The organism is Priestia sp. 53B2 (genome assembly GCF_056099005.1).
Genome location: NZ_JBLZXA010000015.1, coordinates 57672 through 115342, shown reverse-complemented (window position 1 = coordinate 115342; position 57671 = coordinate 57672). Strand labels below are relative to the sequence as shown.

General features: G+C 38.1%; 54 protein-coding genes, 1 pseudogene and 2 riboswitches (2 of these 57 cut by a window edge). Of the genes and pseudogenes, 15 read left to right on the top strand and 40 right to left on the bottom strand.

Annotated elements, in window-relative coordinates:
- Window positions 1–1231: the 3' portion of a heavy metal translocating P-type ATPase gene (locus ACN6NE_RS12785; RefSeq protein ID WP_474325472.1), read on the top strand. It extends 689 nt beyond the left edge of the window; the window shows 1231 of its 1920 coding nt (coding positions 690–1920); its start codon lies beyond the left edge, outside the window; its stop codon occupies window positions 1229–1231.
- A gap of 229 nt (window positions 1232–1460) precedes the next feature.
- Here the strand turns inward: ACN6NE_RS12785 and ACN6NE_RS12780 are convergent, their stop codons facing one another.
- From ACN6NE_RS12780 to ACN6NE_RS12770, 3 genes are read right to left on the bottom strand one after another with little or no spacing between them, the layout of a single operon-like run.
- Window positions 1461–2300: a YihY/virulence factor BrkB family protein gene (locus ACN6NE_RS12780; RefSeq protein ID WP_013055130.1), complete on the bottom strand. Its 840-nt coding sequence runs from the start codon at window positions 2298–2300 to the stop codon at window positions 1461–1463.
- A 14-nt stretch (window positions 2301–2314) separates the two neighbouring features.
- Complete coding sequence (locus ACN6NE_RS12775) at window positions 2315–2653, bottom strand: YtxH domain-containing protein (protein ID WP_129705871.1); 339 nt, start codon at window positions 2651–2653, stop codon at window positions 2315–2317.
- A 39-nt stretch (window positions 2654–2692) separates the two neighbouring features.
- Window positions 2693–3166, bottom strand: coding sequence for a low molecular weight protein-tyrosine-phosphatase (locus ACN6NE_RS12770; RefSeq protein ID WP_013055128.1), 474 nt, complete (start codon window positions 3164–3166; stop codon window positions 2693–2695).
- Window positions 3167–3342: 176 nt separating this feature from the next.
- Here ACN6NE_RS12770 and ACN6NE_RS12765 point away from each other — a divergent pair, with 176 nt between their 5' ends.
- A complete protein-coding gene (locus tag ACN6NE_RS12765; RefSeq protein ID WP_013055127.1) occupies window positions 3343–3570 on the top strand; it encodes a DUF1128 domain-containing protein in 228 nt (75 codons plus the stop codon).
- A gap of 182 nt (window positions 3571–3752) precedes the next feature.
- Window positions 3753–3854: riboswitch (purine riboswitch) on the top strand.
- Between the two features lie 83 nt (window positions 3855–3937).
- Complete coding sequence (gene ade / locus ACN6NE_RS12760) at window positions 3938–5674, top strand: adenine deaminase (protein WP_474325469.1); 1737 nt, start codon at window positions 3938–3940, stop codon at window positions 5672–5674.
- Window positions 5675–5912: 238 nt separating this feature from the next.
- On the opposite strand, the gene ACN6NE_RS12755 is transcribed toward ade, so the two are convergent.
- The 4 genes from ACN6NE_RS12755 to hmpA all read right to left on the bottom strand — a co-directional run bounded on the left by ACN6NE_RS12755 (window position 5913) and on the right by hmpA (window position 10217).
- Complete coding sequence (locus tag ACN6NE_RS12755; RefSeq protein WP_474325467.1) at window positions 5913–6659, bottom strand: CAP domain-containing protein; 747 nt, start codon at window positions 6657–6659, stop codon at window positions 5913–5915.
- 358 nt (window positions 6660–7017) lie between these two features.
- Complete coding sequence (locus tag ACN6NE_RS12750) at window positions 7018–7530, bottom strand: type 1 glutamine amidotransferase domain-containing protein (protein WP_474325465.1); 513 nt, start codon at window positions 7528–7530, stop codon at window positions 7018–7020.
- A 143-nt stretch (window positions 7531–7673) separates the two neighbouring features.
- The gene (locus ACN6NE_RS12745) at window positions 7674–8963 is read right to left on the bottom strand and encodes a lysine N(6)-hydroxylase/L-ornithine N(5)-oxygenase family protein (protein WP_474325463.1); all 1290 of its coding nucleotides are present in this window, start codon (window positions 8961–8963) and stop codon (window positions 7674–7676) included.
- A gap of 72 nt (window positions 8964–9035) precedes the next feature.
- Window positions 9036–10217 carry an NO-inducible flavohemoprotein gene (hmpA, locus tag ACN6NE_RS12740; RefSeq protein ID WP_474325461.1) on the bottom strand — a complete coding sequence of 394 codons (1182 nt, stop codon included), beginning with the start codon at window positions 10215–10217 and terminating at the stop codon, window positions 9036–9038.
- 216 nt (window positions 10218–10433) lie between these two features.
- Between hmpA and ACN6NE_RS12735 the strand changes: the two genes are divergently transcribed.
- Together ACN6NE_RS12735 and ACN6NE_RS12730 are read left to right on the top strand one after the other, a co-directional pair.
- Window positions 10434–10883, top strand: a complete 450-nt coding sequence (locus ACN6NE_RS12735; protein WP_129705861.1) for an Rrf2 family transcriptional regulator — start codon at window positions 10434–10436, stop codon at window positions 10881–10883.
- A gap of 173 nt (window positions 10884–11056) precedes the next feature.
- Window positions 11057–11188 (top strand): YflJ family protein, encoded by a 132-nt coding sequence (locus ACN6NE_RS12730; protein ID WP_016762840.1) that lies wholly within the window; start codon window positions 11057–11059, stop codon window positions 11186–11188.
- A 48-nt stretch (window positions 11189–11236) separates the two neighbouring features.
- Here ACN6NE_RS12730 and ACN6NE_RS12725 read toward each other — a convergent pair whose 3' ends face one another.
- Both ACN6NE_RS12725 and ACN6NE_RS12720 read right to left on the bottom strand, forming a co-directional pair.
- Window positions 11237–12322: a nitric oxide synthase oxygenase gene (locus ACN6NE_RS12725; protein WP_474325459.1), complete on the bottom strand. Its 1086-nt coding sequence runs from the start codon at window positions 12320–12322 to the stop codon at window positions 11237–11239.
- Between the two features lie 99 nt (window positions 12323–12421).
- Complete coding sequence (locus ACN6NE_RS12720) at window positions 12422–13354, bottom strand: D-2-hydroxyacid dehydrogenase (protein ID WP_474325457.1); 933 nt, start codon at window positions 13352–13354, stop codon at window positions 12422–12424.
- 261 nt (window positions 13355–13615) lie between these two features.
- Here ACN6NE_RS12720 and ACN6NE_RS12715 point away from each other — a divergent pair, with 261 nt between their 5' ends.
- Complete coding sequence (locus ACN6NE_RS12715) at window positions 13616–15172, top strand: ABC-F family ATP-binding cassette domain-containing protein (RefSeq protein ID WP_474325455.1); 1557 nt, start codon at window positions 13616–13618, stop codon at window positions 15170–15172.
- A 195-nt stretch (window positions 15173–15367) separates the two neighbouring features.
- Here ACN6NE_RS12715 and ACN6NE_RS12710 read toward each other — a convergent pair whose 3' ends face one another.
- Together ACN6NE_RS12710 and ACN6NE_RS12705 are read right to left on the bottom strand one after the other, a co-directional pair.
- Window positions 15368–16264 carry an amidase gene (locus ACN6NE_RS12710; protein ID WP_474325453.1) on the bottom strand — a complete coding sequence of 299 codons (897 nt, stop codon included), beginning with the start codon at window positions 16262–16264 and terminating at the stop codon, window positions 15368–15370.
- 163 nt (window positions 16265–16427) lie between these two features.
- The gene (locus ACN6NE_RS12705) at window positions 16428–17765 is read right to left on the bottom strand and encodes an ATP-binding protein (protein WP_474325451.1); all 1338 of its coding nucleotides are present in this window, start codon (window positions 17763–17765) and stop codon (window positions 16428–16430) included.
- A 368-nt stretch (window positions 17766–18133) separates the two neighbouring features.
- Between ACN6NE_RS12705 and msrA the strand changes: the two genes are divergently transcribed.
- On the top strand, window positions 18134–18649 hold the full coding sequence (msrA, locus tag ACN6NE_RS12700) for a peptide-methionine (S)-S-oxide reductase MsrA (RefSeq protein ID WP_057245265.1): 516 nt from the start codon (window positions 18134–18136) through the stop codon (window positions 18647–18649).
- Between the two features lie 49 nt (window positions 18650–18698).
- Here the strand turns inward: msrA and ACN6NE_RS12695 are convergent, their stop codons facing one another.
- Together ACN6NE_RS12695 and ACN6NE_RS12690 are read right to left on the bottom strand one after the other, a co-directional pair.
- Complete coding sequence (locus ACN6NE_RS12695) at window positions 18699–20336, bottom strand: family 14 glycosylhydrolase (RefSeq protein ID WP_474325449.1); 1638 nt, start codon at window positions 20334–20336, stop codon at window positions 18699–18701.
- A gap of 104 nt (window positions 20337–20440) precedes the next feature.
- Window positions 20441–21595: an endonuclease gene (locus ACN6NE_RS12690; RefSeq protein ID WP_474325447.1), complete on the bottom strand. Its 1155-nt coding sequence runs from the start codon at window positions 21593–21595 to the stop codon at window positions 20441–20443.
- Between the two features lie 287 nt (window positions 21596–21882).
- Here ACN6NE_RS12690 and ACN6NE_RS12685 point away from each other — a divergent pair, with 287 nt between their 5' ends.
- Window positions 21883–22359 carry a hypothetical protein gene (locus ACN6NE_RS12685; protein ID WP_129705846.1) on the top strand — a complete coding sequence of 159 codons (477 nt, stop codon included), beginning with the start codon at window positions 21883–21885 and terminating at the stop codon, window positions 22357–22359.
- Between the two features lie 50 nt (window positions 22360–22409).
- Here ACN6NE_RS12685 and essA read toward each other — a convergent pair whose 3' ends face one another.
- From essA to ACN6NE_RS12620, 13 genes are all read right to left on the bottom strand, one after another.
- Window positions 22410–22907 (bottom strand): type VII secretion protein EssA, encoded by a 498-nt coding sequence (essA, locus tag ACN6NE_RS12680; protein ID WP_474325445.1) that lies wholly within the window; start codon window positions 22905–22907, stop codon window positions 22410–22412.
- Window positions 22885–26049 carry a type VII secretion protein EsaA gene (gene esaA / locus ACN6NE_RS12675; RefSeq protein WP_474325443.1) on the bottom strand — a complete coding sequence of 1055 codons (3165 nt, stop codon included), beginning with the start codon at window positions 26047–26049 and terminating at the stop codon, window positions 22885–22887. Before esaA ends, essA begins: the two co-directional genes overlap by 23 nt.
- Window positions 26046–30524 carry a type VII secretion protein EssC gene (essC, locus tag ACN6NE_RS12670; protein WP_129705842.1) on the bottom strand — a complete coding sequence of 1493 codons (4479 nt, stop codon included), beginning with the start codon at window positions 30522–30524 and terminating at the stop codon, window positions 26046–26048. Before essC ends, esaA begins: the two co-directional genes overlap by 4 nt.
- Window positions 30525–30536: 12 nt before the next feature.
- Complete coding sequence (gene essB / locus ACN6NE_RS12665; protein WP_474325441.1) at window positions 30537–31841, bottom strand: type VII secretion protein EssB; 1305 nt, start codon at window positions 31839–31841, stop codon at window positions 30537–30539.
- 14 nt (window positions 31842–31855) lie between these two features.
- Entirely contained in the window at window positions 31856–32095 is a 240-nt protein-coding gene (gene yukD / locus ACN6NE_RS12660; protein WP_013055106.1) for an ESX secretion system protein YukD, read from the bottom strand.
- Between the two features lie 93 nt (window positions 32096–32188).
- On the bottom strand, window positions 32189–32482 hold the full coding sequence (locus ACN6NE_RS12655; RefSeq protein WP_013055105.1) for a WXG100 family type VII secretion target: 294 nt from the start codon (window positions 32480–32482) through the stop codon (window positions 32189–32191).
- Between the two features lie 375 nt (window positions 32483–32857).
- On the bottom strand, window positions 32858–33250 hold the full coding sequence (locus ACN6NE_RS12650; RefSeq protein ID WP_013055104.1) for an SseB family protein: 393 nt from the start codon (window positions 33248–33250) through the stop codon (window positions 32858–32860).
- Between the two features lie 61 nt (window positions 33251–33311).
- Entirely contained in the window at window positions 33312–33911 is a 600-nt protein-coding gene (locus ACN6NE_RS12645; RefSeq protein ID WP_474325439.1) for a WXG100 family type VII secretion target, read from the bottom strand.
- A 109-nt stretch (window positions 33912–34020) separates the two neighbouring features.
- A complete protein-coding gene (locus ACN6NE_RS12640) occupies window positions 34021–34338 on the bottom strand; it encodes a hypothetical protein (protein ID WP_013055102.1) in 318 nt (105 codons plus the stop codon).
- Between the two features lie 252 nt (window positions 34339–34590).
- Window positions 34591–35796, bottom strand: coding sequence for a DEAD/DEAH box helicase (locus tag ACN6NE_RS12635; protein WP_057245273.1), 1206 nt, complete (start codon window positions 35794–35796; stop codon window positions 34591–34593).
- 364 nt (window positions 35797–36160) lie between these two features.
- Entirely contained in the window at window positions 36161–37468 is a 1308-nt protein-coding gene (locus ACN6NE_RS12630) for an ATP-binding protein (protein ID WP_240702579.1), read from the bottom strand.
- Between the two features lie 80 nt (window positions 37469–37548).
- On the bottom strand, window positions 37549–38301 hold the full coding sequence (locus tag ACN6NE_RS12625; RefSeq protein ID WP_116516602.1) for an STAS domain-containing protein: 753 nt from the start codon (window positions 38299–38301) through the stop codon (window positions 37549–37551).
- A complete protein-coding gene (locus ACN6NE_RS12620; RefSeq protein WP_129705836.1) occupies window positions 38288–38947 on the bottom strand; it encodes a cobalamin B12-binding domain-containing protein in 660 nt (219 codons plus the stop codon). Before ACN6NE_RS12620 ends, ACN6NE_RS12625 begins: the two co-directional genes overlap by 14 nt.
- Before the next feature lie 142 nt (window positions 38948–39089).
- On the opposite strand from ACN6NE_RS12620, the gene ACN6NE_RS12615 reads away from it, so the two are divergent.
- Entirely contained in the window at window positions 39090–39239 is a 150-nt protein-coding gene (locus ACN6NE_RS12615; protein ID WP_350494489.1) for a DUF952 domain-containing protein, read from the top strand.
- A gap of 241 nt (window positions 39240–39480) precedes the next feature.
- On the opposite strand, the pseudogene ACN6NE_RS12610 reads toward ACN6NE_RS12615, so the two are convergent.
- The 3 genes and pseudogenes from ACN6NE_RS12610 to corA form a co-directional block, all read right to left on the bottom strand.
- Window positions 39481–39813, bottom strand: a pseudogene (locus ACN6NE_RS12610) (response regulator); the annotation flags it as partial.
- Window positions 39806–41392: a DcuS/MalK family sensor histidine kinase gene (gene dcuS, locus ACN6NE_RS12605; RefSeq protein ID WP_129705928.1), complete on the bottom strand. Its 1587-nt coding sequence runs from the start codon at window positions 41390–41392 to the stop codon at window positions 39806–39808. The pseudogene ACN6NE_RS12610 and the gene dcuS, both read right to left, overlap by 8 nt.
- 154 nt (window positions 41393–41546) lie before the next feature.
- Entirely contained in the window at window positions 41547–42512 is a 966-nt protein-coding gene (corA, locus tag ACN6NE_RS12600) for a magnesium/cobalt transporter CorA (protein ID WP_013055095.1), read from the bottom strand.
- A 151-nt stretch (window positions 42513–42663) separates the two neighbouring features.
- Here corA and ACN6NE_RS12595 point away from each other — a divergent pair, with 151 nt between their 5' ends.
- The gene (locus tag ACN6NE_RS12595; RefSeq protein ID WP_474325436.1) at window positions 42664–43119 is read left to right on the top strand and encodes a ferritin-like domain-containing protein; all 456 of its coding nucleotides are present in this window, start codon (window positions 42664–42666) and stop codon (window positions 43117–43119) included.
- 54 nt (window positions 43120–43173) lie between these two features.
- Here the strand turns inward: ACN6NE_RS12595 and ACN6NE_RS12590 are convergent, their stop codons facing one another.
- Entirely contained in the window at window positions 43174–44340 is a 1167-nt protein-coding gene (locus ACN6NE_RS12590; protein WP_129705828.1) for a M20 family metallopeptidase, read from the bottom strand.
- 143 nt (window positions 44341–44483) lie between these two features.
- Here ACN6NE_RS12590 and ACN6NE_RS12585 point away from each other — a divergent pair, with 143 nt between their 5' ends.
- Window positions 44484–45539, top strand: coding sequence for an aromatic acid exporter family protein (locus tag ACN6NE_RS12585; protein WP_474325434.1), 1056 nt, complete (start codon window positions 44484–44486; stop codon window positions 45537–45539).
- 32 nt (window positions 45540–45571) lie between these two features.
- Here ACN6NE_RS12585 and ACN6NE_RS12580 read toward each other — a convergent pair whose 3' ends face one another.
- Window positions 45572–47026, bottom strand: coding sequence for an alanine/glycine:cation symporter family protein (locus tag ACN6NE_RS12580; protein WP_129705824.1), 1455 nt, complete (start codon window positions 47024–47026; stop codon window positions 45572–45574).
- 252 nt (window positions 47027–47278) lie between these two features.
- On the opposite strand from ACN6NE_RS12580, the gene ACN6NE_RS12575 reads away from it, so the two are divergent.
- Entirely contained in the window at window positions 47279–48031 is a 753-nt protein-coding gene (locus ACN6NE_RS12575; protein ID WP_474325432.1) for a lipase family protein, read from the top strand.
- Between the two features lie 25 nt (window positions 48032–48056).
- On the opposite strand, the gene ACN6NE_RS12570 is transcribed toward ACN6NE_RS12575, so the two are convergent.
- Window positions 48057–48545 (bottom strand): DinB family protein, encoded by a 489-nt coding sequence (locus tag ACN6NE_RS12570; RefSeq protein ID WP_129705820.1) that lies wholly within the window; start codon window positions 48543–48545, stop codon window positions 48057–48059.
- Between the two features lie 346 nt (window positions 48546–48891).
- Between ACN6NE_RS12570 and ACN6NE_RS12565 the strand changes: the two genes are divergently transcribed.
- On the top strand, window positions 48892–49047 hold the full coding sequence (locus tag ACN6NE_RS12565) for a hypothetical protein (RefSeq protein ID WP_014461889.1): 156 nt from the start codon (window positions 48892–48894) through the stop codon (window positions 49045–49047).
- Window positions 49048–49179: 132 nt separating this feature from the next.
- Here ACN6NE_RS12565 and ACN6NE_RS12560 read toward each other — a convergent pair whose 3' ends face one another.
- A complete protein-coding gene (locus ACN6NE_RS12560) occupies window positions 49180–49704 on the bottom strand; it encodes a type 1 glutamine amidotransferase domain-containing protein (protein ID WP_129705818.1) in 525 nt (174 codons plus the stop codon).
- A gap of 305 nt (window positions 49705–50009) precedes the next feature.
- On the opposite strand from ACN6NE_RS12560, the gene ACN6NE_RS12555 reads away from it, so the two are divergent.
- Window positions 50010–50432, top strand: coding sequence for a DoxX family protein (locus ACN6NE_RS12555; RefSeq protein ID WP_060746104.1), 423 nt, complete (start codon window positions 50010–50012; stop codon window positions 50430–50432).
- A gap of 69 nt (window positions 50433–50501) precedes the next feature.
- Here ACN6NE_RS12555 and ACN6NE_RS12550 read toward each other — a convergent pair whose 3' ends face one another.
- The 7 genes from ACN6NE_RS12550 to ACN6NE_RS12520 all read right to left on the bottom strand — a co-directional run bounded on the left by ACN6NE_RS12550 (window position 50502) and on the right by ACN6NE_RS12520 (window position 57294).
- Window positions 50502–51665, bottom strand: a complete 1164-nt coding sequence (locus ACN6NE_RS12550) for a M20 family metallopeptidase (protein WP_057240203.1) — start codon at window positions 51663–51665, stop codon at window positions 50502–50504.
- Between the two features lie 229 nt (window positions 51666–51894).
- Window positions 51895–52692 (bottom strand): HoxN/HupN/NixA family nickel/cobalt transporter, encoded by a 798-nt coding sequence (locus ACN6NE_RS12545; RefSeq protein WP_474325430.1) that lies wholly within the window; start codon window positions 52690–52692, stop codon window positions 51895–51897.
- A 133-nt stretch (window positions 52693–52825) separates the two neighbouring features.
- Window positions 52826–53008: riboswitch (cobalamin riboswitch) on the bottom strand.
- A gap of 105 nt (window positions 53009–53113) precedes the next feature.
- A complete protein-coding gene (locus ACN6NE_RS12540) occupies window positions 53114–53533 on the bottom strand; it encodes an organic hydroperoxide resistance protein (protein WP_013055083.1) in 420 nt (139 codons plus the stop codon).
- Between the two features lie 152 nt (window positions 53534–53685).
- Entirely contained in the window at window positions 53686–54279 is a 594-nt protein-coding gene (locus ACN6NE_RS12535) for an undecaprenyl-diphosphatase (protein ID WP_474325429.1), read from the bottom strand.
- Between the two features lie 146 nt (window positions 54280–54425).
- A complete protein-coding gene (locus tag ACN6NE_RS12530; RefSeq protein ID WP_474325427.1) occupies window positions 54426–55358 on the bottom strand; it encodes an ABC transporter ATP-binding protein in 933 nt (310 codons plus the stop codon).
- Between the two features lies 1 nt (window position 55359).
- On the bottom strand, window positions 55360–56043 hold the full coding sequence (locus tag ACN6NE_RS12525; RefSeq protein ID WP_129705810.1) for an ABC transporter permease: 684 nt from the start codon (window positions 56041–56043) through the stop codon (window positions 55360–55362).
- Between the two features lie 36 nt (window positions 56044–56079).
- Complete coding sequence (locus ACN6NE_RS12520; RefSeq protein ID WP_474325425.1) at window positions 56080–57294, bottom strand: DUF418 domain-containing protein; 1215 nt, start codon at window positions 57292–57294, stop codon at window positions 56080–56082.
- A gap of 170 nt (window positions 57295–57464) precedes the next feature.
- Here ACN6NE_RS12520 and ACN6NE_RS12515 point away from each other — a divergent pair, with 170 nt between their 5' ends.
- Window positions 57465–57671, top strand: the 5' end (the start) of a protein-coding gene (locus tag ACN6NE_RS12515) for a response regulator transcription factor (RefSeq protein WP_474325424.1). Its footprint extends 519 nt past the window's final position; 207 of the gene's 726 nt are visible here — the first part of the coding sequence; it begins with the start codon at window positions 57465–57467; its stop codon lies off the right edge, out of view.

Sequence of the window (57671 nt, the reverse complement as noted above, 5' to 3'; positions counted from 1 at the left end):
CATTCAACTTGTTCAAACGGCTCAAAGTGAAAAGTCGCCTTCTCAATTGTTTATTGAACGATTTGAAGGCACATACGTAAAAATTGTTCTATCGGTTGTGGCAATTATGCTATTTCTCCCACACTATGTGCTTGGATGGAGCTGGACCGAGACATTTTACCGTGCAATGATTCTCTTAGTTGTAGCGTCTCCTTGCGCTCTGGTTGCATCTATCACCCCTGCTTCGCTGTCTGCTATTTCAAACGGAGCAAAAAAAGGAATTTTGTTCAAAGGCGGCGTGCATTTGGAAAGGTTAAGCCATTTAAGCGCAATTGCTTTTGATAAAACAGGAACGTTAACAAAAGGAAAACCAGAAGTAACAAATGTCATTGTCCGTTCTGATATGAACGAACAGGAATTTCTTGTTAAAATCGCATCAATTGAACGTCAGTCCAATCATCCGCTTGCTCAATCCATTGTTGACTTTGTGAAAAATAAGCAGGAATTGACGCTCGTTCAGCCAGATTCGCTTGAAGACGTTCCCGGATATGGTGTCATTGGGTCTCTTCAAGGAGATACGTGGAAGATAGGAAAAGCAGATTTTGTAGGTAAAGAAGATGCAGCTGAATTTGAAAATGGGATTTCATCTACGCTTGCCAGTGAAGGAAAAACGATTGTGTACGCAAAAGACCAGCATGGTATTGTAGGATTGCTTGCGCTAAAAGACGTTGTACGAACAGAAGCTGTAGACGCTGTTAAATCTCTTAAAGAGCAGGGCATTCATACCGTCATGATTACAGGAGACAGCGAAAAAACAGCCGAAGCTATTTCAAAAGAATGTGCAGTCGATGAATACATTGCAGAATGTTTGCCTGAAGCGAAAGTAGATAAAATTAAAGCGTTAAAAGAAAAATTCCCTACCGTTTCAATGGTGGGAGATGGCATTAACGATGCACCTGCTCTTGCTACTGCTAACGTTGGAGTAGCCATGGGAGAAGGAACGGATGTGGCACTTGAAACAGCGGATATCGTTTTAATGAAAAATGATCTATCAAAAATTTCGGATGCAGTAGCTCTTTCCAGACGAATGAACTCAATTGTGAAGCAAAATGTTATTTTTTCTATTGCCGTCATCTTTTTATTAATTTGTTCGAATTTTTTCCAAGTGCTTGATATGCCATTTGGTGTTATAGGTCACGAAGGCAGCACCATTTTAGTTATCTTAAACGGCCTTCGCTTGCTAAAATCTTAATGCAAAAAAGCCTAACGTATTTGTTAGGCTTTTTATTATGGAAATCAATGCCTTAATGGTAACCGTTTTGTCCATTTTGGCTGTTGCTTGTTTTATGCTTTGGCTGGCTCTTTTTATTTTGCTTTGTATTGCTTCCGTCTTTTTTTGTATGCTTTGTCATGATGTAAAACCTCCCTTTCACTTTGTTAGTATGCTCATATCTTGCGAATGATTTCATCCCAATTTATGACTATGAAGATTTGACTCGACGGTCGTAGAAAATAGCGTTGATTTCTCCTCCAATAACGATAATCATCCCCGATAGGTAAAGCCAAATAAGCAGGATAATAATTCCGCCCAAGCTTCCATATGTAGCTGTATAGTTATTGAAATGATTTACGTAATACGCAAACAGCATCGATACCACTGTCCATCCCACCGTAGCAAAAGCCGCTCCTTTTACAACATTTCGAATCAGCAGCTTTTTATTAGGAGCAAAGTAATATAACCCCGTAAAAACAGTAAACAAAATGAGGCCGCTGATAATCCAGCGGGAAGCAGACCATAAAGCGAGAAAAGTTTCTGAAAACCCAAACGTAGACGATAAATAAAGGCCAATCATATGACCGAAAACAGGAAGTAAAAGCGCTACAATAATAACAAATATCATCGCAAAAGTAAGGAGAACTGCCATACCTCTCGCCACTAAAAAAGGCCGATTTTCTTGTACGTGATACGCTCGGTTAAATGCTCTTACGATCGCATTAATTCCATTTGAAGCAGACCACATCGTGGCAATGATACCAAAGGACAATAACTTTTCATTATGAGAACCAATGATATGGGAAACGTTGCTTTCAATCATGTGCAGCGTTTGCTGTGGCGCTACATTTTCAACCAAGTCAAGCAGGTCTGTTGATTCCAATGGCAAAAATCCAATCAGCGTAATTAAGAAAATTAAAAAAGGAAATAGCGAGAGCAGCAAATAATAAGCCAATTCAGCTGATAAACTGGGCAGTTCATCTCGATGAATGCGGCCCATCAGTTCTTTGCCAAACCTTACGATGTTATTCATGTACATTCCAGCCATATGTGCCTCCTTATTTATTTTTGTTCATCACCATACTTCTCCACAAATGCTTCTTTTGTATCGTTTACAATTTCCATCACCTGAGGCGTTGTTTCTTTTAACTTTTCTACTTTTCCTGCTACAAATGATACATCTTCAGAAACTTGCTCGATGGTCGTACGGATGGTTTCATATTTCTCTTTGACAGTATCCGTTACAAGTTCAGGGTGCTGAATAAGAGTTGTTGTTTTGTCTTTCAGTTTTTTACTTCCTTGAATGACGGAGCTTCTTGTTTCTTTATCAAATAAAGAAACAGCTCCTCCTATAATTGCTCCAATGATAATACCTTCTACTAGCTTATTTCGTTTACCCATTTGTCGTTTCTCCTCCGTTTTTTATTTTTTAAGTATCGCTTATTCCGAGAAATGCTTCTCTATAATTTCGTCTAAAAGAGCCTTGCATCCTTCTTGAACTAAGTCATATACTTCGTCAAAATTTCCCGTGAAATAAGGATCAGGCACATCTTCAATATGTAAATCGGGCACAAAATCCAAAAGCCTTGCAATATAACCTGTTTTAGTATGTCCAGCCATCCTTCTCAGGTTTCCTACATTTTCGACATCCATTCCAATAATATAATGGAATTTAGCTACATCCTCTTGAATCACTTGTCTTGCTGTTTGCCCTTTAAAATCAATGTTGTTTTTCGTTAAAATAGATTGCGTCCCTTCATGAGGAGGATTGCCTTTGTGCCAGCCTCCTGTGCCTGCAGAATCTACGTGAATTTGTCCTTCTAGCCCTTTTTTCTTCACCATATCTTTAAAGACCGCTTCTGCCATGGGTGAACGACAAATATTTCCTAAACAAACGAATAATACGTTAATCATAGTCTCGACTCCTTTCCCTTATTACAAACATTATATACAATCATTTTTAAACTAAAAAATAGTTTTCTTTTATTTATATCGTTTCCACTCTTCTATGGATAAGAACCTGACATAAAAGTGTTCACACGATAAAAACATGTTACAATAAAAAAAACGCAACTGGAAGGATGAACAAAGTGGATTTATCAGTAAAATCTCCAGAGAATATTAAACATATGGTCGATAGCATTAGTGAAAAACTGCGCATGCTAAATATCGGAGCAATTAAAGCTGAAGCTTTTGACGAAGAAATGTATGAAGACTTAAAGTACTTATACGATATGGTAATGAGAAAAGATTCTTTTAGCCCAAGTGAAATGCAAGCGATCGCGGAAGAATTAGGTACACTGCGTAAACAAGCTTAATGACAACTCCGTCAATGACTAATAGCCATTGACGGTTTTTTCTACATTTTTTTCTATACATGAATGCTGCACCTTTTAGCGAGCAAATAAGAGTTAAATCGTTTACATACATATAGATGAAATATTCCCAAAAATCTTTCTTTTTTATTAGGAATTGACGTTTTTATTATTTGTCTATAGAATGTATCGAAATACCTAAAGCTCGTATAGTCTTGGAAATAGGGTCCAAGAGTTTCTACCGAACTACCGTAAATAGTTGGACTACGAGGGTTGAACATCATTCATACTGTATTTTTATTCTTCTTTATGTTCTCCCTTACATAGTCCTTCATTGTTATTCAGTTATACAATGAGAGGAGTCACATTCATGTCAAATACAAAAACAATCTTAAAAAAACAGCTTGCTGTTGCCAATAAAAAAATACCTGCAGATCTTGTAGTGAAAAACGGGAAAATTATCGATGTCTTTACGCTTTCCATCATTGAAGCCGATATTGCGATTGCTGATGGAGTGATTGTTGGAATAGGTCAATATGATGGGAATAACGTCGTTGATGCAAAAGGAAAATACATTTCTCCTACGTTCATTGATGGACACGTTCACATTGAATCATCAATGGTTACACCTAAAGAGTTCTCAAAACTTCTTGTACCTAGAGGCGTCACAACTGTCATAACGGACCCTCATGAAATTGCGAATGTTTCAGGGAAATCCGGCATTGAGTTTATGCTTCAAAACTCGGATTCCATTCCTTTAGACGTATTTGTGAACTTACCTTCAAGCGTGCCAGCAACTCCTTTTGAAAGCTCTGGAGCCGTCTTAAAAGCAGCTGACTTAGCGCCATTTTTCTCTCACCCTCGCGTGCTTGGATTAGCAGAAGTGATGGATTTCCCTGCTGTGCGAGATGGAGATGACGATATGCTCGATAAATTACAAGCAGCTAACGATGCAAACGGTGTAATTGATGGGCACGGCTCAGGGCTAGATGCTACGGGCGTTAATATTTATCGTACCGCTGACATTTCAACAGATCATGAATGCGTAACAGCAGAAGAAGCAATTGAACGTATTCAGCGCGGGATGTATGTTCTGATCCGCCAAGGTTCTGTCGCTAAAGATTTGAAACAACTATTACCTGCTGTAAATGAACGCAACGCGCGCAGATTTTTATTCTGTACCGATGACAAACACCTAGATGATTTATTAACGGAAGGTTCTATTGATTACAATGTTCGTTTTGCTATTGAACTCGGGCTGGATCCGTTAATTGCGATTCAAATGGCTTCGTTAAATGCGGCTGAATGCTACGGGTTAAAAGATAGAGGTGCGGTTGCTCCTGGTTACAAAGCCGATTTTATTCTATTGGACGACTTAACCGATATATCTGCAGCACATGTCTATCAAAACGGAGAGCTTATTGCTGAAAATGGAGAGATGCTTTCTGTTCAAGAAGAACAAATTGATCTTCCAACAGAACTAATGAATTCTGTTCATTTGAAAGAGTTTTCCATTAAAAAACTTACGATACCACTTCAGCACAATCGCGCTAATATTATTGAAATTAATCCAAACAGCCTGATTACAAATCATATTGTAGAAGAAGTTCAAGTGAAGCAAAACGAATTTCAGTCTTCTGTAGAAAACGATCAGCTGAAAATGGCTGTTGTTGAGCGTCATCATCTAACAGGGAATATTGGTCTTGGGATTGTAAAAGGTTTTCAGTTAAAAGACGGAGCGATTGCTACTACGATTGCTCACGATTCACATAATATCGTAGCCGTAGGAACAAATGATGAAGATTTAGCAAAAGCAGTTGCGGCAATTGAAGAAATCGGCGGAGGTATTGTTATTGTAAAAGGCAATGAAGTGATTGGCTCCCTCCCTCTTTCTATTGGAGGATTAATGTCACCTCACCCTTACAATGAAGTAAACAGCTTACTTAAGCAGCTTCACGGGGCTCTTCATGAGCTTGATATTTCACAGAAATTCAACCCGCTGCTGACACTATCTTTCTTAAGCTTGCCTGTTATCCCATGTCTAAAATTAACCGACAAAGGATTATTTAACGTAAAAGAATTCAAGCATATCACCGTTCAAGCATAAAATAAAAAGGACTCTTTCGAGTCCTTTTTATTTATATCCTTTAGACGGCACAGTTCGAGTTTTACGATTTTTATAATGACGATATCCTTCTTTTAAAAGGATAGGAAAAACAGCGACTAGAATTTTTTTTAATATACGTCCCAATTTAAGGCACTCCTTTACGTGTTCTTACTTTACTATACCCAAATTGGACAGCTAAAAACGCAAAAAAGAGCAGGTATATCCTGCTCTTTTTGTATTACTTACCGATAAATTGTTGAGTCCAGTACGTAGTATCACCTTTTACGTATCCAACACCAATTTCAGTGAAATCAGGGTTTAGAATGTTTTTGCGGTGACCGTCACTATTCATCCAAGCATTCATTACATCTTCAGGAGATTGCTGACCTTTTGCAATGTTTTCACCTGCTGTTGTATATTCAATGCCGAATTGTTTCATCATATCAAATGGTGAACCATATGTTGGTGAATTGTGATCAAAGTACCCTTTGTCCATCATATCTTTTGATTTAGTGCGTGCAACGTCACTTAATTTTTTGTTAAGTGTTAGAGGTTTTAAACCTTGTTTTTCACGCTCTTGGTTCACTAAATCTACGACCTTTTGTTCGAATTGACTAGCATCTTTTGTTTGTTCTGCTTTATCAGTATTTTCTGATTGTTGAGCTTTTGTGTTTTGCTGTGTTTGCTCAGGAGCTTTTGCTTCTTCACTTTGTTCTGGTGCTTTTGCTTGTTCCTGTGGAGCTGCTTCAGCTTGATCTGGTGCTTGTGTTTCTTGTTGTGGAGCTGCTGCTTGAGCAGATTGTCCTTGAGCGTTAAATTTCTTTAATAGCTCATCTACATTTATATTTTGTGCTGCTTGAGCATCTTTAATGGTAATTTGTTTTGGAGTGTTGCAATCAGGAGCTGCTGCATTTGCTTGTCCTGCTGTTAGTAATCCTAATGATACGGCACCTGCGACAGTGGCAATACGAAACCTTTTCTTCATGTTTGAAATCCTCCTATGTGATAATAAAGTTTTTTGTAAAACCGCAACGCATCTAAGCTTGTAGCAAGCCAATCTCGTGATGCACCCTCATTGTTGCACGAAAACTATGAAACTCGCAACGTCTTTTAAGCTACCAAAATTATACTTTCATTTATGTAAAAAATATTTCGATTGTGTTACGTGGCTTCTATCTATTGATAGTAAAAGGTTTTCATATTCTTTTAGAAACCGCTTCATCCAATGCAGTAATATAACTGTAAATTCCTCGTCAAAATCGTTACATACAAAAAAGGCGACAACAGAGTGGTAAACCACCCTGTTATCGCCTTTTACAGAAAGTTTTACTAATATTATTTACTTATTTTAAGACATTTACTGATTCACGTACGAATGCTGCCATATCGTCTGGTGTACGGCTTGTAACTAGTTGATTACCGCATACCACCACTTCTTTATCATGGAAGTTTGCACCTGCATTTTTCAAATCAATAGCAATTGATTTGAAACCAGTTACGTCACGTCCTTTTAATGTTTCAGCATTGATTAGCAGCTGTGGTCCGTGACAGATAGCCATAACCGGTTTGCCTTCATCCATAAATGATTTTGTGAAAGCTACGACTTGATCGTCCGCACGTAAGATATCTGGTGAGAAACCTCCCGGTAAAAACAATGCGTCAAAATCTTCTGGTTTTACATCCGCAATTGCTTTATCAATTGTTAATGTTGTTTCGCCTTGTTTACCTGTTACTTCACCTGTTTTAACATCGATTTTTGTTAGCGTATGGCCTTCTTCTTCAAAGGCTTTGGCTGGATCTGTATATTCCACATCTTCAAATAAATCTGTTACTAATACTGCAATTTTCTTACTCATTCTAAGCAACTCCTTAATTGATTTGTGTACTAATGTTCTATAAATAAAATACCCGTACACTATTCTTTTAAACATAGTTTATGAGTGAAAAACTTTTCTACAATAATCAAAAACCACATTAGAGATTTTTATAAATCAGAAATTCAAAACAAATTAAATGTCTGGAACGTCGTCTCTTCTGGAACTGGGTACACGTCTCTCCCTGCAATCACGTTCAGAATACGCTGATTGCGCTGAACGGATAAACCAAGATTTGTTGCGCCAGATCCATGTGAATGTTCGATATTGGTTAACGTAAAAAAGTGGTGGTTACGGGGTTGTTTAAATACCAGCCGGTAATCTTTTGTGACTTTGAAACGCTTGTCATCTTCCCATACGATATCATCTTTTATTCGTTCGATGAACGGCGAAATTTTTGGCTTATAGCCCGTGGACAATATCAAACGATCCGCTTCGTATTGAAAAGAGCGTTCAGCCTTTAATTGTTTGCACTCCAGCTCATATCCATTTCCTTTTTTATGAATATCACTTACTTCAGTCGAAGCTTGAATCGTAACGGGTACTTTTCCTTTAAGTGAACGATGATAAAGTAAATCATAGATTTTCGTTAAGGTAGAAGATTCAATTCCGTGACGTAAAGGATTTAAATCTTCTACCGTGCTTGTACGTTCCTCAAAAGATAGCGAATGAAAGTAATCTACATAGTCTGGCGAAAATAACTCTTGAGCAAGCTTGGATTGATCAAGCTGAAAAAAATTCGAGGATCTTGTAAACCATGTAAGGTGGTAATGATGTTCAGTCTGTTCTTCTAGTAAATCAAGAAAAATCTCTGCAGCACTTTGCCCTGAACCAACGATCGTTACATGCTTTCCTTTTTGAATCTCTTCTTTTTTATGTAAATAGCCGCTGCTGTGTAAAATATGCTCATTCAGCTTTTCTTCAAAAGCCGGAGGTACAAGTGGAATGCTTCCTGTTCCCATTACAACGTGTTTAGCATTTACTGTTTGAATTCCCTCAGGTGTTTCTACCTTTACTTCATAATACTCTTCTTCACTTTTCGGTATCACGTCCACAACTTTTGAAGAAAAGTGGCAGGAAGATAGCTGCTCCGCTACCCATTTTGCGTACTCGTTGTACTCTTGACGCGGAATGTCAAAACGATTAAAGAAAAAGAACGGATACAAGCGTTTTTGCTTGTGAATATAATTTAGAAAAGAATAGGGGCTTGTTGGATCCGCAAATGTAACTAAGTCTGCTAGAAACGGAATCTGCAAGTCCGTGCCGTCAATTAACATGCCCGGATGCCATTCAAATTTCTCTTCTTTATCAAAGAAGACGGCATCAATTTCATCAAGAGGCTCAGCAAGGGCCGCTAAGCCTAAATTAAAAGGTCCTATTCCTATTCCCACCATGTCATACTGCGTATTTGTCATCTTTAAACTCCCTTTCATAAAAAAAGCTAACAGTATTGTCTACTGTTAGCTTTTTACCCTTTTTCCATACATTTATGCGGAAGGAGTCATACTCATTTTCGGGCCAAACGATTCATACATGATATTTTCTTGGGAAATACCCATTTCAGCTAGGCCTTCTAACACCATTTGCGTAAATGAAGAAGATCCACAAACATAATAATATGCATGTTTATCGCCGGCATATTTAGCTAGCTCTTTTTTAGTTAAGCGACCATACGTTATATGTTCATCATGCTGGTCTGTTTGCGCTTGACTATAGAAAACGTGTTGTTCAAACGTATATGTCTCTGACAACGATTGAAGCTCTCCTTTCATTGCATGAAACTGCTCATTTTTAGCACTGTGAATAAATGTTACTTCTTGATTGTTTTCCAGTGCTTGATGAAGCATTGACATCATTGGAGTAATTCCTACACCTCCGCTGATAAATACTGATTTACTCTTTTCTTTTAAGACAAAATCTCCTGCTGGAACGCTGACTTCAAGCAAGTCTCCTTCATTCAATTGGTCATGTAAATAAGTTGACACGACCCCGTCTTCCATTTGCTTTTCTTTTTTTACCGTAATTTTATAGTATGGTTGGTTTGGATAGCCAGATAAGCTGTACTGACGAATGGATAAATACTCTTGACCAGGAATTCGTACACTCACATACTGACCTGGCAGAAAAGCAGGCAGCTCTTTTTGATCAGGTGATACTAAATAAAACGAGTACACGTCTTCTGCTTCTTTTACTTTTTTATGAACCATTAGTTTTTTATAATCTTTCCATCCTTTTTCTTCGGCTTCTTCATATAATTCTTGCTCCACACTTATGAATACGTCCGCAATGGCACCGTAAGCTTCTTTCCAAGCTTCCATAATCTCATCGGTCGCAGCTTCTTTTAAAACATCTTTAATTGCCTTTAATAAGAACTCTCCTACAATCGGATAGTGCTCTGCTTTTACGCCGATACTGCGATGTTTATGGGCAATTTGCTTCACAACTGGAAGCAGCGTTTCAAGCCGATCGATGTACTGCGCAGCGGCATAAACTGTATTAGCTAACGCCATTTGCTGACGTCCTGTTTTTTGATTTGTTTGGTTGAATACATTTTTTAAAGAAGGATACTGTTCAAAAAGCATCTCATAAAAACGAGTTGTAATTGCTTGACCATGCTGTTTTAAAACAGGAACTGTACTTTTTACAATAGAAATAGTTGTTTGTTTCATAACTTTCGCCTCCGAAAGATTCATTTTTAAAAGATATATTTTTAATACATCTTTATAATACTCACATCTAACTCAAAAAGATATATTTTATATACACATTTAAAGAAATGTTCACAAATTCTCTCCTTCAAAAATGAGAGCATTCTTTCTGTATTTCTTAGATATAGACATGCTATTATAGATATATAAGCTGCTGGTAAGAGAAGAGGTAAAAAGATGAGGCTCACACAATATACAGATTACTCACTGCGAGTTTTATTATATTTAGGCGTTCGCGATAATAATAAACTAAGCAATATAAAAGAAATTGCTGAAGCGTATAATATTTCAAAAAACCATCTTATGAAAATCATTCACGAGCTTGGAAAACTTGGCTTAATTGAAACGATCCGAGGACGAAACGGCGGTATTCGTTTAGCTCAGCTTCCAAAAGACATTAATATTGGAAAAGTGGTACGTCAAACAGAAGAAGATTTTCATATCGTTGAATGTTTTGACCGTGAAGGAAACTTCTGCATTATTAGCCCCGTCTGTAAGCTAAAAGGTGTTTTACATGAAGCCATGCAAGCCTTCATTAAGGTATTAGATCAATATACGCTAGAAGATCTAATTCAAAATAAAGATGAATTAAACCTCCTCCTTCTATCTCAAAAAAACGAGGAATGAGTAAACTAAAATTCATTTGAAATCATTCTCGTTTTTTTAACCTTTTTCCCTTTCACCATAAAATAAAAGATGTTACAATGAGGCACGTATTGGAAAGACAAAATGTCTCCATTCGAGCAGACAATGAACCTCATTCTGTTCATCCTAAAAAAATGACGAAAGGGTGTTTGAGTATGCACGTAGGAAGCAAAGGTTGGTATGTTGAGGAACTTAAGAAACGAGGAGTTCGCAACCACGAAGGCCGCAAAGTAGAAAAGTACAAAACATATGTACTTGCTAACTTGCTTGATAAACACAAAAATTAATTAACGTGTAATAAGAGAGTACAAATGCGTACTCTCTTTTTTGTTCATTTAATAAGCAACGTCTTGATAAAAATAATTTGGTGATAATACTTTATTTTTATAAGGCTTATGAAAAATATGCGTGGTAGCTGGCGAAACCGGCGGAATCAACCACGTCCAGTTCCCAGTCACTTCGCGGCCATTTTTTTGCTCTCTTTCTTCAAACAAGTGAAATTGCTGAGCAGCGGTGTGATGATCTACAATGCTAACTCCTTCTCGTTTAAAAGAAGAAAGCACTGCAACATTTAATTCAACAAGAGCTTTGTCCTTCCAAAGCGTCGCGTTGTAATCCATGTTCAATCCCATCAGAGAAGCTATTTTTGGAAGTTGATTATAGCGATACGTATCCGCTAAATTTCGCGCCCCAATCTCAGTCCCCATGTACCATCCATTAAACGGTGCTGCGACGTAATCAATCCCTCCAATTTCTAGCTTCATATCTGAAATCATCGGGACAGCGTACCATTTTAACTGTAAGTCTTCAAATTCAGGAAGTTCTGGATGCGTAATAGCTACTTCTTTCACTAAATGTTTTGGAATCTCAAAATATCGAGGCGACTCTTCGTTGACTTGCAGTACCAGAGGAAGAACATCAAAGTGAGTTCTCTCACCTTCCCACCCTAAATTTTGGCAAACCTCCGTGAACGCAATAGAATCAGGATCTCCTACCATACCATATTCCGTCTCATACCCAGCATAGCGGATTAGTTGATGATTCCATATTCTAACCGGCTCTTTTGCTTTCATTTTCGGTTTAAACACCGTAATAGTAGGCCGGATTTTCCCGTCATTTGTTGCATTTTCAATATGGTGAAAAAGGGCGTCTCTTACCTCTTCAACTGTGCTTGCCTCTCGCTTATCAAATACATTAAGCGATTGCCAAAATAATCGTCCGATACATTTATTGCTGTTTCTCCAAGCCATACGAGCTCCGTGCTCTAATTCTTCAAATGTATGATCATAACGTCCGAGTGACATAATTTGCTGATGGATTTCTTTTAACCGCTTGTTTTTATCCGCTTCGCTTTTTTCAAGTTCAGCGTAACACGTCTCTATAAATACACGTGCTTGTTCAAATAATTCTTCTTGCTTCAACGTTTGTTCCCCCCTAGAAGAACAGATTTCATTCTTTTCGTTCAAGAAAAGCAAGTTTCAGTATACCATTCTCATAGCGGAAACGCGCATCATAATGCTTTAATAGCCTCTTTCAATATTAACCAAGTTAGAAGGCGATTCGCCTTGCTCAACTTTTTGCAGCGTTTCAACAAAGCACTCGACGGCTTCTTCAGGCGTAGTCACCGCTGAAATATGAGGTGTTATGATGATGTTTGAATGATCCCACCAAGAAGATTCTTTCGTTAACGGCTCATGCTCAAACACGTCTATGTATGCTTTTTGAATACGTTTTTGCTCAATAGCCTCTACTAACGCATTTTCATCTACAGTTGCTCCTCGTCCAACATTTATAAAGTATGCATTTCCAACTAAATTCATCCATTTTGGATCAAAGTAGCTTTTTGTTTCATGTGTTAGCGGCATTGTACTAATAATCCAATCGGCTTCTTTTAGCAATTCTTTTTCCTTCGAAACCGAGACCACTTGATCAAATGACGGCTTTTCATTTCCACTTTTAGATACACCCATTACTCGTACACCAAAAGATTTTAAAACGGCTGCAAGACACCCGCCGATTTCACCTGTTCCGTAAATTATGACCGTTTGAGTAGAAAGCTGCTTAGGCTCTACCACTTTCCACTGCTTTTGTTTTTGCTGATGCTGAAACTGTGCATGGTGCTGAAGTTCAGCTAGCATATAGCTAAGACAATATTCACTGATTCGCTGACCGAATGAACAAACCGTACGTGTTAACATCACACTCTTTTTCCAATTACCGCTTTCTAAGAACCGATCGACTCCTGCGCCGAGAGAATGAATCCATTTAAAGCTATGATCTTCAAAGCAATTTGTTGGACCGAAGGATAAAAGCGCGTCAGCCCAGTTTAAATCTTCAATTGTAACGTCTTGCTCTTCCATAAATCGAAACGTCTGAGACAGCTGCTTTTGCTTGATTATCTCCTCCAGCTCTTTATGCATTCTTCCTGCCACTAGTATCGTATGAATGTTCATTTCTTTTCCCCCTGCCTTTTTATTCTTTTATATACTCTATTTGAATAATTCGATATAACCGTCCCTTCGTCATGAAGGATTTTCTACATTGATATATATAGTATGAATGAAGTGAAAGGAAGACGCGAGTGAATTTTATATGACTTTCAAGGCTGGAAAACTCATATGGATTTATGTATATAAGTTCGCTATAATCGTTATGAATCAATTTGTTTATAACGAAACGTACGATAGATATTTTAAAAGAAAAGGTGTGTCAGCATGAGTGTATTAAACGTAAAAAATCTAAGCCATGGTTTTGGTGACCGTGCGATTTTTAACGATGTATCATTTCGATTGTTAAAAGGTGAACACGTCGGCTTAATTGGAGCAAACGGCGAAGGTAAATCAACATTTATGAACATCATTACAGGCAAGCTAGAACCGGATGCTGGAAAAGTAGAATGGTCTAAAAAAGTGCGCGTTGGCTATTTAGATCAGCATACAGTATTAGAGCGCGGCCTTTCTATTCGTGATGTACTAAAAAGTGCTTTTCAATACTTATTTGATTTAGAAGCTCAAATGAATGGCCTCTATGAGAAAATGGCGGAGGTATCACCAGAAGAACTCGAAAAACTATTAGAGGAAGTCGGTACGCTTCAAGACCTCTTAACAAACAATGACTTTTACGTTATCGATGCAAAAGTCGAAGAAATTGCACGCGGATTAGGATTAGAAGATATCGGCTTAGATCGCGATGTACAGGATTTAAGCGGCGGACAGCGTACGAAAGTATTATTAGCCAAACTGCTGCTTGAAAAACCAGAAATTCTTTTACTTGATGAGCCTACAAACTACTTGGATGAACAGCATATTGAGTGGCTGCGACGCTATTTGCAAGAATATGAAAATGCCTTTATTTTAATTTCTCACGATCTTCCATTTTTAAATAGCGTGATCAATTTAATTTATCATATGGAAAACCAAGAGTTAAATCGCTATGTAGGAGACTACGACGATTTTATGAAAGTATATGAGATGAAAAAACAGCAGCTTGAAGCAGCTTATAAAAAACAACAGCAAGAAATGGCAGATTTAAAAGATTTCGTAGCGAGAAACAAAGCCCGTGTGTCGACACGAAATATGGCCATGTCCCGTCAAAAAAAGCTCGATAAAATGGAAGTTATTGAACTAGCTCAGGAGCGTCCAAAACCAGAGTTTAACTTTAAGGGTGCTCGTACTTCAAGCAAATTAATTTTTGAAACATCTGATTTAGTCATTGGATACGAAGAGCCGCTTTCTAAGCCACTGAATTTAAAAATGGAGCGAGGTCAAAAGATTGCCCTTGTAGGAGCAAATGGAATCGGGAAAACAACTCTTTTAAAAAGTATTTTGGGAGAAATCAAACCGATTTCAGGCTCTGTAGAAAAAGGAGATTACCAGCATATTGGCTATTTTGAACAAGAAATCAAAACGGCTAATTACAATACGTGTATTGAAGAAGTATGGAATGAGTTTTCTCACTTTACCCAATACGAGATTCGTGCAGCTTTAGCTAAATGCGGCTTAACAACAAAACATATTGAAAGTAAAGTAGAAGTTCTAAGCGGTGGAGAAAAAGCAAAAGTTCGTCTATGTAAGCTAATTAACAATGAAACCAATATTCTTGTACTGGATGAGCCTACAAACCACTTAGATGTAGATGCGAAAGATGAATTAAAACGAGCTTTAAAAGAATACAAAGGAAGTATCTTAATTATTTGCCACGAACCTGAATTTTATCAAGATGTTGTCACAGACGTGTGGAACTGCGAATCTTGGACGACTAAATTATTTTAAAAAAAGCGGGTTAAAAGAGGCATATCTTTTAGAAAAAGTGGGAATGATAAGATTAAGTTCCCCCCCTTTGTGTGAGTAGCCATTTTTTAAATGGTTACTTTTTTTATGTATAGTCCTTTAAGAAAATGGCTATATTGTATCTATACTCCCTAAACCCAAAAAGGCCGCTGCAGCGATGCAGCGGTCTTTTCGTTGTCATGGCTTCATCTGTAGCCAGCTATCAAAATAATGAACAGCTATACTGCTTGGAGGATTTTCAGCTTGACACTTTGTAAGTAAAATACCCAGCTCTTGCATCATCTTTTCTTCTCCTTTAGCAGAAAAAGAAATGTATTCTCCTTCATCTGTAGCCATCGCTTCTACCCCTATTTCAATCCGAGTAGATAGTACACGTCCCCACTTGCGTTCATTTTCTGTTATTTCAGTAATACCGTTTTCTTTATCTGCGTGGTTTCGGTACGCCATAATTGTGACTTCATCAGCGTACTGAATAACCCACCGCCCCAGCGAACCGGAACCATTGCTATTTTTGAATGGAACTTCGTCAAACCAAAACGGTATATCTACAGCAAGCGGCAAGTGTAACTCATGAGACTGTACAGCGGCTTGAGAAATAACATATTGATACTGCAGAATACTTTTCGCGCGATTATTTTCCCAACTTTTATACAAATAAGGCTCTATATCCAAATGAACCCCTGAAAATTGCTGTTGCTCGTCTGCTTCTGCTTGGTAAGCTGTTATCCAATTAAAAAATGCTTCCTGCTCTTCTATACCAGAAGGCCCTATCCAATAAGGAGCGCCGTCAAGTGCGTAAACACTTATGCCCTGGGCTTGTGCTTGTTGGATAAAATGCCTATATACCGAAGGTGAAAGATGAGTATCAATTTGTAAATAAACGTTTGTCACCTTTTTTTCTTGAAGCTTTTCGAGGATAGCTTCTTGGTTCAGCATCCATTTCTTTGTATCCCACACCCACGTCGACAGCGGTATATTCATCTCTGCATTCACCTTTGATCCACATCCTATTCCTTTCCCCATATTAAACAGCCATACAACCACCAGAAAAATAAGAACGCACTTGCTTTTCACACTCTTTTTCCTCCTTTATACGAGCCAGAACTCATATAAAGAGAGTCTGACAGCTTGGCACAACTTTATGGTGAATTTCCCCCTTAAATCTGTAGCTTTTAGCAAACTCCTCCTTATCAATTTTTTGCAGCTTAATCTCTATATGTTCTATCGGTTGCTTGATTTATTTCTCTATATCTTTCTTATTAAATAAATATGCCTGTTTTGGATGGTTTGGCTGATTTGGATATTTCAACTGTAATTGTCCTTTTCGTAATAGCTTTGTTAAATAATTATTACGTACTCCATCCGGCGTTCTTTCTAGTAAATAAGCAAACTCTTTAAGCATGAGCGGTTTTTCTTTACATAACTCAAGAATAATATGTTCCATCTGATTCGGCGAAAGCCGTTTTTTTTCACGAGCCAGCGCGGCAATATCCCATAGCTTCGTATCAATATTCTCTACATTTACCAAATTAGAAGAATCCTCTTCTTGCTCATTATTATAGTAGTTATGATTATTATTATAGGAGTTAACATCGTTATTATATAATTTCCTTCCGTTATTATAGTAGTTATCTTCTTTATTTAAGGAGTTAAAATCGTTATTGTATGACTTAAACTCCTCTATTAAGTCTTTATTATAGGAGTATCTATTTTTATTATAGGAGTCAATTTCGACATCGTTTTCAGGTGCATTTTGATATTTTTCGACATCTTTAAAATTATTTCCCAAATCGGTTATGGACGTATTGTAAGTGTCTTTTTCAGAAAAACTTACCTGTCTTTCTTGAGTGGACAGAGATAACGTGACCACTGTACGATGCATAGAAACATCTTGATCAATAGCTGGCGTTTTATAATGATGCAGGCTCCAATTTTGCTTTACTTTTTTCAAACCAGAGCCCGAACGTTCACATAGCCCTAGTAAACTGAATAGCTTAACGATATTTGGGTTTCGAAGCTGACTAACGGTATTGCTAAAAACTGAATCTGTAGGTACTAACAAAAGACCTGGATTAGAAAAAACGTAATGTGAAGGTTGCTTTTCTAAAATAACGCCGCCCTCGCCATTATAATCTGCATGAATAAGCATATTAATCAACACTTCTGTTAAAGAGGAAGCGATTGACGGCTGAGGTTCGCTATTACGAACAATTTCATGAATATGAAAATAAAAATCAAAAATATTTCCTGACCACGTCCCGTCTTGAGAGGTAAAGCGCTCTGTCCATTCTTCGTTTCCTTTACTTTCCCGGTATTCTAAAAAGTATTGTGGTAAAACTTCTGTGATAATCCGTTCTTCGCTGAATAAAAGCAGGCCTGCGAGTGTGACTCCTTCTTTATGGGTATCTCTAACCTTTCCCCAAGCTCCTACTTTGTATAAAAACTCCTTTGTTTCAAGCGCATTCCAAGGATGAGCTGGTTTTACTTGTGCAAACCGATCCCGGTAGCTTTTGATCGTATCAAAATTTAATTCGTTTAATCCATAGTGCTCTAGGATGAGATTATCTTGTAACATATTCAACTCTCCTATTATCTTTGTATATTTATTTAACAGCGCGAATATGCTGTTTCTTAACTCTTGTTACTAAAGTACTAACTTTATTTATCTAGATGCCATCAGCACCCTAAAGTCCAGTCCGTAGATTGTACTTCTGTTGTGCAATTTCTTCTAAATCGATATATACATCTTATCTATTCTATCATTTTTTCTTTATTCTCTCCTTCATTTTTCAATCTTCAAAACAGTCGAGTTTATTGTGTAAAAGCTGTGGATAAAGATGAATATCTACAGCTTTTACACAGACTACAAACCCTTTTCTAGCTGTTTCAATATAAATTTGTTATAATACCCTTCATAACAACGGATTAAGTGAGGGATTACGTATGGAAAAAGCTACATTTGCAGGTGGATGTTTCTGGTGTATGGTTACACCTTTTGAAGAGCTAGAAGGTATTCACGGCATTGTATCAGGATATATGGGGGGAACTGTGGATAACCCTACTTATGAGCAAGTAAAATCTGGAACAAGCGGTTACTACGAAGTGGTTCAAATCACATTTGACCCCGAAGTGTTTCCGTATAAACGTTTATTAGATCTTTATTGGCCGCAAATTGATCCAACAGATGACGGAGGTCAATTTCAAGATCGCGGCTCGCAATATCGAACAGCAATTTTTTACCATAACGACAGCCAAAAACAAGCAGCTGAAGAGACGAAGCTAGAGGTCGCAGAAAGCGGACGTTTTAAAAAACCAATCGTGACAAGCATTCTTCCTGCCTCTACGTTTTATGAAGCCGAAGAGTATCACCAAGATTTCCACAAGAAAAATCCAAAGCATTATAAAGAAGACCGCGCTAAGTCCGGTCGAGATGAATTTATTCAAGCGAACTGGAAATAATTCTTGTGTTCAAAATAAAGCCGCATAGCAAGTGCTATGCGGCTTTATTTTACCAATTATCTGTATAAGTCGTTGTTGTTGACGGCACGCTCCAATATTGCTGCGAAGGCTGCCATGCTTTTAACGATCCATCAGCTCTCTTCACAATTGCTTTAAATTGAACATTTTGACTCGCAGGAAAATAGACGGTGCCTCTCCAATCAGCTGTAGATGAATTATATGTTAATTTAATTGGATAAATGGACGTATCCCACTGACCTAGCTCAGCTCTGTCTCCAACAATATAAACCGTTTCTCCTAATGCAGTTGGCGCATTTTTTACTACAACCGTTTGCGCAAGCGGTGTAACGCCCAACGTATTTTTAAATTGCCCCATCAGCGTATCATTGTTAATAACATCGTAGAAACGAAGCAAAGTAAATCCTGCAAAATTATAGTTAAAGGCCATTTCAGCTGCTTTTTTATATTGATCTTCACTGCCTATAGTTAAAGCATTTTCCCCATTTAAAACAACTCCTTTTGCATTCGCAATACCTGCTACTTGGCGTACAAGCGTCTTTGGCATAGAATATTCCGGATAACTTCCGCTGTCCATCATTTCTAAGCACGTAAACGTTATATCTAATTTAGCTGTTTTAAACGCATCTAAAAGCGCATTGTAATCATTATATCCAGCAGGTTTTTCTGCAGCATGAGGAATCGTGGGATTGTTATACTGCCAATGAATTCCCGCCACTTTTGCACCGATTGGTACGTTAAAGGTGGAATCAAAAGCCTGATGAGCTAACTGTCCAATACGTTTTGTGTGATCTTCCAAAGCTCCTTGATACCATGCTAAGAAATCTTTTCCATAAGCCGTTGAATAACCATCTTTTAAGAACTGATAGCCATCTGATGGCGGTAAAATTTGCGATGCAGACGTTAAATTGGTTCCCCACGCCTGATTAACGCCGGTGAGTGAACCGTATTTAGTCAAAGCATATGATTGAAACTTGCTTTTGGCAAAGTTCGTATACACTTGAAATTTCCCTCTAGACGGATAGCCGGTTCCGTCTGCTGCTGTATAGGAGGGATAACGAATTTCACCTGCAGGGCCTCCTGATAAATAGATTTTAGCAATCACGTCTTTATAAGGTGCTAACGCTTGCGCAAATGCCGTATAGAGCTCTCCGTATTGCTTAGAAATAACGTCGGTTGCAAGCGGGCTTAGCGTTTCTTTATTTGTCGTACCTGTTTCAGATTTAAAGTAAAGGCTGTCATCACTTTTTAAGTTCCATACCCAAGACGGAAGCGGAACGTTACAATCATCTCCTACATTACCGCCGCACTGATGAGTAGAAATAATAGGAACGATCTTTATACCCGCGTTACGAGCTGCTTGAGCAAATCGCTGAGCATAGGAAAAATCGAACTGCTGATCGCCGTTTTTCTCCATATCTCCCCACCAGAAGTCTACTGTCACTGCATAAAATCCATTTTGTTTCGCTTTGCGTAAATCGTTCTCAAATGCTTCCCATGTCGTATAGTCTGTTACCTTTTTTAAAGGCGCCATTAAATAGGTTTTGTAACCTGGATTCATTGATTTTCCATCTACGGCAGCCGCTCCGTTAAGTGGATTCAAAATGAAAGCGTTAACAAAAATGAGCATTAAAATAAAAGACAATCCTTTTTTACATAGCTGTTTCATAGCTTCCCTCCATTTTTTCAAAATCATCTATAGGTATTCGGCGGATTTTAGTTTTTTCCTTTTTCTTTTATAAAAAAAGACGCCCCGCCAGGACGCCTTCTTCATTAGTTCCAAATCTCATTCACCCATTCAGGATGGTCAATAAACGGATTGCGGTTATGCTGATAGTCTGAATAAATAATGTCATTTCTACGTCGTTCTCGATTGTCTACTGGGTCTTGGGCATTCCATTGAAGAAGCACAGATAATTTCCCGTGATAAGGAGCAGTGCCATTATTCACTGTATTATTAAGTTCTAAGTCAGGCTCATCACTTACATCGCCTTCATAGCGCACGGCCATATAAAACAACATACGAGCTACGTCGCCTTTTACTTCATCTCGAGGTTCCCATGAATCACTGTCAAAATAATTTCCGAGTGCTTCGCTATGTTCCGTCCCTCCGTTATCAAAATCTAAGTTTCCTCTCGTACTGTTTACAGACACATCGGTTGGACGTAAGTGATGAAGATCTGTTCCAGGTCCCATAGCTGTTCCAAAATCCCCGTGAGACTTTGCCCAAACGTGCTCACGGTTCCAATCGTCCACTCCTCCTCCATTTGTACTCTTAGCCTGTGAACGCCCTGTGTAGAGCAAAATAACGTTATTTGCGTTAGCTGGATCTTCATCCGTTTTCTTTAAAGCTTCCCATACGGCTGAATACGACAGTTCTGTGTGGTGATCAATAATATTATGAAGCTCTGTCTTTAAGCTGTTTCCTGTTTTTTCAGCTGCAGTACGATAATAGTCTTCTACTGGAACGGTTGGCTCTGTGGGATCTGGAGCCGGATCAGTTCCTCCTGTTTCTGTACTGATAGAAGTAACTGATTTTATTCCTGGATGTGAAAAATAAGGAGTGAGTGTGCCCGTAACAGTAAGACTTTTCCCTTTTAACTCCGAGTGACTTTGAAGTCCAAATGTACTTCGCAAATTTGAAGGAATTTGAACGTACACCATCTTGTCTGTATTGGTTTCATTTGAACTGTCAGCAAGAGCAAGTGCATAATCGTTTGGGTAATTGCTCGTAATAACTGTAGATGTGCCTGTAGGTTGACCTACTACATATCCTTTAACCGTTTGTACACTATTGTTTTGATTATCAAGAGCTTGTGCAACAGATAAAAATGCGGCCGCTTGACTAACAGGAGTTAAGCTCACTAAAAGAACAAAAACAAGCAGGGACATTGCCCATGTTTTTTTACACAGAGCGTATAATTTCACTTTTTTATTCCTCCTTATGATAGGTTTGAAAACTAGTTTTCTTCCACCTCTTTATATTATTTTTCCACTGTGAATTCCCTGCCTCTTTTTTGTTAAGTTTTATAGTGAAAAAGATGTATTCTTCTTTACAGTGACGGCCACTTTATGCGAAGGGTTATATTTTTAAAAGTCCACATTAGAAAAAGCATTATGTGTCTTTCTTTATATATGGTATAATCAACCGAATCGTAAAAGAGCTTATACCATTTCAGAAAATGAAATGATTTAAATAGAAATGAGGATTGTCTATGCTTAGTTTTGACGAAAAATTAGCTATTATTTCATCGTTTCCAGAGCTGCATCGAAAAGATGTATCTTTAGGACGCGTGAATTTTCATTATGAAGAAAGCGTGTACGATAAAACGGTTGTTGTGCATCATCTGCATCCTAACGGAAATGGATTTGTATATGCAGGGTTTTTAAAAGGACATGAAACAAATGACAAAGGTCTTGTAAATATCCGTGATTATACAGAAGAAGAGCTTCGCTCTATTATTGAAGCTTCTATTGAATCTTTGTCTACCCTTCCTGATACAGCTAGAGAAGAAGCTATTGTAGGGAATGGAAATGAACAGCGCTGGAACGGCCCAGACAATGCAACGCTTTTACTTGTTCATGAAGATGACCTGTGGAATGTTTATTCTGGCTTGAATTTAGAGGCAGCATTTCTATCTTACGAAGAAGCAGAAGATTATTTGTTTGAAGAAGGCTTCCGCCGCTTATAAGCTTGGGTCTATAAGCAAAAACCTCGCTGTTGATTAACAGCGAGGTTTTTTCATTTTTTTACAGAAGGCTGAGGGCTAATGCGCGGTATTAAAACCGCAAATAATACAACAACCCCCACACCAATCAATAATAAATAAAACCATTGTAGGTCTGATGACTTTTCAGAAGCAGTTTGTTCTGTTCGATCTTTCTTGTAGGAAGTGTTTTTAGAAGAAAACAAGTTATATTCTTTTGCTTTCGCAGAAATCGTATTATCTTCAGCTGATGCGTTCGCAAAAAGACTTTCTTTTAAGCTCTCTTTCTCTGCATCTTCCTCTTTTTCAAATGTAAGATCCTTTATTTTCTCCGGAATATTTCCTACTTCTTTTTTATTTTCTAGCAAAGATTCGGGGTCCAAATTAATCGGATCATCCTTATATACATTTGGTTTAATCTCTTCAACGTTTCCGTCATCAGCTTCAGCCGCTGCTGCTATAGGGAAACAAAGAAGTGAAAAAATAAGAACAATACTTCCAATCTTCTTATTAAGCACTATAGGTTTCATCATTTTCAACCTCTTTAGTCGTCTTTAAAGCACGAATAATAGATGGCAGAACACTTAAAACGGCAGTCATTCCCAGTAATACAATAAGCGCCTGTCCAAACAGAGACTGCGTATCATATTGAATTGACATATATACTTTAGATACTGGATCTTCGTAATTAAAGTTTGGCATAGATAAGTTAAGAAGCGGGGTAATATAAAATAAAATCAACCCTACTGTCGTCACCCATCCAGCGAAGCTTCCTAATAAGAAAGCAATACGTACGAGTGTAGATGAAGCAAGCAATAAGACGATCGTAAAGATTGACCATTCCATTGCCCGGTCTCCCGATAACGAATAAATATTAAGGCTAAAGATACTTACCATTAACCCTACAATCAAATTCAATAACCCAAACAGCGTACCTTTCACAAGCATAGGTGCATGTCGGTAGTATTGACTGAAATAGCCAATTAGTAAGCTGCTGATTAAGATAATAACCAAAATGACAACTGGTGGAACCTCTTTTACTTTTTCAGCCGGCACTTCACCGCTTACTTGAAGAGGATTCGCTAAATAATGATAAACGTAATCATTATTCTGTCCATCTACTAATGTATTATTTAACAAACGGTATACCTGGCCGCGAACCAACTTCGTTGAATCCACGTTTTGGGCCCACTTGCTGTTAAGCGTGTCAGCTTTATCCTGGACTTCATTTACACGCTTCTGCAATTCATCTGTGTATGTGACAACATTAGCTTGTCTTTCACCTAAAGATGAAATGAGTTCGTTCATTCCCTTCAACTCTTGACCCATGCTTTGCTGTAGCGTCATTAAGCCCGTTACGTCCGGAGCTTCTTTCTTTTCTAGTGCTTGATCTTCACCTGCGCTAGATTGAAGCTCTTGATTCATTGCATTTGCTTTTTCTTGAATAGCTGATAGCTCTTCCATAATAGATGCTTGTTCAGCATCAACTGTTTGTCCATATTGATCAGCAAAATCTTGCACTGAACTTTGGAACTGTGCTAACTCTTCTTTTGTTAGAGACAGGTTTTGTTGGATTTGCTTACGTGCATCTTGAGAAGAGACGGTGCCAGCTAACGCCTGCTGCAAACTTCCTTTAATAGAGTCATTGTTAAGGACGCTGTTCTGTATGTCTGTATTTCCTACTTGAGCTAAAGTCAAATCATACTGCGATAAATCACCGTAGTACTTTAGCAGATCTTCTGCACTGCTGCTTTGAATCTTACCTGAGAATGTATTGCTCAACTTTTCCTTGCGAGAAGCTGAAAGGTTTGGAGAAGATAAAATTTTATCTTCTTTGTTTTTAATCATCGTAATGAGATTGTCTACATCCACACTACCTTTAGAAGGCTTTTTGCCGTCTTCTTTCAACTTTTCATTCTCTTTTTTTAATCGTTCATTTTCTTCTTGAAGCTTAGCAATTTGACCGCTCGACGACTTGGTTGCTTCTTCTAAGTCTTGCTCTGCTTTGTTTTTCTGTGCTGTCAAAGACTTAACGTCTGCTTCCAAACTGGCAATTTTCTGCTTCAGCGCATCCGTATTTTCTCCTGAAACTTCCGGTTGAACTGTTACATTTTGCAGCTCATCTTTGACTGCTTGTACCTGTGTTTTCAGATTAGCCACTTTTTCAAGCGCACTTTTCACAGCATTGGATGTACCTGATGCATCCGGCGTGTCCGATGTTTCAGGCGTTTCCGTTCCCTCAGGTGCTTCAGGCGCTTCAGGTGTTTCATTCACCATTCCTTGGAGCTGCTGTTCTAAGTCTTCAAGCCCTTTTGATATATCATCAAGCTTGGCTGTTTGCTGAGATAAATCCACTTTAATTGGTTCTGACGTTCCTTCGCCTTGACCGGAATCTGGCTGAGTTCCATCATCTTCTCCAGGATCCGTCGGGGTCTCTCCACCTTGATTCGGATCTGGCTGAGTTCCGTCACCTTCCCCAGGGTCCGTTGGCGTCTCTCCGCCTTGATTTGGATCTGGCTGAGTTTCGCCGTCTTCTCCTGGATCCGTTGAGCCTCCGCCACCCTCATTTGATGAAGCTGTCTCTAGCTGCGCACGAAGCGGCTTTAGCTTACTTTCAATTTGATTTAGGGTTGTTTGCTCAGACTGCTGTTTATATGAACTGACTATTTGGCCGTTCATATCTTGCAGAGCTTTTTCTTGTTCACTGACGTTATCCGCTTGTTGGTCTCCAAGTTCTCCGACGGCTTTTTGATTTTGATCCAACTGCTGTTGAATGGAAGATAAGCCACTAAACACTTGATTGGCCTGCTCCTTAAAATTTTGCTTAGAGCTTGGCTGATTAGATTCAAGGGAGGACAACCCTTCTTGAATCGCAGCGACGCTTTGAGCCTGCGTTTTTTCAAGCATTTGTTTCTGTGTTTCTTGATATGTTTGATATTGATTTACATATTCAATGAAGCTGTTTAAATTCTTTTCAACCTGTTCTACGTCGCCTTGTCTGTCGCTCGAACCTTTTTCTGCTTTATTTACATTATCTTGGATTTGCTGAAGAATTTTCTTTTGATCATTTAATTCACCTGCTAAATCTTTTGAATTCGGTTTATAAAAAGCGACCATTGTTTTTTGAAAGGCGATTTCTTTATTTAGAATTTTATCGAACTGTCCGCGTACCTTATCCACTTCCTGTGATACATAACTCCAGTACAAAGAGGACATTTCATTATTAACCTTTGTAGTAGCATCTTCTAATTCCCCTACTACTTTTTCCTTATTAACTGCGTTAAGCTGACTTTGAACTTTGTATTCCAAAGTAGCTTTTTCTGGCTTTTTTTCCTGATACGATAAAATATTTTGTGAGAAAGTCGAGGGAATATAGATAACCGCATCATATTTCCCATTCTGTAAACCGCTTGTAGCTGCGCTTCGTCCAAGCACGGTCCATTGATAATCAGACCCCTCCTGTAAAAGAGGAGTCACTTTTTCTCCAAATTCTATCGCTTTTTCACTATTTTCTTTTACTCCATTATCTTCGTTAACAACCGCAATCGTTCTTGTTGAGTTTTCTGTGACTTGCAGCGGGTTGTCTCCAATATACTGGAAAAAGAAAGAAGGAAGAGCCAAAATTAAAACAACAGCTAATATAACTTTAAGTGTATACTTACGCTGTTCGGTCATGTTAAGATCTTCCTTTCACTTACACATAGCGGGATTTGAATTCTTGTTTCTTTTCCACTTTTAATATAATAACCGAAGCCAGGGTTAACGTCGGCTTCTTTTCGGTCATAAGGAAGTGTAAATAAGCTTTGCTCTGTTTTCTTCATCAGCAACACGGCTTGGCTAATTTGCTTCACTTCTGTTGTTAACGCGTCAAATCCTTTTGAAAACTCATTGTTGTTCCCTGCAACAATCAAGTTAAAGCCCAGGTGACTATAATTTTTCATCAATTTTGTAATACGATCCTGCAGGACGCTGTCTAAGTTTTGCTGGAATCGTACAAATCCGTCTACTACAAGCATGATCGGGGAAAATGAAAGACTGTGTACCGTTCCTTCCTGCACTGCTTCCAAATACTTATTTTCACGTCGCTGCAATCGTTCTTCAGTTAAATCAAGCCAGTCGATAATCTGTTCTTTTGTTTCCATGTAAACAACTTCATCTTCAGCTGCATAGCTTGATAAACCGCGGTCAACCGAATCAAATAGTCCGATTTGCTTCACGCCTTGTTCAAGCGCTGTTTGCAGTATGACCTTCACTACATTTGTCTTTCCTTTTTGCGTCTGCCCCATGACGATGCAATGCTTATTTTTCGTAAAGTTCATATGCACCGGTCGAACAAACTCTTCATCTAATCCAAGAGGAATGACTCCTTTTTCCCGAATAACCCTTCTGTCCGTCATAAACTCGGCAAGTACAAGTTTCGATGACAGCATTGGTACAGGCTCCGGAAGAATAGCATCAGCATATTGATTCTTTAATCGTTGAATGTGCAGCTTAACTGCATCAAAAATTTCAAAATCATCTTTTCCTTCCGCAGGTAAAAACAGCTGCGCAAAATAAGGTTGATCCGTTTTGATAATAGCCCGGCCTGGAATAGACTCTAGCGCATACGGCGTACGTCCTAAAATAGAATACGCTTCTGAATGATCCATTAAATAATGAACAACCTTCGTTTTCAAGTTATTCATAAGCGACTGCCGAATAGAATTCACCCGCGTCGCGGTAAAGATCATATAAATCCCCAAAGACTGGCCGTCACGTACGAGCTGTGTGAACTGCATTTCTAGATCTTGCATTTCTTCTTTGACAAGATCAAAATTATCAATCGTGATAAAAATTAGAGGAAGCTCTTCTGAAATTAGAGCATTATACATTTTGATATTGCTAACTTCCTGCTGTTGAAATAACTGCTTTCGCCTTGCGATTTCTTGTTTGATAATCGTCATGAATTTTTCAATTTTACGCATTTGATCCATTAAGAAATAATCCGCCGTATGAGGCAGCTGACGAAGCGGCAACAGCGTGCCGTTTCCAAAGTCAAAAATGTAATAATGAAGCTGCTCCGGGCTCTGTCTTTCAGCTAGACTAAGAAGCAACATCATGACTGTAAACGATTTACCGTATCCTGACGAACCAAATATACCAATGTTTCCATCATCCATCAGCTGATAATTGTATACCGTTTGACTTTGCTTTTCCGGTTCATCAATCAAGCCAATTGGGAATACGCCGTCTCGCTTCTCTTTGTACTCACTGCGAAGCAATCTCTCTTTAAGAGGCGGCAGCCATGGACTATTTAATTTTTTGATAGCTAGTTCCTGCTGCGTTTTTTCAATTTTTTGCACCACAACATCAATTTCTGCTTCCGCTTGTTTAGATGACGTCTGCTGAGTAGATACATCAGATAAAGGAATCAATCCGAGATCTGTGACAATGGCGACTTCATCTTCAGCCCCATACGTATCTTCCATGTACGGCGCGCCGCTCCAAGCTGACTGAAACAGTTCATACACTTCATTATTTCCAACCTGCAGATAGCCTCGACCCGTCACCGTAATAGAAGCAGCGTCCGCATTTTTTAAGATTTCTTTACTGTCAGCGGCATCTTGGACTTTTAAAGCTACTTTAAAGCGCGCATTACTCCAAATTTGATCGTCAATAACACCGCCTGGCTTTTGCGTTGCTAAAATTAAATGAACGCCCAGACTACGTCCAATGCGCGCCGCGCTGACTAATTCGCGAATGAACTCTGGTTCTTCACTTTTTAACTCGGCAAATTCATCCGAGATTAAGAATAAATGAGGCAGAGGTTCTTCTGCCATACCTTGCTTATATAAATCTGTATAATCATTAATGTGATTGACTTCATATCTATCAAACAAGCGTTGGCGTCGCTTTAATTCACTTTTAATAGAAGCTAGGGCTCTTGTACTAAAATTCTTACTTCCTTCAATGTTTGTAATGGTTCCAAGCAGATGAGGCATGTTTTTAAACGGCTGAGCCATTCCTCCGCCCTTATAGTCAATCAATAAAAACGCGACTTCATGGGGGTGAAAATTCACCGCTAGAGAAAGAATGTACGTTTGTAAGAATTCACTTTTCCCTGACCCCGTCGTACCTGCAAGTAATCCATGAGGGCCGTGAGCTTTTTCATGAAGATTTAGTTCAACAATATCTTCTTTTCCTTTTAAACCAATGGGAACTGCTAGCGACTTAGCTGATTCATTGCTTTTCCACCTTTGCACGATATCCAACTCACCAATTTCTCTTGCTTTAAATAATTCTAAGAATGAAACGCTATTTGGAATTGAGTTGGTCATGCCAACTTGGTGATCCAATGTCCGTAGCATCCTTGCAAATCTTTCATTATAATCAAGTGTGTGTTTATCAAGCTGAAATGGAATATTCACAGCTTTTTGCTTTTGAATTAATATATCCCCCTCGGATTCGTTAATATAACGGACGAGTGTATGAACATGCTCCGTTAAGCTTTCCTTTGTCTCTGCCGCAAATATCGCAGAAAACCCAAGGTGAGGGTGATATCCTTCTAAATACTCTAAGATAACGTGATCTGCAATTAACTGCTGATTCGTAATAATAAAAACAAAGTGAGGCAAGAAAACCCCTTCTCCTTTTGCTTCATCTAAATCGCGTTCTCTCAGCATTTCATAAATAGAAGATAAAAGCTGATCTCTCGTTTGTTCATTATAGATGAAACCTTTCGCAAAAGAATGCGGAAGCTGAAAATGAGGAAGCCATTTCATCCATTCCCACTCTTTATATTCTTCTTCATCAAAAATGAATACGAATCTTACGTCATGATAACTGTGGGAAAATGCCAGCTGTCCTACAAGCTGATGCAATTCATTCTTCACCGTTTTCATCTTTCCTACCAGACCGATAGAGCCTAAACCTAAATGAGCGGTAACAGGGGCATTTTTCACTTCTCGATAGACCTTTTCCATGTGCTGAGACTGCTCAAGCAAATCATCAATTTCTCGATTAGCCATATCTCCGCTATTCAAAGAAATTTGGTAGCTTCCAGGAACTGTTCCTGTTCCAAGGCGCACCTGTAAAAAATCACTGCTTTCTACAGTTCGTTCCCAAATTCGATCAGAAATCTGTTCTGTTAAATATTTCATTCGTTCAAACGTCGGAAAATGATAAGATAATACATCTCGTTGAACTGATACTAGTTCTTGTAATTCCTCGCGCTTGTTTTCTAAATACTTTGTATAAATTCGACGACGACGCTCCTGCCGCTTCTTGCGCTGTTTTTTATCTTTGAAGTATTGAACGGTAGATACAATCAGCGTGGTCGTAAACATCATGACAGATATAATAATAAAAATTCCCCTAGGCTGAATAATCGAGACCGTACCCATGACTAAAAGCATGACTAATGGCGGTAAAATAGTAAGCCATAAGCTTCGGTTATTTTCATCATTGTCTTGAGACGGAAAGGACAAGCTTACCTTATCATTAGGCAAATCATATATCATGCGCGGTGTCCGTCTATAAACCGGGTACTTCTTTTTCATTTCAGAAATAGGCTGTGCCGTAGCTGGAAGCTTAGATGCATAATCGTAGCAGCTTTGAATCTTCAGCAAATCTTTTTCGATCAATTGAATCGTCATAGAAGACCATAAAATAAGATCTCCTGGCTGAAGGTTCGTATTCTCTTCTAGTCGGTGTCCGTTAAGATAAAGCGGTTCTTGGTTATAAAAGACCTTCCACTTCCCGTTTATCTTTGATAAGTAAAATCCTTCTTTTGGCTCTACTACAAACTTTTCTTTCTGCTGATACACATCAGCTGCTTCATCACTTGTGGAAAACGAAACTTCTGATCCGTAATCAATATAATAGACAGCTTCTTTAATAGCCGTCTCTGTAAGGACAAAGGTTAAAGCATGTCCTTGTTCTCGCCATACAAACGACTCAGAAACAGATAGCTCTGCTATCCTTTCTTCTCCGTAGGAAATCAAGAGCCGGCCGTTCTTTTCAGATGACAGCGTCATTTGCCCTTTCTCAAACGGATAGGAAAACGTAAAAGTTTGATGCTGAGTGTTTCCAACCGTTGCTTGGCGAAAGGTTTTAAAATCTACAGGCAGCTGCTGATACGTTTGCCCACTAACTACCCAAAGCATATTCATACAACTACCTCCCTACTTCGATTGATCTTCCTGCTGTTTTTTCTGCTCTTCTTGTTTCTTTTTCTCAGCTTCTGCAGCTTTCTGTTCTTCTTCCTGCTGCTTGGCCGCCTGGGCCTCCTCAGCTTGTTTCTCTTCTTTCTGCTTGGCTGCTTCCGCTTCTTGCTGATCATTTTCTTTCTTAAATTCTTCAAGTTCGTTTGTTACTTTATCAAGCTCCTCTTGCTTTTTATCAGCCGCTAAATCGTTGTCTGTCTTTAGCTGACCTTCGTATTTCATTAGTGCATAGATAATTAACGAACGTTCCTCTAACAACCTGCTGACTTCTAGCGCTTTTTTATTGTCACCTCGGCCAATGTAAAACCAATAGGCAAAATACTGAGGATCTGACTGAAGCGTAATAGACTTTAAAGCATTTGCTTTTTGCTCCTCCCCTAACTTTTCATTAACAAGATAGGAAGTTGCTATTTCGTACTGCACAATTTTAGGCATGCTTTCAATATCATAATCTTCAAGTGTGTCGACTACTTTGCTGTAGTTTTTTTCAAGAAAGTATTCGTTGCTTTCTACAAATGCTTCTTGTTTCGGCTGAGCAAAAAAGTAAGAGTAAAAAGTATAAATAAGAGCTGGAATTAATAAGACAAGTATACCCCCAGATGAAAACTTAAAAATGGTCCAGCGTTTTTGAGGAAGTTGAACGAGTGTCTTTTGATGCTTTTCAATTTGGGTTAGCTTATGCTGAACAAATTGACTCAGCTCTTCCTCATTGCTGATATGCATTATTTTTTTAGCGTCTTCTTTTAATTGCAAGGTCTCATATAACTTAAAGTACTGTTCAAATGTATGCGATGAGTCAATGGCCGCTGCTATTGTAGCCTTTAACTCTTGAAAGCTTTGTTCCTCGTTAGACTCATAAGGAGGTAAACTTTCTTTCACTCCATAATGTAAAAAAGCCGGACTTAAACTTTTATCAAAAATGATATTTTCTGGACAAATCAACAAATGCAACCTTGAAAAAGAATGCTGCTTTACCTGTTTGATAAGCTGATCTGCAAACAGCCACTTTTGCTGTTCTTCTTTTCCTCTTAATGCTGTAAAAGGTTGAAATTCAGAGGTAGGCTTAATTGTTATTTTAAGTTCATCATCGCTCATCATGATTTCTTTTTGAAAAGCCGTGTTTACATCCTTTAACATTTCAATTTCAACAGAACGATTAAGTCGAATTTTTTCTTTTTGAAAAACAAATGTATATTCATTATTATGACGTGTCATTACAGCTTCGAGCTGTTCTTCTAAGTAAGTCGGTTTCTTCTCTGACATTCTAATAGACTCCTTTAGAGAATTTCGATACAATCACCTGTGGTAATTCCGCAGTTAATCATCGTCTCATTTCCCGAGAAAATAAGATTTTTATTTGAAACACGTATCCACGCACCGTCCTTTGGTGATTGAGTAATCTTTTTAGCTTGCCAAACAATCTCGACTACTTTTTTGAGTGAATGATAGTTTGATAGTCGCAAATCGAACCGATCACCTGTATAGTGCTTTAAGTCTACTGTTACTTCTATATACATAGGGTTTCATCACCTCAAAACATAGAAAAAGCGCCTTCATCTTTTGAGAATAGGGCGCTCCTTTTATTACTTCACTTAGATTATTAGATGAAGTTAACCGCGGATTTGGCTAGCGATTTGGTTATCTGTATCTTCAAGAACGTTTGCAGAGTCATCTAATTGCTTAGCAATCTTTGTAAGTAGGTTAGACATTTCAACGAAAGAAGGCTTTAATTCTTCGTATTGAGCAGCAAACGCTTCGCTTGAAGCACCTTCCCACATGTCTTGAAGTTGATTTTTCATTGTATCAAGACGGCTTACTAATTCTTGAACTTGACCGCTTTCGTTCGTATAACGACCTGCCATGTCGCGAAGCTCTGCTGGTGTTACGCGAATAATTCCTGACATACATATCTCTCCTTCGGTTTATATATTTACTATTATTGTAAGAAACTCTAGTGATAAGGTCAAAGGTTACTTGCAAAAGCCTCCAAAAATGAGAATATGTATCTACAAATACCCCTAAAAAATGCAAATAAAACCTAAACAACCAAGATTTTGTTCTCATTTAAACCTTTTCCATCTGATCTATAGGTACCTATTTAAAGGAAAATAAAAACTATAAGACTATTAAATTACATTTTCGTTTATTATCTATAGAACTATTTACTAGTGATAAAAAAGCAGCAGCCTATTTAAGGCCCTGCCTCTTTATATATATCTTCTATTTATTTAAGATTCAGACATGCTTGGAAAAAGCACATGCGCTTGTTATTGCTTTCGCTACTGCTTAAAATAATTTTGATCTTCTTTTAACATCCTTATTTCTTCGGGGATGAATAATTTTGAGAGAGGCGTGTCAGGGTTAAGTAATATCGCTATTTCTTCATTTAATACAGGCAGCATATCCTTAAATGATACGCATACGGTCTTTTCATCTTTCAGCATCTGTTCAATCGGATATTTTGACGAAAAAACAGGTAAATATCGGTACGCTGCGCTTTTCATCGTCTGAACGTAGTGCTCTGCAATTAATATATCTGATGCTCCATGCTCTGAACTAACAACTAGCCATAAATTGCTATTCATTAAAGTTTTATAAAATTGAGCAATTTTCTTATTATCTTTCATTGCTTCAATTAATGATTTTTCTAATAAGTTAAATGTATATTTCATTGCCGAGACAACCCTGTAAGGAACTGTACCATTTCACTTCCAGCGCCATCATATACTTCATTCATTCTCTCTTCACTTCCTCTGTGCTGTCACTAAACATAATGTTTGAAGGATTCATTTCCTGACTTAAAATGCCCAACCCCATTTGAATAACGCCATAAGTAAAAAATTCCGTTCGACTGCATGTAGAACCATTCACTACTTTTTCTTCCCAAGACATAGAAAGCGAATTCCACATAACATTAAGAGTACCTAAAGGTTTTTCAATCGTTCTATGCATATTGTCATACGTATTCCATTCTTTTAAGTTCTTTATGTTATTCCACGTATCTTGTGAATGGGTGCCCCCATCGCTCCACACGCTCGACCAAAACTCTGTCCAGCCTGAAGAGCCTTCTAGCTCTCCATCTGCTTTTCTCATTTGTTCTGCAGTGTCTTTTACTAATAAATGTGCGTTTTCCGTTAGCGAATCAAGTTTGCGAATCATATGCTGTAACTCTTCCTGCAAGTCCAGCACTTTATCAATATCTGCAACAGACAAGAAATGTAGATTTGTAGCTTCCCAGCTTAGTTTTTGAAGTGCATCAGCCGTCTGTGAATGAGAGTGCTGAATTCGCTCTGCAAATGTCTGCAGCACCTCTGGATTTACTTTTATCTCCATGTATGTCCGTCCCCCTATCTCTTGTAAGCCTTCAGTCATCATCCAAACATTTTTTAAGCCTATACGGAAAGACTCACTTTCTAAAGGAGTGAGTCGATAATGTTATTTATTACGCCGATGCTAACTCTCTTAATCGTGAAATTTCTAAGCGTAAAGTTTGAAACAATTCATCCCTTACGTCGTACAGATGAAAAGTAGATTGCGTAATATCATTATAAATATCCTCATATGAGCTCTTAGAACGCCCTGACCAATCTGACGCATATTGTTGGTGCGAATTTTGAAACAGATAGATACCCTCTTCAAGAAATTCCATGATACGTTGAACTTCATGTAAATATGATTCTAATTGATCTGCATCTCGACTATATTCTTTACTTTTTCTTCTTCGCTCTATGTCGTCAAAGAGATCATCAATTGCATCCATAAAATGTCCCCACGTCCTTCTTCCTCTTTTATTAGAAGTCTCTTAAAGTAATGTTAAAATAAGGTTACAAAAAACAAAATCCATCATTCAAACTATTTTCATACCTAGGAAAAAATATCTACATTTCTCTTTTTTTACTTATTTATACAGGTGAAATAGAGAAAATAAACAACGCCAGGCTGCTGTAATAAAGCAGTAGACGTTGCTTTTTAGGTTGTGACACTGCTGTTATAAAAAGGCAGAATACCTAGTTTACATTCGACCTTTTTGTTTCTTTTTCTTGTTAAATGGCTTTTTTGAAGGTTTTTTAGCTGTACGGGACTGCTCTTTTGTTCCTTCATCCACGATTTCACCCATATAAAGTTCTTTTTTCGCTAATGAAAGTTGAAGTTCACGTGCGATTTGTTTTAAATTTCGCTCTTCACGTTCAGTCACAAGAGAAATGACTGTACCTTCTGCTCCCGATCTGCCTGTTCTACCTGAGCGATGTACGTATTGATCTGCATCTTGAGGAACATCGATGTGAATTACATGCGTCAATCCCTTAATGTCTAATCCTCTAGCTGCGACATCCGTTGCTAATAAGACAGGGAAATCTCCTTTTCGAAACCCTTTAATCGTCGTAGCACGATCTTCTTTTTTCGTTTCACTGTGTAAAGAGCCTGCTTCTACACGCTTAAATGTTAATTTTTCTTCAAACTCGATTAGAGTATCAATTCCTTTAAAAAACGCTAAAGCTTTCATTTGTTCTTGACGAACTAGTTTTCTAAGCACGTCCACTTTATCTCTAGCTTCACTTTTGATGTATACATGCTCTACCTTCGAAGCCGGAAGTTCATCTCTTCCTACCTCTATTTCAAGAGGGTGGTTCATCATATCTTTCGCTAGCGATTTGGTACGTTCTGATACAGTAGCTGAGAAGACTAGGATTTGACGATCACTTAACGCCATTTTTACAATCTGTTGAACCGTTTGAACATGCTCAGGTACAAACAATTGATCCGCCTCATCAATCACAATTGTTTTGACTTCGTGCATTTTTAATTTCTTCATTTTAATTAGCTCGTTCAAACGTCCTGGAGTACCAACAATGATATTAGGACGTTTTTTGAGTTTTTCTAATTGTCGTTTCATATTTGCTCCGCCAATAAACGCAGCGCTTGAAATACCGCTTCCCTGCGACCAAGTTTGAATTTCACCGTGAATTTGCATAACTAATTCATGGGAAGATGCTAAAATAACTGCTTGAATATGAGATGGTCCCGGCTGAATGCGATGTAAGACAGGCAACAAATATGCCAGCGTCTTTCCTGTTCCCGTTGGGGATTCTCCTATTACATCTTTATTAGCTAAAATCTCTGAAATAGCTTTCGTTTGAATGGCAGTAGGCTCATTGAACCCTGCTTTTTTCCACGCCTCTTGTAAAAAAGGCTGTAAAGTCTCTATAAACTGACTCATATCTATCTCCTTTTCCATGCTTTTCTCGATATTATAAACGATTTTTTCATTTCAATTAAACGAATGTATCAGTGGCCATGTGCGTTAATACTGACCTTAATTTCTATTTATAAATAAACCTTTCTTATCCCAAGGGACCCTGTCAATCCGTCAGTAGAAAAATCGGTTGTTGCCTTAACTTTTCTACATCAATAAACATAGCTTCAACTATGATACACTATTGCTTCTATAGAAAACAATATGATCCTCTTTATTATGGACGAAAACTTGTATAAGAAGAAGGTTTTATGTCCTATATGGATCTAGACGCAAAGGGCTCAGCTGCTTACTGCCTCTTTTTCAAGAAAACAGCCGCCTCTCTGAACTACGAGAGGCGGCTGTTTCGTTCTATAATTGGCATATCAATAGTAACCGTTGTCCCTTTTCCTTTACCGCTTTTAAAATGCATGGTACCTTGATGACGCTCCATGATTTTGTAACACACGGCCAGCCCTAAGCCAGTGCCAGCTTCTTTTGTAGAATAAAACGGCGTTCCTACTTGTTCAATCCTCTCTTGACTCATTCCGATTCCATTGTCTTCAAAGTGAATCAATGCTCGTGTATCTTTTTCTTCAACTGTTATTGTAATATGACCTTTCTCCATAATAGCTTCTACACCGTTTTTAATCACATTGATGAACACTTGTTTCAACTGATTTGCATCAGCTGAAACATAAATAGGCCTTTTGGCTGTTTCTTTCAATAAAATAGAAACATTATTTAAATTGGCCTGCGCTTCCATTAGGGTAATAACTTGTTTTAAAATCTCGCATAAATTGGTCTTTTCAAAAGATACATGCTGCTTTTTTCCAAGAATGAGCATTTCACTGGAGATTAAGTTGATGCGGTCGATTTCAGACATCATAATATCTAAATATGTGTCATTTGTTTCCTTAGAGGCTTGCATAACCTGTACAAAGCCTTTTAAAGAAGTAAGCGGGTTTCTAATTTCATGTGCGACGGCACCTGCCATTTGTCCAATAACCGACATTTTTTCCGAGGTTATCATAAGCTCTTCATCTTGACGGTATGTAGTAATATCGCGTGCAATCATAAATACACCTACTACCTGCTTATGAACGATGATGGGAAGCAAAGAACACCTAAGCAACCGTCTTTCTCTCTTTCTATTGATCACATTCATTTCGAACTTAGCACCTTTTCCATTCAGCACTTCTTTAAAATACTCTTTACACATATCAAACTCTTCAGCTGCGATAAGAGCTGAAGGTTTCATCCTTTGTAATTCTTCACTGGAGTATCCAACGATTGCTTCACCTTCTGGATTAGCAAGAAGAACTTCACCCGTTTTACTTATTTCAAAAACGCCATCGGGATTATGTTTGAATAAAGATTGATAGTGCTGATTGCTCGTTTGAAGTTCGTGTTCTTTTACTACGAGCTCTTGCTGGGACTCCACTAGTTTATAAGCTCTCCTATATACCAACCCATACAAAATAATCCCCGTAGCTAAAATAAAAAACCAACCTTTGTATTGTTGAAAAAAAATATATACTTCAAAACGACCTTGCGCTAATGTTCTAGATATATTATCAGATATCAAGATCCATACAGCGCCAATAATGATATATATAATTGAAATTCTTAAAGCTACTTTACGCGCGTGTTTCACCAAATTTTAATCACCTGTTTATCAGTATTGATCCCCTGTCTTATTGTCTTTATATGAAGTGTTCACTTTTTGTAGTCATTTCATGCCGTTGTAAAAAATTGATGAATGGCCTGACCTAAGTTACTAATAGATTTTACATTTGCTTGAAAATGATACTGGTGAAGCCATTGACTATGATCGGGTGTCACACCTGTTAGATAAATTTGTACACCCATTAGCTGAAATTCCCATATTAAATGTTCTAGGGCTGCAACACCTCGTTCATCAATTTGACCTATTCCATTAAAGTCAATGATAACTCGATCAACCGTTTCTTCATCTATTTGTCTGAGCAGCCGATGTTCATTTTTCATGATGACTTCCTCAAACAAATCGCCAAACAGAGGTATAAGCACCATGTTGTTCGATAAATGAATAAACGGTCCCGACAGTTCTATAACTCGGTTCATTGCTTTTTCTAATCGTTCTTTTTGCAGCAGCAGTTCTAAGTCTGTTTCAGATAAACGCGCTGTATGTTGTTCGATTTTTTCTGAAAGAATCCTAATTTGAGAATCTTCCTCTACACATATTACATGCGCCTTATCTTGCTCCCATTTGCAATTCACGGTATAAAGAGACATTTTAGCTTTGCGCGAATGCATGACTAATTCTGTTTTTATTTTTTTCTTCTGCCCTAATCGTTTTCTAGCTTTGTTCTGACTATCTTCGTCAACAATTTCTAAAAAATGTTGAACCTCTCCGAATAAAGCAGCTGCTTCATCAGATTGCGCTAGAATATTCATTTCCTCATCCATAATAAAAACCGGAAGCGGAGCATATTTAATAGTCGACAACCTTAATCCCCCTAATTGATTGATAATGAAAAAACTCTTTCAACTCCTCTAACTGTGCAATAAATCGAACTTGATTTGTTTGAACAAGAGGAAACTTATAGTTTGAAACTACTCGGCCTCCAACTAAAATAAGCGGCTGATGTTTTGTCTTTTGTAATCCTTCTATATATTCGCTTGCTTTTTCTATATGATGGGTTAAACTGAACGAGATTCCTACTAAATCAGGTTTCCATTGTTCAACAGCGTGCGTTGCATGTAAAAGCGGAGAATCTGCTCCTAAAAGTTTCGTCTGCCATCCGTGCTCTTCAAAGAGAATGGAAATCATTTTTAAACCTAAAAAATGCTGTTCATTTTCTATGCACAAAAACAGACCTTTTTTTTCATTTTTAATAACTTCTTGTCTTATACACAATTGATAGCGTGCCAAAACATAGTCACAGGTAGTAGTAGCTAAATGTTCATCAGCCACTGAAATTTCATCTTCTTCCCACATCATACCGATTTGAGCCATTGACACTGAAATGAATTGCTGAAAAATATAAAATGTATCGAAACCCTGCTGTCTTTTTTTCCACACAATATTCCAAGCTTCATCTTGATTCCCTGATAACAGTAATTCAGTCAAGCGTTCTATGCTTTCAATCAAGAAACCACCTCTTTTTCAGTCAAACGACTTGTTTTTTCCTTTGTTATTATCAACCATACCACTTAACTCACCCGCACTCTACAGTAAAATATTCTCACACTGACAAAATAGCACCGGACTTCTCTGACAGGTCAATCTCTTTATTTTTCAAAGTCAACGAGGTAGTGATGCAGCAAGTGACGGTTTTGTTCATTGTATAAGTACGCATACACAGGTCGTCCTATTGTGCCGTAAGTCATTCTTTCTCCAAGAAGACCTATATCTGTTAGAAATTTTAAATATTTCCGAATAGACACTCTTGAAATTCCCGTTTTTTCAGCTACATCATCAGTCGAAAAAGGGTGATCTTTAAGATACTCAATGGCTTCTACGATAACTTCTAATGTTCCTGTCGTTAAACCCTTAGGCAACGGCTCTACCGGAGCTTCTTTTATCTTTTTATTAGACAGCAGCCCGTCTAATTCCTGTTGATTAAGCTGAGGTTGCTGTTTTAACGTACGAAATGTTTGTTTGTAAGCCGAAAGTGCTTGATAAAAGCGTTCAAATGTAAAAGGCTTAATCAAATAATCAATCGCTCCGTAGCGTAAAGCTTGCTGAATCGTTTGGGCATCCGAAGCAGCCGTGATAAAAATAACGTCTATTTCCTCTTGTTTTGTTCGAATCTCTTGTAAAACTTTCAAACCATTTTGTCCAGGCATAAAGACATCAAGCAGCACTAAATCAACTTGATATTCATTTACCTTCACCAAGGCTTCATGACCCGAATGAGCAACAGCGACTACTGTAAACCCCTCTATCTCTTCAATGTACTTTTGATTAAACTGAGCAACCATGGGGTCATCTTCAACAATTAATACTTTAATCAACTTGATCTCTCCTTGTTTCGTACGGAATATCAATATAGAATGTGGTACCGCTATTTATAAATGAGTCAATGACGATTTGGCCACCTAGTTCATCAATCGTTTGCTTCACTAAATGCAGCCCAAACCCTCTGCTCGTTCCTTTTGTAGAAAAGCCTTTCTTGAAAATCTGATTCATTGTATCGGAAGGAATGCCGCAGCCTGTATCCGTGACTTGAATCGTAAGTTTATTGTTTTTATACACAAGCATAACGGACACTTTTTTAGAGGCTTGATGACAAACTGAATCAATTGCATTATCAATTAAATTTCCAATAATGGTAATGAGATGATGAGTAACGTGTGGATCTGAAGGTTCTGGAATAACTTCATCAGCGGAAAACGTCAGTTCTACGCTTTCTTCTCTAGCATAACTCATTTTGCCCATGAGGAACCCTGCCAACGCATGATCTTTAATAGATTTAGTCACTGAACTAGATTCATCGACACGGTGATTAACAAGCTGATGAATATACGTTTTTAGCTCATCATAATAATTCATCTGCACCATTCCTAAAATCACATGAAGTTTGTTCATAAATTCATGCGATTGTGCTCGAAGCGCTTCCACATACATTTTAACACCTGTTAGTTGTTCTGCTAAGATATTAACTTCTGTTTTATCCCGAAACGTAGAAAGTGCCCCTACAATCTCTTCGTTTACTACTAGCGGAACCCTATTAACCACAATGGCTACTCCATTTATGACTTGCTCTTCATCATAATGAGATTCCCCCGTAGACAAAACATCGTCTAACCTGGAGGTTGGCATATATTCTCGAATAGACAAACCGATTGGCTCTGGTGCTAACCCTGCTTTAACAAATAAGCGGCGTGCAGAACGATTAGCAAGTGTAATATTACCTTCCTTATCAACAGCTATCACTCCTTCACGAACCGACTGCAGCATGGTGCTTCTCTCTTCTAGAATTTTAGCAATTTCAAAAGGTTCCAAACCAAATAAAATTTTCTTTATGTAATTCGCTAATAAAATAGCACCAAGAACGCCTACAAGTAAACCAATTAATGAACCTAAAACAATTCGACGATGCCCATCTCTAATTGCTTCATTTACATTATTCAAAGAAATCCCCACAGCTACTGCACCAATTTGTTGATTTTTTTCATTATAAATAGGTGCAAAAGCGCGCAGAGATTTATCAAGCGTTCCTTTTGATACAGATACATAAGATTTCCCGTGCAATGATTTTTGCTCATCGCCTCCGGCAAACCTCTTTCCTATCTTTTTAGGATCTGGGTGAGATTGGCGAATTCCATTCATATCCATAACAACGATAAACAAGACGCTTGATTTTTCACGAATTCGTTTAGTAAATTCTTGAATTGACTGAGGTGTTTTTGTCTCTAGTCCTTCTTTCACGTTCGTTGATTCTGAAATAATCGTAGCAATAGTCCGAGCTTTTTCAGCCTGTTGATCCCGAATATTTTTTCCAATTGAACTGCTAACTAATAAATCCGTTAACAATAGCGATAGAATCACCACCATGCATACAAGCAGCACCGTGATGCTTCGCAGACCCATTCTTCCGTGTTTCACATTCTTCCCTCGCTTCCCTGCTTTTCTTGTTTATAGCACAAGAAAAAGATCTTATCTAGAGTCAGATAAGATCTTCGCTTATTTAATTTCATTTTTACTGAGTTGATTAACATTTATACAGGAAGGTTAACAATCTACTTTATAGTTTTGGTCCTTTTCGATATTTGAACCATCCCATTTTATAAAAGGCAAAGACCATTACGCCTACAAGCCCAATCATAATGCCAAGTACAATAAAATAATTATATTTCCCCGTCAGTTCCGGCATATATGAAAAGTTCATGCCATAGAGACCAGCAATAAACGTCAACGGTAAGAAAATAGCTGACATAAGCGTTAGCGTAAACATGATTGAATTCATACGATCCGAGTTAATGGACATAAAGCTTTCTCGAATATCATTTGACAAATCCCTGCTCGCTTGCATAATTTCAATCATATTTAATAAGTGGTCATAAATATCATTAAAATAGCGAACCTGCTCTTTTGCTTTTAACGCATTAGTTGACATAATACGATACATTAAATCTCTCATGGGGTTTAAAATGCGGCGCATTCGTGACAAATCACTTCGGATGTCATAAAGCTGCCTCATTAATTCATCCATAGGTTCGTCTTTTGCATTGTCTTCAATGTCGTCTATGTGATCTTCAAATTTATAAAGCACAGGGAAGTATTCGTCAACGGTATGATCTAAGAGTTCATACATGATATCCCATGTTCCATCTTCGGTAGCCTCAGGGTCTTTTTTGATAAGCTCCCACACCCTAGCCACGCTCGTTAGCTTATCCATATGGTAAGTGACTAAAAAGTTATCCCCTACAAACGCAGATACTTCTAAGTGCTCAAGCTCTTCTTTATGAAGGGCATAATAGACTAAAAAATAATGCTCATCATACAGCTCAAATTTAGCGCGCTGACCTTGATTTAAACAGTCCTCAACTGCTAAAGGATGAAAATTAAATTGTTCAAGCTGCTTTTTTTCTTCCTCGGTGGGATTGTAAAAATCAACCCAATACCATTGAAAGTCATGGCTTGAACGAATCTCATTCATTTCTATTTCTTTAATAGCTCCTTCTTTGGTTTTAGCTACAATTTTAATCATAAGATAACCTCTGTCTTTTTTGATACTATTCTCTGCACGTACCCTTTTTACCATTTTGTTAAACTTTTTTCTTTTAATGTACGCCTTTTCTCGTCTATACATACGATGATGGTGACGACAAGAGAACAAAACGGTGAGGAGGTATATCCATATGTATGAATTTTACTCTCGGCATGAAGAATATTGGGAAGATGATACAAGACTAGACGAACAGCTTCTAAGAGATATAAACAAAGCTGTAAGCGATGAGTTTTCCGCTATTCACTACTATACACGCTTAGCAGAACTGGCTCCTAATAATCAGTTTCAACAAGCTATATTAGGTATTCGGCAGGATGAAATTAAACACTTTGACTGGTTTTCTAAAGCCCATTATGATTTATCAGGCAGCTACCCACAGATTTCATTAAACATAAAACTGCCAAATACTTTTCAAGAAGGGGTCTCTGAATCCATTAAAGATGAAGTAGAAACCGTTCCATTTTATCAATCAATCGCTAGAAGAATCACAAATGCTCGAATTCAAAGCCGCATTGTTCGAGCTGCGAGCGATGAACAGCGCCACGGTCAAATTTTCCAAACCATTCAGTCCCGCTTCTCATACTAAATAATACGCTTGCAGTCGCAAGCGTATTATTTGGTATGGTTTTATCATTACCTCTTACTTTGTAGCATTAAATTCTTCTTTGATTTTTTGGAGCAGCGTTTGATTTGTTAATACGTCATATCCTGTTAATGCCATTGTTTGTGCCCCAAGTATCATTGCTTCTCTTCCTTGCTCACTTAAAGCTGCTTCTCTAAATTCGTGCGTATGACAAACAAAATAATCATCACAAATTTGAATATACGGATGAATAGCCGGAACAACCTGACTTACATTCCCCATATCTAAAGATCCATGATCGCCTTGGTCTTCCGTAATGCTTTGTTCGCTCACGCCTAATGAGATGAGATTATTTGTATAGACATCGGATAATGTTTGATTCGTTTGCATATCATCATAAGAAAACTCATAGTTTGAGATTTTTAATTTTGTTCCTGTGACTAGAGCAGCGCCGTTTGCACATGCCTTCACCTTCTCTGTCACTTCATCTACATATGCACGAGTTGAAGCGCGGACATAAAATTGCGCTACTGCATAATCCGGTACGACGTTGGCCGCCTTGCCTCCCTCTGTAATCACTCCATGAATGCGTACATCCGGCTTCACATGCTGGCGAAGCGCATTAATGCTGTTGAACGTTTGTAATACGCCGTCTAACGCGTTGATTCCTTCATGAGGAGCAGCAGCTGCGTGCGCGGATTTTCCGAAGAACTCAAACTGAATGGCATCCATCGCAAGAGAACGTCCGCTTTTTTGGTGGCAGTAATAAGGATGTACCATCATAGCTACGTCTAAATGATTAAAAATGCCTTGCTCGGCCATCGTTACTTTGCCGCCTCGTGTTTCCTCTGCAGGCGTTCCATATACGTATACTTTACCGCCTGTTTCTGCAACTGCTTTACTAAGACCAATACCAGCTGCAATCGACATGGTTCCAATTAAGTTATGTCCGCATGCATGTCCGAGATCCGGCAAAGCATCGTACTCAGCCATAAACCCAATCGACGGACCTGGCTTTTGACTGTCATAAACAGCAGTAAAAGCCGTTGGCAAGTCACATGTACCAATTTCAACTGTGAACCCTTGTTCTTTTAAAACATCCGTTAATGCTTTGCACGCTTTGAATTCTTCGTGACCAAGCTCAGGGTTTTGCCCAATATATTTGCTTACATCATAAAATGTATCCTGTAAGTTATTAATTGTTTCATTTATTAATTGTTTCATTAGTTGTACTCCTCTTTTAAATATTTAAACAAATTATAGTATATTTATTCGTTTTTTAAAAGCTAGTTTTTAAGACGGGTTTTCCTATCACCTTAATATGCCTTATAATTAAATTACTAACTGTTTTAAAGAAGGTATGCATAATGATTAACATAAAAAAATTCAATTTTTTAGGCGGTCGTATTATTAAAACAGGCATTGCCGTTTTTTTAACTGCGCTCATTTGCCAGTCTATTGGCTGGCCGTATATGCTCGCTGTTATTACAGCTATTGTTACGATTGAACCAACAGCTGCCGATTCTATTAAAAAAGCTTTCATCCGCTTTCCTGCTTCAGCAATCGGAGCTGCTTTTGCCATGCTTTACACATTTCTATTAGGAGTGACGCCGCTTACCTATATGCTTGTTGCTGTTTCTACTATTATATCCTGTTCTAAATTGCGTTTGCATGCAGGAACACTCGTTGCCACGCTAACAGGAATAGCTATGCTGACGATTGTGCACGATCATTATTTCATCTCGTTTTTAATTCGCTTAGCGACCACCAGTATTGGGCTGCTTACTTCTTCACTTGTGAATATCATCGTTCTTCCTCCTAATTATACACCTATTATTACGAGGAAAATTCAAAATCTCTCAAAACAAATGAGCAGCGTTTTACAGCAAAGAGGAAGCGAACTTTCCCAAGTACATGCTTGTCATAAACAAACAAAGCTTCAATTTCAGCAGCTTTCCGCTGAAATTGAAAAAATTGAGACGCTTTGTGAGTATCAGCGAAAAGAATGGAAGTTTCATCATTTCACTCGTACAGCTATGAGAAAATTCCACTATGAATATAAGAAACTTTCTCTTATGAGGCAGCTTGTCTACCATATTGGTAATTTAATTTACTTGCCTGCTCATCAGCTGCAAAGTGCAAGACATCAAGTAATATGGGATACATTCACTTCCTTTCATAACGTCTTACAAAATGAACAATATAAAAGCTCTTTGCAGCATCAAATGCTTGTTTTGACTTTAAAACAAAGGTTTTGGGCACATAAGCAGGAAGAAAACAGAGGGGATCAGCCTTTTTCAACGGAAACAACAATGCTTTACGAACTGCTTGCAATTCACCATCTGCTTGAAGAACTACACCGTATTCATTGTTTGAAGGATCGATATAACTTAAATAACTCATCTGTCTCACTTTCTTCATAAAAAAATCCTCACATATGTGAGGATTTTCTTGTTTACGAAACTTGTGACTCATCTTTCTTATATTCTTTCTCCCAGTAGTCTGCATTTTTAATTCCTAGCTTAACAGGATCAAACACAGGGTCTACCCCTTGTTTTTTCTGAGCTTCATAGTCTTTTAATGCAACTAACGCAGGCTTAGCTAAAATTAAGATAGCAATTAAATTTAGCCATACCATGATACCAAGTCCAGCATCACCTAACGCCCAAGCTAGTGATGCTTGTTTAACTGACCCGTAGAACGTAGCTCCTAGAAGGACAAGCTTTAATGCAAGCATAGCCCACTTTCCATTCTTTCCGCGAGTTAGGTAAGCAATATTTGTTTCAGCAATGTAATAATAAGCCATAATCGTTGTAAACGCGAAAAAGAATAAGGCTACTGCCACGAAGCCAGCTCCGAATCCCGGCAACACTGTTTCAATAGCGGCTTGTGTAAATCCAGGCCCTGCTTCTACACCTGGTAAATTTGAAATAATAAATGAACCACCTGGTCCTTCCGTGTTGTACATACCTGTGAATAAAATCATAAACGCTGTTGCTGAACAAACGAACAGTGTGTCAATATAAACCGAAAAAGCTTGTACAAGGCCTTGTTTCGCCGGATGTGAAACTTCTGCTGCAGCTGCTGCATGCGGCCCTGTTCCTTGTCCTGCTTCGTTTGAATAAATGCCGCGCTTAACTCCCCAAGAAACAGCTAAACCAACGATTCCTCCAAAAGCAGAATCCAATGCAAAAGCACTTTTAAAAATAAGAGCGATAACTCCCGGCAACTCGGAAATGTTCATGGCAATAATAATAAGAGCTAAAATAATATACCCAAGTGCCATAAAAGGTACAACGAATTGGGCCACCCCTGCAATACGCTTAACGCCTCCAAAGATAATAAAAGCAAGAATAATAACTAATCCTACTGCTGTAACCGTTGGACTAACGCCAAATGCGTTGTCGATGCCAAGCGCGATGGAGTTAGACTGAACGCCCGGCATTAAAATACTCATCGCAACAAGTGCTGCAATAGCAAATAAAATGCCATACCATTTCATACCTGTTCCTTTTTCAATGTAGTACGCTGGACCACCTCGATATTGGCCATCTTGTTTAACTTTATAAATTTGAGCAAGTGTTGATTCGATGAATGCACTAGAAGCACCAATAAAAGCAACTGCCCACATCCAAAATACAGCTCCTGGACCTCCAAAAGCGATAGCTGTTGCAACTCCAGCAATGTTTCCTGTTCCGACTCGTCCCGACAGCGCTAAAGACAGGGCTTGGAAAGAAGAAACTCCTGCTTCTGAGCTTTTACCCTGAAACATCAGCATAACCATGTCTTTTAAGTGTCTTACCTGCAAAAACCTCGTTAAAATTGAGAAAAATAGGCCGATCGCAAGACACCCATAAATAACAGGTGTGCTCCATAGCACATTATTCAAACTCGTTACAAATTGCTCCAAACGATAACCCCCTTATTTTTCATTCAGACTATTTTAAATTATAAGTTAAATTATAAATTTTAACAATAAAACTCTAAATTAAAACTCATTTTTAGTTAAAATACACAAAAAATTTATAAAATCCTCAAAAACATCCAACGATAAACCGTTTGTTTTGATAATTACCGCTTTCAAAAGAGAGACATCTGCACCTTTCTTCTCAGGAGCACATAGGCTATAGGAGTTATTTTCTATTAGAAGGTGTGAAAAACAATGATGAGAATAGAGCCTTTATTTTATCGTCCTTTAGCTCTAGACCTTCTTTATGCGTGCGTCTTAGCTTATAAGCAATACGCACAGGGAGGCACATTTGATGTACCTGAAGGCTACCGGCTTATTAAATCGTTTAAAGCTTCTGCGATAGGGGTGCAAGAATGGTTTGGTTTTATTTTAGAATCTGATGACTCTATCGTCATTGCCTTTCGAGGAACTCAATCTGAGGCAGATTGGATTGCTGATGCTCGCATTCGGCAGCGCCCTTATCCATACAATCAACAAGCCGGTCTCGTTCACGAAGGTTTTTTAGCCGTTTACGAATCATGCCGTGATGAAATTTTTGAAACGTATCATTCCCTTACCCCCAAGCCACTTTATATAACGGGGCATAGCCTAGGTGGTGCACTCGCTGCTCTTCATGCCTTAGATGTCGCCACAAACGCATCTTTTCCGGAAGTTACAATGTACAACTACGGAGCTCCTCGAGTAGGTGATCCTCAATTCGTTCAAACATACACAAATCTTGTTTCAAATAGCCGCTGTTTTGTTAACACGACGGATACGGTTCCTAAAATCCCTCCGAAGCGACTTTATTCCCCTTCCACCAAGCAAACGATTTATTACGATCAAGACCCTCTGCAACTCTCGTTTACGATTCAAACAGGTTCTACCGTGGGGAACCATAACCCCCAAACATACAGTGTTGGTATTTGGATGATGTCGGACTATCCTATTTTGGTCCAAAAATAAAAAAACAGGCGGACTGCCTGTTTTTTTATGCACCAATTGTTGCTTTGATTTCTTCTATTTGTTCTTGATGACGCTTTTCATGATAGCCAATAAAATCAATCCACTGCTTTAAATCCATTAACCCAAACACAGGGTGTGGAAACGATTTTTGCTTTAGCTTGTCTTCACTTGCTGTTTCTTCTAGCTCTATTAAAGCCGCTCTTGATTCTGCCAGCTTACTCTTCATTTCTTCTAATGTCTGCATTTCATTAGAAGGCGTAACTTGAGCCGGTGCATCTACTTTTCGCGAACGGTCTACCGCTAAATGAAACGGCTTATCTTCAGTCGGCTGATCTACACCGTTTTCTAACTGATTCTTTACACGTGAAACGATCATGCGCTCCATCAAATATAAATGTTCTAATACTTGCATAACGCTCCATGTATTAGATGCTGTCTGTTGATTTAATTGTTCATATGTTAATGATTCTACACTGCTCAATACGTCATTTCGAAACTGTTCATTTTTATTCATTTTTCATCCTCCTCTAGGATTCCTCTAGCTTATCGTATCAAAAAACTCTTCTATATAAAAAGGATATCCCTTTACTTAAACATGTTTTAGCTACAATTGTTTCACGTGAAAAAATCATATTTTCTATTTGACATAGATCAACTGAGGTGTTATATTTAGATTTCTGGCTTTTCTTTAAGAGCTGGACATAGTGAAAGTAACTTGAAAGGATGTATCGTACAATGCAAGGTAAAAATACTGGCATTCGACACATGTCTTTGAACAAAACTTATTCACACTGGATCGGCTTCGGAGCCGTAAGGATGCAAGAGAGGTAGGGCTTGCGTCGTTTAGGTTAATCGATCATGTGGAAAAACAAACCGCGGCAATGGATGAAATCCATGCAAGCACAATCAATGCTAATTGTGCCCTAACAACAACGAAACATACAAAAACCGTAATCATGGATTTTATAAAGAAAGTAATCATTTTGTTTTTACACTTGCAAAAAGCAAGTTACTGATAAGAAACACGAGCAAAAGCGAGCAGATGCATCTGCTCGCTTTTTTAATGATACTTTTTTATTTACTTTATCATTTCTTTTTTTAGCGGATCTTATAAAAAAGCCGAAACCAATGTGGTTTCGGCTTTTTTCTTATTGCTCTGCTAGTACATCAGCAAATGCTTTTGCGTAAGGCGGAAGGTCTGGCGGACGGCGGCTTGAAATGATGTGGCCGTCGATTACGACTGCTTCATCATGCCAAATAGCTCCCGCATTTTCCATATCATCTTTGATTCCTGGGGTACTTGTTACGTTTCGGCCATCTAAGATTTTTGCAGAGATTAATACCCATCCTGCATGGCAGATTTGGCCGATTGGCTTTTGCTGTTCATCCATATGACGAACCATTTCAATTACTTCAGGGTAGCGGCGCAGTTTATCCGGCGCCCAGCCTCCAGGTACTAAAATAGCGTCATATTCAGCTGGATCAACATCTTTAAACGCGTAGTCCGATAGAGCTGGAACACCGTATTTCCCCATGTACGTTTCGTTTGCTTTTTCTCCAACTAAATGTACTTCTGCTCCTTCTTCTCGAAGACGCATCACTGGATACCATAGTTCTAGATCTTCAAAGTCTGCACTAACAAGCGCAATAACTCTTTTATTTTCTAAGCGCATCGTAACACCTCCGCCATCAGTATAGCATGTTGGAGAATAAGATTGAAAATAAGGTACTAACTTGTACATAATTAAAGGATTTTTCAAGTGCCCTTCAGAAAATTTTTGTATGCCAAATGGTCTAATTTTATATTTTTACTTGACTGGGGACAAACATCACACTACAATGTGTAGTGTGATGTTCATAATGTTGTAAAATTATCCAAATCAGAAAAACTTTCTGATTTAATTGCTACGTTTATTTTTTCGGGCTTTTACACTACATAACGTAGTGTTTTTCAAATACACTTAAAGGAGGAAGTAAAGTGAATAAAAACGTCGAAATTGGTTCACTTATTATTCGTTTAGTATTAGGTTTTACATTTTTAGTACACGGCTTTCAAAAATGGCAAGGCGGGATTGAAAATACAGTAGGGTTCTTCGACAGCTTAGGAATCCCTGGTTTCATGGCATATATTGTTGCAACCATTGAACTTGTAGGTGGGGTTCTTATTATTCTTGGTCTAGCAACAAGAGTTGTAGCTGCTTTATTTGTAGCAGTTATGCTTGGCGCTATTTTTACAGCCAAGCTTAAAAGCGGATTTGTAGGCGGCTTTGAGTTTGATATCGCCTTAATTGCCATGTCTGCTCACTTGTTCCTTGCAGGAAGTCAATTCCTTGCTCTTGATGCAGTGGTATTCAAAAAGAAAGAAACTGCCTTTTCTCTTCAAGAAGAAAGCAGTAAATAAAAAAAGAAAGCTTATACTCTCCCAATATAAGCTTTCAGATTAGTCCCCGCCGTTTGAGGCGGGCTTTTTTTATATTTGCAGCAGCAAATTCGCAAATAAAGAAGAACGCTCGGACAACGTATCAATTTGAATATGTTCATATTCCGCATGTATTCCTTTTCCGCATGCTCCTAACCCATCCAACGTGGGAACGCCAATGGCCGCTGTAAAATTGCCATCACTTCCGCCTCCAACAGCTGCTTCTTCTAATTTCATGCCCAGTTTGGCCGCGATTGACTGAGCGCATTCAAATAACTCTTCCGTTTGTTTAGACTTGACCATCGGAGGACGATTCATGCCTCCCGTTACTTCGAGCTTAATCCCTTTTAAAATGGGTGTTAAATTCAAAATAATATCCGTCATACGTTTTGCTTCTTCTTCTGTAGAAACACGTAAATCCACGTGCGCTTCTGCATATTCCGGCACTACATTTGTACCGCTGCCTCCCGTAAATGTCCCAACGTTCACCGTTGTACCTTTTTCATAATCTGTTAAGCCCTGCAAGAAAATCACTTGGCGCGCCAGCTCTTCAATCGCATTGATTCCTTCTTTGTGGTGATTACCCGCGTGTGCTGCTCGTCCCCATACTTTTACGGTGAAAATTCCCGCTCCTTTGCGCGACGTTTTTAACGCACCTGAACCCGCCACCGCCGGTTCCGCTACTAGCACTGCTTCACTTCTTTGCGCTTCTTCTTCAATGTATTTTTTAGAAGAAATTGACCCAATCTCTTCATCCGAATTGCAGAAAAACACAATTTTTTTATCGAGCGATAAGCCAAGCTCTTGAATCGCTTTAATCGCCCATATAGATTGTACAATGCCGCCTTTCATGTCTAAAATTCCCGGACCATACAGCTTGTTTCCCTCTGTTCTTAGACTCAGCCTTCCCTTTTCCCATACCGTGTCAAAGTGACCGATAATTAAAAGCTGCTTTTCTCCTTCTCCAATCGTAAATTTCAAATGGTTTCCTACTTCTTTTTCTTCTATGATTTCGTATCCTACCCCTAACCGTTTATGAAACAGCTGCGTTAAATACATTCCACACTGATCTACTAACTCTTTACTGTAGGACGGTGATTCTTTTTTCACAAATCCAACTAGATCTTCAAGCATCTCTTGTTCGTGTTCTTTTAAATAACTAAACACGCTTTGTTCTACCATTACCTGACTCAAATCAATTCCTCCTCCAAACAACCCCTGCTGCTTGCATTAAATGCTTTTATTTATCGTACGTATAACTATGTTCTACGTTTCACATAACGACCTTAAATTATCCTTAATTATAATGGTTTTCAGACAATTTTCCATCCTTTAAATACAGATAATACTTTAACTTATTCATAACCGACCCAAAATAGCCATAAACTTCAACAAATTCATACAAAAAAGCTTCAATCTTTAACAGATTAAAGCTTTCGTTTGACTAATTGACATTTATTTTAATATTTTTCCCTTTTGACTTCACACTCACAAAAACAAACATAGACACTAAAAAAATAAACAGAATAACGCCAACCATTTCAAAGTTTACTTCGGCCCATGGGTTAAAGAAAGTGAATGCTAAATAGAACGACACACCATACGCGAGAACAACAATAACCCAGCCCATCAAGCGGGAAGCAGATTGTCCAAATTTACTCAATTCATTCACCATTTTATGTACAATCATCGAATCGATTGTATCTGTCAGCATCATACCAAACATAAACACTAGTCCTAACAAAAGCGGCGTATACTTGCCTGCGTTCCCTACAGCTAGAGACCACACGGCCGTTTGACTGACCGTTTCGGCTGCTAAAGCGAACAATGCTCCTACAAGAATAATTAAAAAAGGATTCGTTGTTCCTTTTGCGATTTTCGGAATAAACTTTCCTTTTAACCCACTCAGCTGAAACTCTTCCTCTTTATTTTTGGTTCGAAGCAAATGATATGTGTTTAATGTCCCGATTAGAAAGAGAGAGATAATGGATACCCAAGATGCAAAATGATCGAAATACGATGGAAACGTAAAATTCTTCATCACCACGCCCAGCACCCCGGCCGTGACGGCCACCATTCCTCCGTGACCTAGTGAAAACAGCGTTCCGACCCACGGGGCAAAACGGCTGCCCATTCGCCAATTATATCGAGTCTGGCCATCAATAAAAGCTAAGTGATCTGCATCCAATCCGTGCCTGATTCCTAATAAAAAGACAAGTAAAAAAACTGATAAACCTTCCATTTCCTACACTCCTTTTTTTAAAATAAAACGTAAAAAAGCCTCAATTCTATAGAAATTGAGGATGTGTCGGCATATGAAAATAAACAGCAATTGCTCACTGCGTACCTTGATACACCGCCTCTTTCCTAGAAGAGTCAAGTGTACAGAATAGGTAGGTCTCCTGGCTTGAGATCATCATTTTCTACCGCCTTCCTCGTTTTGAGTGACAATAAGATAGAAAACTCCCTGCTTACAGTGGCTGGACCGCTCGAGATTTGCACTCGATTCCCTGTTACCTCTTACGCTATGTAAGAGCACCTAAACTGTGCGAATGATTCATTTTCCTCCTCATTATACTAGTACCGCTTACAAATGAATAGAGAAAATTCAAATAAAAAAGCCCTGCTAAGCTTTACATGCTTAGCAGGGCTTTTTAAAGAAATTAAACTACTTCTACCGTTACGTCTACATTACCGCTGATTGCTTTTGAATACGGGCAGTATGAGTGAGCTAGGTCTACGTATTTTTTCGCTGTTTCTAAATCTAAGCCTTCGATATGAGCTTCAAGCGCTACTCCAATTTTCACTCCTTGATCAGCTTTATCAGGAAGCAGCTGAACAGTAGCTTTTACTTCACTGCTTTTGATTTCTACGTTATGTTTTTTCAACATAAATTCTAACGCGCTGTTGAAACAAGCACTGTATCCAGCTGCAAACAGCTGCTCTGGGTTTGTTGCTGTTGTTGCTTCTCCACCAAGCGCTGGAGGTGTTGCAACGTCTAAGTTAAAGATGTTATCTAAAGAGTGAACTTCTCCTGTTCTTCCACCTGTGTTAACGACTGTTGTTTCATATAAAGCTTTCATGTATAAACCTCTCCTCTTTTTCATTAATTTTATTAAAAGTTTTTTATTTATCGTTTCTGTAATTTAATTGTACACAATTTAATTTTAAAAAACAAGTATTAAATACATTAAAAATTTCCCAATAAAAAAAGCCGCGTATTTGCGACTTTTTCTTAATAATATTGAGACTGTTTGTCATAAGCAGATTTTCGAAAAATAGACAAGTTAGTAATAGTCCTCATCAGTTTCGTATTAAAAATAACATAATGAATAAACAGCGCCAGCACGCAGCCTAAAACGGCTCCTGTTAACACATCGAATGGATAATGAACGCCAACCCATACACGTGAAAAGGCAATGAGTACGCCCATGACAACCCACATGCGCCCTGAACGTTTGAAATGCAGCCAAATGGTAAAAGTGATAACTAATGCAGATGTAGCATGATCGCTTGGAAATGAAGAATTTGCGGCGTGATCAATAAGCTGATTCACGTGGTGAGAGATAAACGGACGATCTCGATAAGCAAATAAACTAATCACTTTATTGATAATGACTCCTGTGGCACAAGCACATAAAGCTTGAAATGCTACAACACGGCTGCCGTTTTTATTAATAAGTAAAAATAAGCCGAGTAAAACGATAAGTACATACTGGGCATAATCTGCAAAGAATACCATCAGCGAATCTAGAGGCTTTACGTGTGAGGCATACTGATTCACCGCGTGGAAAATGGTATAATCTACTGAATTGATAGCTGATAACATAATCGAAATCCTTTCTTATTTTTAAATGTCATTAGCTATCTTATCAGTTTCTTGAGAAAATGAACATGTTTTTGTCAGAAGCTTCCTAACTGGTATTTATAAATAATGTATTCAGGCTGAGTAGTAAACCAACGGTCTTTCGCCCATTAACTCACCTGTGAGTGATCCACAATATTTTTTTGCAAAAAGATTTCTTCTAAAGAAGGTTCTTCGACGTGAACTTGATAAATGTCGATGCCGCATTGAATTAATTCGCGAATAATAAGAGGAATATTTCTTTCTTTTTGAAGCATCACTTTTGTGTACATGTGATGGTATTCAACTTCGGGACTCAACGTACGGAAAAACTGTTGAATGTATTCTTTGTGACTGTTTGGATAAGGATCATGTTTGATCATCACCGTTTTTTTCGCTTGATATTGAAAGCGCAGCTCTTCCATTGTACCTTCTATTAAAATGACCCCATTTTTCATAATTGCTACACGTGTACAAATCTTCTCGACTTCATTTAAATTATGAGACGTCATAAAAATCGTCTTGCCTTGATTTTGAAGTTCTCTTATTAGTTCATGAATGCGAAGAGCAGATTCAATATCTACTCCAGAAGTTGGTTCATCTAAAAAGATAAGATCTGGGTCTGTTACAATTGCTTGAGCAATTCCTAACTTCTTTTTCATTCCAAATGAAAACTTTCCAACTTTCTGATGGTCATGTCCTTCTAACCCTACTTTCTTCAGTACATTACTACAGTGTTCTTTCGAAAAACGATGGCCGTTTATCTTTAAAAAATAGCGCAAATGATTGAGCGCTGTCATCTCATCATAAAAGTTAGCATAGTCAGGAAGCACACCTATTTTCTTCTGAAGCTCTAAATCAATATCACTCTGTCCCAGCAGCGTAAATTCTCCCGCTGAAGGAAATGAAACGCCGGTAAGCATATTAATAAAGGTAGACTTTCCTGCTCCATTTCTTCCTAAAAACCCGTAAATTTCTCCTTGTGGTATCTGTAAATTAATACCGTTAACAACTGTTGTAGATCCATATTTTTTAGTTAATTTACTTGTTTCAATAGCATACATATTATACTTCTCTCCTTTTAAAACTCCAAAGTGCCGTACATAAACAAAGTGCTGCAAAAATAAGAAGAACTGGTAGGTACCCTTTCTCCAGCTCTAAATAGTAGTAGGGCGTTACATACTTAAACCATGCAATATATTCTTTTGAGGAAAACATGCTCCATTCACTCAGTACCGGTAAAACAAGCGATAAAATAATCGATAAAAACATGGTATGAGTTGGATTTGGCATCAAAGCTGAAAGCATTAATACAAATGAAATCATACACATAGTGAATAGTAGGCACTCTAAAAATGTAAAAAAAGAAAAATGATGCGAAATAAACGCAATCAGTAGAAAAGAAATAGAGATACAAACAAGCCAGAAACAACAAATACCTAAGAATTTTCCTAATACAATACGCTCTCTTGATGTTTTGGTAACTAAAAATCTAGCTGTTCTTGTTTTAATTTCTTGATTAATAACATTATGAGAAAGACTTGAAATAAATAAAGGTCCGAACCCGAGAAGCATCAGCAAAATTCCACCGTTAGCTCCATCTTGAATTTGTGCACTTGTCAATTGACCTCCAAATTGGCTAACTACATAAGCTATTCCATAGGAAGCACCGCATACGATTAAAATAACGATAATTGATTTAATACTTTTAAATAAGCTTTGAAACTCTTTTATACTAATGGCCCACATTTTAAAAATCTCCTTTTTACATAAGTTTGACCGCTATCATCCAACAAAAGGATGATTTACTTCTGTCGGTAAAGCTTTTTTCTCTTTTGGCTTTCCACTCCAAGAAAAATTTGTCCATATGCGCAGCAGCTTTTCCACCGGTCCAGTTTTAAATTTTTGCACGTACATATAACTGCCGATAAGCTGAATTCCGTAAATACCGATGCAGACAAAAATTCCTGAAATCATGCCAAGCTTTCCGAAATAGCCTAAGCCATAGCCATAAAAAATCGTCGTGCATATAACCGTTTGCATTAAATAATTGCTAAGTGATATTCTTCCTACGCTTTCAAAAGCCTTCATCAAAAATGACTTTTCACATTTCGCATATAGCCAAGCAAAGCCTGCAATATAACCAAGAGATAGAAGACTTCCCCCTAACATATGTGTAGAACCAGCCCAATTAGCATCCGGCCACAGGTACATAGTTCCTTTTAACAGCAAGCCAAGTGGAATCAGCGCGGCCGCCCAACGGCCATACTGTTTTTGATTAGCTGAAACGTCGTAAAACCACTTTTCCTTTCCTGCATACATACCAAATAAAAACAAAGCCCCCATTATAAATGGCGTAAACAAGAAGGCAAAAGCAAATTTATATCCTGCCATATTCATCGGATCAACATTGTTGCGGTGGTCTTTAATTTGTTCATAAGTTCCACTTCCATACACATGAATCGTATCTTTTACATATGTCGTAAGCGTTTGTTTATCGCTAAGAAGATACATATTATCGTTTAATGAACCATAACCAGCTGCTCCTGTAAGAATCAGCAAAATCGATGCCCACACCAATAGTGTTTTGGCTTTACGGTTTAAAAAGAAAAGTAGTAAAAATACTCCCATCATTCCGTAAAACGTAAGAATATCTCCTTCCCATAAAAACACTCCATGCAGTAGACCAAACCCTAGAAGCAGAAGAAAACGGCGAAAGAAATGCCTTTTTACGCCTAGCTGCCTTCTTTCTAAGCTTTCTTTCATCTTCACCATTGAATAGCCAAATAAAAAGGTGAAAATCGGCATAAAACTTTCTTCTACCGCGACTTTTAAAAAGACATAGGCTGCTGAATCACTTGGTGATAGCGAGAAGAGATGAATCATATCCTTTCCGTAAATGCCATATTGAAAAATCAGCATATTCGCTAGTAAAATACCAAACAAGCTGAATCCTCTCATACTATCAATTACTTTAACCCGCCTAAAATCATTACTCATCCTTTTAACTCCTTTACTATGTGTCTGTGCATTTAGTATATGAAATGAAGTTTTCAAGAAAATAACCGGAAGATTATCTTTTCCTTAACATTTTCCAATTTTGTTAATCTTTTCGTAATGTTCTTATGCTAAAATCGAATACGTATGAAATGAAACAGAGGTGATTTACGTTGGAAGATGCGTCTATATTGCTAGTTGATGATGAAATTGCCATCGTCAAAATGCTGGAGACAGTATTAAAAAAAGAAGGATTCAATCAAATTTATAAAGCTCACACCGCTCAAGAAGCGCTGGATGTTTTACATAATCAAACAATTGATATTATTTTGTTGGACGTAATGCTTCCCGATCAAAGCGGATTTGATATCTGTCCTAAA

Coding starts and splice junctions, on each gene's coding strand:
- ACN6NE_RS12780 (WP_013055130.1), bottom strand. CDS start 2,300: ATGGCTGGAATGTACATGAATAACATCGTAAGGTTTGGCAAAGAACTG.
- ACN6NE_RS12775 (WP_129705871.1), bottom strand. CDS start 2,653: ATGGGTAAACGAAATAAGCTAGTAGAAGGTATTATCATTGGAGCAATT.
- ACN6NE_RS12770 (WP_013055128.1), bottom strand. CDS start 3,166: ATGATTAACGTATTATTCGTTTGTTTAGGAAATATTTGTCGTTCACCC.
- ade (WP_474325469.1), top strand. CDS start 3,938: ATGTCAAATACAAAAACAATCTTAAAAAAACAGCTTGCTGTTGCCAAT.
- ACN6NE_RS12755 (WP_474325467.1), bottom strand. CDS start 6,659: ATGAAGAAAAGGTTTCGTATTGCCACTGTCGCAGGTGCCGTATCATTA.
- ACN6NE_RS12750 (WP_474325465.1), bottom strand. CDS start 7,530: ATGAGTAAGAAAATTGCAGTATTAGTAACAGATTTATTTGAAGATGTG.
- ACN6NE_RS12745 (WP_474325463.1), bottom strand. CDS start 8,963: ATGACAAATACGCAGTATGACATGGTGGGAATAGGAATAGGACCTTTT.
- hmpA (WP_474325461.1), bottom strand. CDS start 10,217: ATGAAACAAACAACTATTTCTATTGTAAAAAGTACAGTTCCTGTTTTA.
- ACN6NE_RS12735 (WP_129705861.1), top strand. CDS start 10,434: ATGAGGCTCACACAATATACAGATTACTCACTGCGAGTTTTATTATAT.
- ACN6NE_RS12730 (WP_016762840.1), top strand. CDS start 11,057: ATGCACGTAGGAAGCAAAGGTTGGTATGTTGAGGAACTTAAGAAACGA.
- ACN6NE_RS12720 (WP_474325457.1), bottom strand. CDS start 13,354: ATGAACATTCATACGATACTAGTGGCAGGAAGAATGCATAAAGAGCTG.
- ACN6NE_RS12715 (WP_474325455.1), top strand. CDS start 13,616: ATGAGTGTATTAAACGTAAAAAATCTAAGCCATGGTTTTGGTGACCGT.
- ACN6NE_RS12705 (WP_474325451.1), bottom strand. CDS start 17,765: ATGTTACAAGATAATCTCATCCTAGAGCACTATGGATTAAACGAATTA.
- msrA (WP_057245265.1), top strand. CDS start 18,134: ATGGAAAAAGCTACATTTGCAGGTGGATGTTTCTGGTGTATGGTTACA.
- ACN6NE_RS12695 (WP_474325449.1), bottom strand. CDS start 20,336: ATGAAACAGCTATGTAAAAAAGGATTGTCTTTTATTTTAATGCTCATT.
- ACN6NE_RS12685 (WP_129705846.1), top strand. CDS start 21,883: ATGCTTAGTTTTGACGAAAAATTAGCTATTATTTCATCGTTTCCAGAG.
- essA (WP_474325445.1), bottom strand. CDS start 22,907: ATGATGAAACCTATAGTGCTTAATAAGAAGATTGGAAGTATTGTTCTT.
- esaA (WP_474325443.1), bottom strand. CDS start 26,049: ATGACCGAACAGCGTAAGTATACACTTAAAGTTATATTAGCTGTTGTT.
- essC (WP_129705842.1), bottom strand. CDS start 30,524: ATGAATATGCTTTGGGTAGTTAGTGGGCAAACGTATCAGCAGCTGCCT.
- essB (WP_474325441.1), bottom strand. CDS start 31,841: ATGTCAGAGAAGAAACCGACTTACTTAGAAGAACAGCTCGAAGCTGTA.
- yukD (WP_013055106.1), bottom strand. CDS start 32,095: ATGTATATAGAAGTAACAGTAGACTTAAAGCACTATACAGGTGATCGG.
- ACN6NE_RS12655 (WP_013055105.1), bottom strand. CDS start 32,482: ATGTCAGGAATTATTCGCGTAACACCAGCAGAGCTTCGCGACATGGCA.
- ACN6NE_RS12650 (WP_013055104.1), bottom strand. CDS start 33,250: ATGAAATATACATTTAACTTATTAGAAAAATCATTAATTGAAGCAATG.
- ACN6NE_RS12645 (WP_474325439.1), bottom strand. CDS start 33,911: ATGGAGATAAAAGTAAATCCAGAGGTGCTGCAGACATTTGCAGAGCGA.
- ACN6NE_RS12640 (WP_013055102.1), bottom strand. CDS start 34,338: ATGGATGCAATTGATGATCTCTTTGACGACATAGAGCGAAGAAGAAAA.
- ACN6NE_RS12635 (WP_057245273.1), bottom strand. CDS start 35,796: ATGAGTCAGTTTATAGAGACTTTACAGCCTTTTTTACAAGAGGCGTGG.
- dcuS (WP_129705928.1), bottom strand. CDS start 41,392: ATGGGTCTGCGAAGCATCACGGTGCTGCTTGTATGCATGGTGGTGATT.
- corA (WP_013055095.1), bottom strand. CDS start 42,512: ATGATTAAAATTGTAGCTAAAACCAAAGAAGGAGCTATTAAAGAAATA.
- ACN6NE_RS12595 (WP_474325436.1), top strand. CDS start 42,664: ATGTATGAATTTTACTCTCGGCATGAAGAATATTGGGAAGATGATACA.
- ACN6NE_RS12590 (WP_129705828.1), bottom strand. CDS start 44,340: ATGAAACAATTAATAAATGAAACAATTAATAACTTACAGGATACATTT.
- ACN6NE_RS12585 (WP_474325434.1), top strand. CDS start 44,484: ATGATTAACATAAAAAAATTCAATTTTTTAGGCGGTCGTATTATTAAA.
- ACN6NE_RS12575 (WP_474325432.1), top strand. CDS start 47,279: ATGATGAGAATAGAGCCTTTATTTTATCGTCCTTTAGCTCTAGACCTT.
- ACN6NE_RS12570 (WP_129705820.1), bottom strand. CDS start 48,545: ATGAATAAAAATGAACAGTTTCGAAATGACGTATTGAGCAGTGTAGAA.
- ACN6NE_RS12560 (WP_129705818.1), bottom strand. CDS start 49,704: ATGCGCTTAGAAAATAAAAGAGTTATTGCGCTTGTTAGTGCAGACTTT.
- ACN6NE_RS12545 (WP_474325430.1), bottom strand. CDS start 52,692: ATGGAAGGTTTATCAGTTTTTTTACTTGTCTTTTTATTAGGAATCAGG.
- ACN6NE_RS12540 (WP_013055083.1), bottom strand. CDS start 53,533: ATGAAAGCTTTATATGAAACAACAGTCGTTAACACAGGTGGAAGAACA.
- ACN6NE_RS12535 (WP_474325429.1), bottom strand. CDS start 54,279: ATGTTATCAGCTATCAATTCAGTAGATTATACCATTTTCCACGCGGTG.
- ACN6NE_RS12530 (WP_474325427.1), bottom strand. CDS start 55,358: ATGTATGCTATTGAAACAAGTAAATTAACTAAAAAATATGGATCTACA.
- ACN6NE_RS12525 (WP_129705810.1), bottom strand. CDS start 56,043: ATGTGGGCCATTAGTATAAAAGAGTTTCAAAGCTTATTTAAAAGTATT.
- ACN6NE_RS12520 (WP_474325425.1), bottom strand. CDS start 57,294: ATGAGTAATGATTTTAGGCGGGTTAAAGTAATTGATAGTATGAGAGGA.